The 57,671-nt window shown below is 39.1% G+C and carries 48 protein-coding genes (1 of these 48 running past the window's edge); 42 read left to right on the top strand and 6 right to left on the bottom strand.

The genetic code is table 11. From position 1 onward, the window contains the following. Nucleotides 1–114 precede the first annotated feature (114 nt). From IEX65_RS18435 to IEX65_RS18470, 8 genes are all read left to right on the top strand, one after another. Complete coding sequence (locus IEX65_RS18435) at nt 115–3,891, top strand: ThuA domain-containing protein (RefSeq protein WP_188768068.1); 3,777 nt, start codon at nt 115–117, stop codon at nt 3,889–3,891. A gap of 28 nt (nt 3,892–3,919) precedes the next feature. Continuing rightward, nucleotides 3,920–4,288, top strand: coding sequence for a hypothetical protein (locus tag IEX65_RS18440; protein WP_188768070.1), 369 nt, complete (start codon nt 3,920–3,922; stop codon nt 4,286–4,288). A gap of 156 nt (nt 4,289–4,444) precedes the next feature. Beyond that, the gene (locus IEX65_RS18445) at nt 4,445–5,437 is read left to right on the top strand and encodes an LLM class flavin-dependent oxidoreductase (protein WP_188768072.1); all 993 of its coding nucleotides are present in this window, start codon (nt 4,445–4,447) and stop codon (nt 5,435–5,437) included. A gap of 346 nt (nt 5,438–5,783) precedes the next feature. Then, the gene (locus IEX65_RS18450) at nt 5,784–6,551 is read left to right on the top strand and encodes a hypothetical protein (RefSeq protein ID WP_188768074.1); all 768 of its coding nucleotides are present in this window, start codon (nt 5,784–5,786) and stop codon (nt 6,549–6,551) included. Between the two features lie 4 nt (nt 6,552–6,555). Next, the gene (locus IEX65_RS18455; protein WP_188768076.1) at nt 6,556–7,449 is read left to right on the top strand and encodes a helix-turn-helix domain-containing protein; all 894 of its coding nucleotides are present in this window, start codon (nt 6,556–6,558) and stop codon (nt 7,447–7,449) included. A gap of 24 nt (nt 7,450–7,473) precedes the next feature. Further along, the gene (locus tag IEX65_RS18460) at nt 7,474–7,938 is read left to right on the top strand and encodes a nuclear transport factor 2 family protein (protein ID WP_229250771.1); all 465 of its coding nucleotides are present in this window, start codon (nt 7,474–7,476) and stop codon (nt 7,936–7,938) included. A gap of 22 nt (nt 7,939–7,960) precedes the next feature. After that, a complete protein-coding gene (locus IEX65_RS18465; RefSeq protein WP_188768077.1) occupies nt 7,961–8,944 on the top strand; it encodes an aldo/keto reductase in 984 nt (327 codons plus the stop codon). Between the two features lie 77 nt (nt 8,945–9,021). Further along, a complete protein-coding gene (locus tag IEX65_RS18470; protein WP_188768078.1) occupies nt 9,022–10,227 on the top strand; it encodes a multidrug effflux MFS transporter in 1,206 nt (401 codons plus the stop codon). Between the two features lie 48 nt (nt 10,228–10,275). Here IEX65_RS18470 and IEX65_RS18475 read toward each other — a convergent pair whose 3' ends face one another. Beyond that, entirely contained in the window at nt 10,276–10,689 is a 414-nt protein-coding gene (locus tag IEX65_RS18475) for a Dabb family protein (protein ID WP_188768079.1), read from the bottom strand. A gap of 225 nt (nt 10,690–10,914) precedes the next feature. On the opposite strand from IEX65_RS18475, the gene IEX65_RS18480 reads away from it, so the two are divergent. The 4 genes from IEX65_RS18480 (at nt 10,915) to IEX65_RS18495 (ending at nt 15,763) form a co-directional block, all read left to right on the top strand. Continuing rightward, nucleotides 10,915–11,748, top strand: coding sequence for an AraC family transcriptional regulator (locus IEX65_RS18480; RefSeq protein WP_188768080.1), 834 nt, complete (start codon nt 10,915–10,917; stop codon nt 11,746–11,748). A gap of 216 nt (nt 11,749–11,964) precedes the next feature. Next, the gene (locus IEX65_RS18485; protein WP_188768081.1) at nt 11,965–13,176 is read left to right on the top strand and encodes an FAD-dependent monooxygenase; all 1,212 of its coding nucleotides are present in this window, start codon (nt 11,965–11,967) and stop codon (nt 13,174–13,176) included. A 212-nt stretch (nt 13,177–13,388) separates the two neighbouring features. Continuing rightward, nucleotides 13,389–13,928 (top strand): gluconate 2-dehydrogenase subunit 3 family protein, encoded by a 540-nt coding sequence (locus IEX65_RS18490; RefSeq protein WP_188768082.1) that lies wholly within the window; start codon nt 13,389–13,391, stop codon nt 13,926–13,928. Between the two features lie 119 nt (nt 13,929–14,047). Then, complete coding sequence (locus tag IEX65_RS18495) at nt 14,048–15,763, top strand: GMC oxidoreductase (protein ID WP_188768084.1); 1,716 nt, start codon at nt 14,048–14,050, stop codon at nt 15,761–15,763. Nucleotides 15,764–15,837: 74 nt separating this feature from the next. Here IEX65_RS18495 and IEX65_RS18500 read toward each other — a convergent pair whose 3' ends face one another. Then, on the bottom strand, nt 15,838–16,575 hold the full coding sequence (locus IEX65_RS18500) for a phytanoyl-CoA dioxygenase family protein (RefSeq protein ID WP_188768086.1): 738 nt from the start codon (nt 16,573–16,575) through the stop codon (nt 15,838–15,840). Between the two features lie 120 nt (nt 16,576–16,695). On the opposite strand from IEX65_RS18500, the gene IEX65_RS18505 reads away from it, so the two are divergent. Then, on the top strand, nt 16,696–17,892 hold the full coding sequence (locus tag IEX65_RS18505) for an esterase (RefSeq protein ID WP_188768088.1): 1,197 nt from the start codon (nt 16,696–16,698) through the stop codon (nt 17,890–17,892). A gap of 156 nt (nt 17,893–18,048) precedes the next feature. After that, complete coding sequence (locus IEX65_RS18510; RefSeq protein WP_188768089.1) at nt 18,049–18,474, top strand: DUF1761 domain-containing protein; 426 nt, start codon at nt 18,049–18,051, stop codon at nt 18,472–18,474. Between the two features lie 35 nt (nt 18,475–18,509). Here the strand turns inward: IEX65_RS18510 and IEX65_RS18515 are convergent, their stop codons facing one another. Further along, nucleotides 18,510–19,397 (bottom strand): helix-turn-helix domain-containing protein, encoded by an 888-nt coding sequence (locus tag IEX65_RS18515; RefSeq protein ID WP_188768098.1) that lies wholly within the window; start codon nt 19,395–19,397, stop codon nt 18,510–18,512. Between the two features lie 151 nt (nt 19,398–19,548). On the opposite strand from IEX65_RS18515, the gene IEX65_RS18520 reads away from it, so the two are divergent. Continuing rightward, a complete protein-coding gene (locus IEX65_RS18520) occupies nt 19,549–20,310 on the top strand; it encodes a hypothetical protein (protein ID WP_188768100.1) in 762 nt (253 codons plus the stop codon). 12 nt (nt 20,311–20,322) lie between these two features. After that, nucleotides 20,323–20,790: a cyclophilin-like fold protein gene (locus tag IEX65_RS18525; RefSeq protein WP_188768102.1), complete on the top strand. Its 468-nt coding sequence runs from the start codon at nt 20,323–20,325 to the stop codon at nt 20,788–20,790. A 116-nt stretch (nt 20,791–20,906) separates the two neighbouring features. Here IEX65_RS18525 and IEX65_RS18530 read toward each other — a convergent pair whose 3' ends face one another. After that, nucleotides 20,907–21,767 (bottom strand): sugar phosphate isomerase/epimerase family protein, encoded by an 861-nt coding sequence (locus IEX65_RS18530; RefSeq protein WP_188768104.1) that lies wholly within the window; start codon nt 21,765–21,767, stop codon nt 20,907–20,909. A gap of 315 nt (nt 21,768–22,082) precedes the next feature. Here IEX65_RS18530 and IEX65_RS18535 point away from each other — a divergent pair, with 315 nt between their 5' ends. Both IEX65_RS18535 and IEX65_RS18540 read left to right on the top strand, forming a co-directional pair. Next, on the top strand, nt 22,083–22,538 hold the full coding sequence (locus IEX65_RS18535; RefSeq protein WP_188768106.1) for a (2Fe-2S)-binding protein: 456 nt from the start codon (nt 22,083–22,085) through the stop codon (nt 22,536–22,538). A 19-nt stretch (nt 22,539–22,557) separates the two neighbouring features. Further along, entirely contained in the window at nt 22,558–24,804 is a 2,247-nt protein-coding gene (locus IEX65_RS18540; RefSeq protein WP_188768108.1) for a xanthine dehydrogenase family protein molybdopterin-binding subunit, read from the top strand. A 55-nt stretch (nt 24,805–24,859) separates the two neighbouring features. Here the strand turns inward: IEX65_RS18540 and IEX65_RS18545 are convergent, their stop codons facing one another. Continuing rightward, nucleotides 24,860–25,252 (bottom strand): DoxX family protein, encoded by a 393-nt coding sequence (locus tag IEX65_RS18545; RefSeq protein ID WP_188768110.1) that lies wholly within the window; start codon nt 25,250–25,252, stop codon nt 24,860–24,862. 253 nt (nt 25,253–25,505) lie between these two features. On the opposite strand from IEX65_RS18545, the gene IEX65_RS18550 reads away from it, so the two are divergent. From IEX65_RS18550 to IEX65_RS18570, 5 genes are all read left to right on the top strand, one after another. After that, nucleotides 25,506–26,951: a GntP family permease gene (locus tag IEX65_RS18550; protein WP_188768112.1), complete on the top strand. Its 1,446-nt coding sequence runs from the start codon at nt 25,506–25,508 to the stop codon at nt 26,949–26,951. A gap of 125 nt (nt 26,952–27,076) precedes the next feature. Next, the gene (gene garD / locus IEX65_RS18555; protein ID WP_188768115.1) at nt 27,077–28,636 is read left to right on the top strand and encodes a galactarate dehydratase; all 1,560 of its coding nucleotides are present in this window, start codon (nt 27,077–27,079) and stop codon (nt 28,634–28,636) included. Between the two features lie 56 nt (nt 28,637–28,692). Further along, complete coding sequence (locus IEX65_RS18560) at nt 28,693–29,988, top strand: glucarate dehydratase family protein (RefSeq protein WP_188768116.1); 1,296 nt, start codon at nt 28,693–28,695, stop codon at nt 29,986–29,988. A 78-nt stretch (nt 29,989–30,066) separates the two neighbouring features. Continuing rightward, nucleotides 30,067–30,972 carry a 5-dehydro-4-deoxyglucarate dehydratase gene (gene kdgD / locus IEX65_RS18565; protein WP_188768117.1) on the top strand — a complete coding sequence of 302 codons (906 nt, stop codon included), beginning with the start codon at nt 30,067–30,069 and terminating at the stop codon, nt 30,970–30,972. A gap of 220 nt (nt 30,973–31,192) precedes the next feature. Then, nucleotides 31,193–34,993: an RICIN domain-containing protein gene (locus tag IEX65_RS18570; RefSeq protein ID WP_188768118.1), complete on the top strand. Its 3,801-nt coding sequence runs from the start codon at nt 31,193–31,195 to the stop codon at nt 34,991–34,993. A gap of 61 nt (nt 34,994–35,054) precedes the next feature. Here the strand turns inward: IEX65_RS18570 and IEX65_RS18575 are convergent, their stop codons facing one another. Further along, nucleotides 35,055–35,723: a hypothetical protein gene (locus IEX65_RS18575; RefSeq protein ID WP_188768119.1), complete on the bottom strand. Its 669-nt coding sequence runs from the start codon at nt 35,721–35,723 to the stop codon at nt 35,055–35,057. Nucleotides 35,724–35,882: 159 nt separating this feature from the next. On the opposite strand from IEX65_RS18575, the gene IEX65_RS18580 reads away from it, so the two are divergent. The 19 genes from IEX65_RS18580 to IEX65_RS18670 form a co-directional block, all read left to right on the top strand. After that, a complete protein-coding gene (locus tag IEX65_RS18580) occupies nt 35,883–36,296 on the top strand; it encodes a nuclear transport factor 2-like protein (protein WP_188768120.1) in 414 nt (137 codons plus the stop codon). Nucleotides 36,297–36,303: 7 nt separating this feature from the next. Then, a complete protein-coding gene (locus IEX65_RS18585; protein ID WP_188768121.1) occupies nt 36,304–36,792 on the top strand; it encodes a cupin domain-containing protein in 489 nt (162 codons plus the stop codon). A gap of 109 nt (nt 36,793–36,901) precedes the next feature. Beyond that, nucleotides 36,902–37,672 (top strand): SDR family NAD(P)-dependent oxidoreductase, encoded by a 771-nt coding sequence (locus IEX65_RS18590; protein WP_188768123.1) that lies wholly within the window; start codon nt 36,902–36,904, stop codon nt 37,670–37,672. An 84-nt stretch (nt 37,673–37,756) separates the two neighbouring features. Next, the gene (locus IEX65_RS18595) at nt 37,757–38,515 is read left to right on the top strand and encodes an SDR family NAD(P)-dependent oxidoreductase (RefSeq protein ID WP_188768124.1); all 759 of its coding nucleotides are present in this window, start codon (nt 37,757–37,759) and stop codon (nt 38,513–38,515) included. Nucleotides 38,516–38,539: 24 nt separating this feature from the next. After that, nucleotides 38,540–38,917: a Dabb family protein gene (locus IEX65_RS18600; protein ID WP_188768126.1), complete on the top strand. Its 378-nt coding sequence runs from the start codon at nt 38,540–38,542 to the stop codon at nt 38,915–38,917. A gap of 183 nt (nt 38,918–39,100) precedes the next feature. Continuing rightward, a complete protein-coding gene (locus tag IEX65_RS18605; RefSeq protein WP_188768128.1) occupies nt 39,101–42,685 on the top strand; it encodes a family 78 glycoside hydrolase catalytic domain in 3,585 nt (1,194 codons plus the stop codon). 272 nt (nt 42,686–42,957) lie between these two features. Further along, nucleotides 42,958–45,639, top strand: coding sequence for a sialate O-acetylesterase (locus IEX65_RS18610; RefSeq protein ID WP_188768139.1), 2,682 nt, complete (start codon nt 42,958–42,960; stop codon nt 45,637–45,639). A 3-nt stretch (nt 45,640–45,642) separates the two neighbouring features. Then, nucleotides 45,643–47,013: a glucuronyl esterase domain-containing protein gene (locus tag IEX65_RS18615; protein WP_188768141.1), complete on the top strand. Its 1,371-nt coding sequence runs from the start codon at nt 45,643–45,645 to the stop codon at nt 47,011–47,013. 185 nt (nt 47,014–47,198) lie between these two features. Next, nucleotides 47,199–48,653 (top strand): Gfo/Idh/MocA family protein, encoded by a 1,455-nt coding sequence (locus IEX65_RS18620; protein WP_188768143.1) that lies wholly within the window; start codon nt 47,199–47,201, stop codon nt 48,651–48,653. A 417-nt stretch (nt 48,654–49,070) separates the two neighbouring features. Then, nucleotides 49,071–50,063 carry a VOC family protein gene (locus IEX65_RS18625; protein ID WP_188768145.1) on the top strand — a complete coding sequence of 331 codons (993 nt, stop codon included), beginning with the start codon at nt 49,071–49,073 and terminating at the stop codon, nt 50,061–50,063. A gap of 84 nt (nt 50,064–50,147) precedes the next feature. Beyond that, nucleotides 50,148–50,510 (top strand): four helix bundle protein, encoded by a 363-nt coding sequence (locus IEX65_RS18630; RefSeq protein WP_188768147.1) that lies wholly within the window; start codon nt 50,148–50,150, stop codon nt 50,508–50,510. A 52-nt stretch (nt 50,511–50,562) separates the two neighbouring features. Next, nucleotides 50,563–51,675, top strand: a complete 1,113-nt coding sequence (locus IEX65_RS18635; RefSeq protein ID WP_188768149.1) for an alpha/beta hydrolase family protein — start codon at nt 50,563–50,565, stop codon at nt 51,673–51,675. Nucleotides 51,676–51,769: 94 nt separating this feature from the next. Beyond that, a complete protein-coding gene (gene hisD / locus IEX65_RS18640) occupies nt 51,770–53,047 on the top strand; it encodes a histidinol dehydrogenase (protein WP_188768150.1) in 1,278 nt (425 codons plus the stop codon). 88 nt (nt 53,048–53,135) lie between these two features. Then, nucleotides 53,136–53,906, top strand: coding sequence for an SDR family NAD(P)-dependent oxidoreductase (locus IEX65_RS18645; protein WP_188768151.1), 771 nt, complete (start codon nt 53,136–53,138; stop codon nt 53,904–53,906). Nucleotides 53,907–53,982: 76 nt separating this feature from the next. After that, nucleotides 53,983–55,782, top strand: a complete 1,800-nt coding sequence (locus IEX65_RS18650) for a glycoside hydrolase family 2 protein (protein ID WP_188768152.1) — start codon at nt 53,983–53,985, stop codon at nt 55,780–55,782. 6 nt (nt 55,783–55,788) lie between these two features. Beyond that, a complete protein-coding gene (locus IEX65_RS18655; RefSeq protein ID WP_188768153.1) occupies nt 55,789–56,547 on the top strand; it encodes a cyclase family protein in 759 nt (252 codons plus the stop codon). A gap of 72 nt (nt 56,548–56,619) precedes the next feature. Further along, entirely contained in the window at nt 56,620–57,003 is a 384-nt protein-coding gene (locus IEX65_RS18660) for a four helix bundle protein (protein WP_188768154.1), read from the top strand. A 23-nt stretch (nt 57,004–57,026) separates the two neighbouring features. Then, nucleotides 57,027–57,308 (top strand): antibiotic biosynthesis monooxygenase family protein, encoded by a 282-nt coding sequence (locus IEX65_RS18665; protein WP_188768156.1) that lies wholly within the window; start codon nt 57,027–57,029, stop codon nt 57,306–57,308. Nucleotides 57,309–57,397: 89 nt separating this feature from the next. Beyond that, on the top strand, nt 57,398–57,671 hold the start of the coding sequence (locus IEX65_RS18670) for an FAD-dependent monooxygenase (RefSeq protein WP_188768158.1). It continues 884 nt past the right edge of the window; 274 of the gene's 1,158 nt are visible here — the first part of the coding sequence; it begins with the start codon at nt 57,398–57,400; its stop codon lies beyond the right edge, outside the window.

The raw sequence follows: 57,671 nt of genomic DNA on the forward strand, positions 1-57,671 counted from the left end.
GGACAACTCCATTTCGCCTTAATAGGGTTCAACCCTACTTCGCTCGGCACATGCAACGTCTCTACAATTGCGAAACAAATCAAAAAAATAATCAAACAAATCAATTTCAATTACATGAAAAAACAGCGTACAACAATCATAAAAGGGCTTTTGAAGTCAGTTTTTATGTTGTTTTTGGTCAATTCACTGTTTGCACAAACCAAAATCAATGTGTTGGTTTTTAGCAAAACGGCGGCGTTCAGGCATCAGTCTATCGAGGCAGGTAAAAAAGCCTTAGACAAAATGGCTAAAGAAAAAGGCTTTGGCGTGAGTTTTACAGAAGATGCAAGCCTGTTTACGGAAGCAAATTTGAAGAAATTCAATGCCGTTATTTTCTTAAACACAACGGGCGATATTTTGAATAACGAACAACAAAATTCGTTTGAACGATACATTCAAGCAGGCGGAGGCTATGTGGGTATTCACGCCGCCACTGATACCGAGTATGATTGGCCTTGGTACAATAAATTGGCAGGTGCATGGTTTCTCGACCACCCAATGCCCAATAATGTGCAAAAAGGTAAGTTTTATGTAACCAAAAAGAACGAACTAACCGCAGGAATGCCCGACGAGTTTGAGCGTTCGGATGAGTTTTATAGCTTCAAAGATATTTCGCCAAAAATCAATGTGGTTGTAAAAATTGATGAAAAATCTTATCAAGGAGGCAAAAACGGTGCTGACCACCCAATTAGTTGGTTTCAAGAATTCGAGGGCGGACGCTCATTTTATACTGCCATGGGGCATACTGACGAAACTTTCTCAGAGCCACTTTTCTTGAATCATCTTTGGGCGGGTATCAAATACGCTGCGGGTGGCGAAGCACCAAAACCATTAGATTTCTCGAAGGCTCGTCCAGAAGAAAATCGTTTTACAAAAGTTGTTTTAGAAGAAAAACTTGATGAGCCAGTCGAGCTAACTTTACTTGATAACGACCGAGTACTTTTCATCCAACGTAAAGGAGAAGTAAGACTTTATAACACTAAGACCAAAACCCTTAAAACGATTGCCAAACTTCCTGTGAGCCTAAAATATGTAAATAGAGAAGGAAAAGAATCGGTGGCTGAAGATGGACTTTTAGGCTTGAATAAAGACCCTAATTTCGCTCAAAATCACTGGATTTACATGTATTATTCTTCTTTAAAAGGTTCATACAACGTACTTTCAAGATTTACTATGAAAGGCGACGAGATTGATTTGAGTTCTGAAAAAGAAATGCTCAAAGTAGAAACCCAACGTGAAGAATGTTGCCACACGGGTGGCTCGATTGATTGGGATAAATCGGGAAATTTGTTTCTTTCTACGGGAGATAATACCAATCCTCACGCTTCGAATGGTTATAGCCCAAGCGATGAACGTCCGGGTAGAAGCCCGTGGGATGCTCAAAAATCTTCGGCCAATACCAACGATTTACGTGGTAAAATTCTTAGAATTAAACCGCAGCCAGATGGCACTTATACCATTCCAGAAGGAAATCTTTTCCCGAAAGGCATGGAAAAAACTCGACCAGAAATTTACACCATGGGACACCGCAACCCTTACAGAATTGCGGTTGATAAAAGAACTGGAAAATTGTATTGGGGCGATGTAGGGCCAGATGCTTCTAAACCAGACCCGAATCGTGGTGCAGCAGGAACTTGTGAGTTTGGACAAGCCTCAGCGGCTGGAAATTATGGTTGGCCGCATTTTGTGGGCGATAACAAAGCCTATAATAAATTTGATTTTGCGACTAATACTTCTGGTGCTAAGTGGGATTATCTGAAACCGATGAATACTTCGCCAAACAACACTGGTTTGATTCAATTACCCGAAGCAAAAGGGGCGATGATTTGGTATTCGTACGCCAACAGTCAAGAATTTCCGTTACTGGGTGCGGGCGGTTGTAATCCAATGTCAGGTCCAGTTTATTATAAAGACGACTTTGCGACAGCGAATAGAGCATTCCCGAAATATTATGATGGTAAACACTTTATCTACGAGTGGATGCGTGGTTGGATTATGGCTGTAAGTTTTGATAAAGACGGAAATTATGCTTCGATGGAGCGTTTTATGCCAAGCTATAAATTTAGCAATCCGATGGATATGGAGTTTGCCGATAATGGTGATTTATACATGCTCGAATACGGAAGTGGCTGGTTTACGGCCAATGATGATGCCCGCTTAATTCGCATCGAATACAATGGCGGAAATCGTAAGCCACAAATTCAGGTGGCAGCCAACCAAATGGGCGGAGCTATTCCTTTCAACCTAAAATTAAGTGCAAAAGGCACAACTGATGCCGATGGCGATGCCTTGAAATATACTTGGAAGCTTACTTCAAAAAATGGTTTCGTGAAAGTGATTCCTACGCAAGATGCTAATCTAACACTCACAAAGGCTGGTGTTTATAAAGCTACGCTTACAGTTGATGATGGAAAAGGCGGTCTAAATAGCCAATCAATGGAGATTACGGCAGGAAACGAACCACCGGTATTGAGTCTTGATATGCCGAAAGCCAATAAGAGTTTTTACATTGCCAATAAATCATTCGACTACGAAATCAAGGTCAAAGATAAAGAAGATGGTGAGTTGGATAATGGTATTTCGCCTGAAAACGTAGCCGTAAATATTGATTATTTGGCCGAAGGTTTCGATAAAAATATGATTGCTATGGGGCACCGCTCGGCGGATGCAAGTGCAGCCTACGCCACTGGTAAGAAATTGATTGAAGGCAGTGACTGTATGGCTTGCCACAAAAAAGATTCAAAATCTATCGGACCAGCTTACCAAGAAGTGGCCTTGAAATACAAAGGCGATAACAAAGCTCTTGAAACACTTACAAAGAAAATCATTTCGGGTGGAAGTGGCGTTTGGGGTGAAACTGCCATGGCGGCACACCCGCAAATTTCTACGGCTGATGCCTCTGAAATGGTAAAATATATCTTGAATATCGCCAACGAAAAACCAAAATCTTCATTGCCAGTAAAAGGTTCATTCACAACTAAAGCCCCTGCATCTGATAAAAACAAGGGTGTATATATTGTGCGTGCTGCCTACGAAGACCAAGGTGCAAATGGTTTACCAGCCTTGAAATCGGAGCAAAGTTTTGTGTTGAGAAATTCGAAAATCGACCCGCACGGATTCGATGAATATGTGGATATTAACAAAATGGCTTTTGGTGGAAATAACTTGGCAATTCCTTCAAAATCAGGAGCTTACATGATTATGAAGCAAGTTGATTTGACAGGTGTTTCAGAAATCCAAGTAGGAGCAACCGCACCGAAACCTCAACTCGGGGCCGTGGGAGGTACGATTGAAGCACGTTTAGGTAGCCCGACTGGTCCATTGCTTGGGCGTTCGGCTTTCTTGGAGCCTTCCGAAAAAATGGATTTCACACCAAAAACAGTTTCAGTTCCTATCCAATTGCCAAATAATTTGGATGGTAAACTGCAAGATGTTTATATGCTTTTTACAAATACAAAAGCAGAATCAGGTTCGCTCATGGTTGTGATGGGTCTTGAATTTAAAATGGCTTATGAAAGCTCATTGAAAGAACCTGTGAAAGTAGAAACATCGGCCGCGAATGATTATTTTGTAGGAAAATGGGCAACCAAAATGATTGGTACACCCGCTGGAGATGTTTCGATTGATATTGTATTTGAAAGAAACAATGGTGTGCTTTCGGGCAAAATGATTTCACAGCAAATGGGAAGTCAAGCCTTCGAAAAAGTTGAAGAAGTTGATGCCGAAAAAGTCAAAGTATTTTTCTCAGCCAATGGTATGAGCCTCAACATGGAACTCAACAAAGAAGATGCCGATAACCTAAAAGGCAAACTCATGGGTATGATTGAGGTAAAAGGAAGTAGAATAAAATAAGTATAAACCTATAAATTAACTAAGTGAAATGAAAAAACTAAGTGTTCTTGTCGTGCTTTTTGTATTGGGTTTGTCGTTCAATACTTTTGCTCAGACCAATTTTTTTGAAGCAAAATGGGAAATTACGGTCGCAGGTACACCAAATGGTGATGCCAAGTTTGTAACAAAACTCGAAAGAAAAGATGGAAAGTTAGGCGGAGAATTGTCGTTGCCAGCCGATGCCTCTGCTCCAAAAATTCCGATTACAAATATTGAAGAATCAGCCGATAAAATTATCATTTTCTTTTCGGCTCAAGGCTACGATGTAAATGTTGAACTTACAAAAGTGGATGACAATAATTTGAAAGGCACATTGATGAATATGTTCGAGGCAAAAGCCATAAGGGTGAAAGAGTAATAAAGCCCACAGTCAATAGTAAATGTTGACTGCCTGTCAGATTATAAACAAAAAGAACGGTCATTCGGTCGTTCTTTTTGTTTATAACTAATTTCAAAAGGATAATAGAAACTTTCTAAATAAGCTTGGGGTTCTTATGGAAAGAGATTACACTGAATGACAAAAATACCATTATCAGTTTTAGAATTGGCTACAGTAGTAGAAGGTGGCACTCACCAAACTGCCATAGCAAACACCGTAGAAATTGCTAAAAACGCCGAAAATTTAGGCTATAAACGTATTTGGATGGCCGAACACCACAATATGGAATATATTGCGAGTTCGGCAACATCGGTTTTGATTGGTCATGTAGCAGGAAAAACCAATACGATTCGAGTAGGTTCGGGCGGAATCATGCTACCCAATCATAGCCCATTAGTGATTGCCGAACAATTTGGTACTTTGGAGACAATTTATCCTAATCGCATAGATTTGGGTCTGGGCAGAGCACCAGGTTCTGACCAACTCACAGCAATGGCATTGCGTAGAAATCAAGAAACTGCCCATAATTTCCCCGAAGACGTAAGGCAGTTACAAACTTATTTTAGTGACGATAATTGCGACGCCCGAGTCAGAGCATTCCCAGGCGAAGGATTGAATATTCCGCTTTGGATATTGGGGTCAAGTACCGATAGTGCATATTTAGCTGCCGAAATGGGGCTTCCTTATGCTTTTGCTTCTCATTTTGCACCAGCACAATTTCGGACGGCTATCAAAATCTATCGCAACAATTTCAAGCCTTCAGAGGTTTTGCACAAACCTTACGTAATGGCGTGTGTAAATGTGCTTGCCGCCAACACTGATGAAGAAGCCAATGAATTATTGGCCAGTTTAATCAATTTATTTGTTGGAATCATTACCAATAAACGCAAACCACTCAAACCTGCAGGAAAATTGCCCGAAGTTTATCAAATTCCAGAAGTCAGACAAGCCGTAAATAACATGCTTGCCTGTACATTTTACGGAAGCAAAGAAACCCTCAACAAAAATCTTTCAGCTTTTATCGAAGAAACAGAAGTTGATGAGCTAATGGTGGCGTCGCATATTTTTGATTTAGACGCCAAGCTAAAATCATTTTCTATTTTGCGTGATGCTTTGAGCGATAATTGATTATAAGTATTAAGAACTATTTAATTGATAGTATTTTACCACAGAGGTACACGAAGTACAACACGGAGTTACACAAAGAAAAAATAGAAAAACTCTGTGAAACTCTGTAATTTTTAAACTTTAGGCAACTCCGTGGCGACCGACGCTCGGTAAAAAAATATTATCAATTTAATTTTTACCATCACTTAGAATAAATAATTACAATCAAAGAGCTGGGTAGTCGTAACTCAGCTCTTTTGTTTTAGACCTCTGTTTGATTTTTGTAAGTTTTGATTTGAATTTTGTTTAATATACTCATGCCAAAGCAGTAATTTTGTAATAGAAAACAGACCTATTTTTTATTAGAATGAACTACCTAAACAAAACTCCTCTTTGCCTAAAAACAGCCCTATTACTTCTTTTTTGTAATACTGCAATTTTTGCTCAAAAAGCAGATTCACTCAAAAAAACTGAACCGTTGCATGCTTCCGCTAATATTCAAATTACGAATAATGGCGTATCGCTTTTCCCTAATTTAATGCTCGGTAAACCTGCCACGATTATCAATTTGACAGTTGGGAAAAAGCATATTTTCTTTGAACCTGAGCTTCGTTGGAGACTCAACGGAGAGCCGTGGTCATACATTTTTTGGCTGAGATACCGCTCGAAACGTACTGAACATTTTAGCTGGCACGTAGGAGCTCATCCTTCGTATGTTATTCGCCCAAGCCAAGTGACAATCAACGGAAACTTAGAAAATAGATGGGTGGCAAATAGGTTTTTGGCGGCCGAATTTGTGCCTGTTTGGCATCATTCCGCCAAGTTTTCGTTGGGTTTACATATATTAGGCTCAAAAGGCTTAGATAAAAATTATGGAGTTCAGAAAAGTACTTATGTTTCGCTCCAACCACGCTTTCCAAATATCGGAATCTCAAAAAACTATTATTTAGGCTTTTTTCCACAAGTGTTTCATCTGACTTTAGATGATAAAAAAGGCTATTATTACAGCCACATGATAATTATCAACAAGAAAAAAATGCCCGTTTATCTCTCATCAATATTTACCTATAAATTGAATTCTACGATTGCGGGTGATAATGTTGTTTGGAATGTTGCACTGAATGTAAAACTGTAAAATTATGAATAGTGGTTTCGAGTCCTTAGAAGATTTTTATAAACGCAAATTCGATTGGATTCCCGAAAATCTGAGTAAAGACATCGGGCATGTGAATGTGTTTCGTTTGCCACATCCTGCCAACAAGCCCGTACCGTATCGCCGCCGTGATTTTTTCAAAGTTACACTGTGCCGAGGCAACAGCCGTATTCATTATGCCGATAAAGTTTTTTCGTTTGAGAAACAAGCCCTTGTTTTCTCTAATCCTTTCATCCCATATAAGTGGGAGCATATCGAAACAGAGGTTTCTGGTTTTTATGTAATTTTCAATGCCAATTTTTTTAATCAATTCGGCAATCTGATACAGTATGAAGTTTTTCAACCTGCGGGTACGCATGTCTTTGAATTAGACGATGCCCAGTTTGACTATTTGTGTGGAATCTTTGGGAAAATAGAAACCGAATTGAGTTCGGAGTATATTCATAAGTACGATGCTATCAGAAATCAGATTTATGAACTGATACATTTTGCCATGAAAACCCGCCCTTCAACACTCATTGAGCAGTTACCAATCAATGCTTCACAACGAATCTATTGGTTGTTTTTGGAATTACTCGAACGCCAGTTTCCGATTGACGAAAACCATACTGAAATTAAACTAAGAACCGCCTCCGATTTTGCCGACCAGCTCAATGTTCATGTCAACCATCTCAATCGGGCAGTAAAAGAAACAAGTGGCAAGACTACTTCAAATCTAATCGGTGAACGGCTTTTGCAAGAAGCCAAAATCATGCTCAAACAAAGTAAATGGAATGTTTCGGAGATAGCTTATTCGCTTGGTTTTCAGGAAGTTACACATTTTAATAATTTCTTTAAAAAACATACAGAAATGAGTCCAGTGAAGTTTAGGAAAAGTTAAAAAATCCGATGGATGCACGCAAAAATGAAACGATTCATAACACTATTGCTTCCGATAATCATTTTTAATACAAGCATCCCTTATTCACAAACAAGCTTAAAAGTAAAAGGTTTAATGGAAATAGAAATTAATAAATCAGAAATTCTTGATGTAACTCGGCAACTAAAACAGTTGATGATTGATAAGAATTTAGTTGAGTTGAACAAAATTTTAGATTCACATTTTACGCTTACGCACATCACAGGATATGTGCAGTCAAAAGAAGAATGGTTCTCGGAGATTGAAAGTGAAAGAATGAAATATTATTCGTACAAAGAAGTAAAAAATACGATAAAAATTGAGGATGATAAAGCCACGTTTGTTAGTCAAAATCTGTTTGATGCTCGAATTTGGGGTTCACGAAATACTTGGCGTTTGCAGCAAATAATGCAGCTTGAAAAACGTAAAGACAAGTGGATTATCTTGAAATCGGTAGCCACTACATTTTAAAAATGATTAAAAAAATAAAAACATGAAAAAGAGAATACTCGGAAAAGATTTAGAAGTTTCGGCCATCGGGTTAGGCTGTATGGGAATGAGTTTTGGTTATGGTCCAGCGGGCGAAAAATCAGAAATGATAAAAGTGATTCGTGCGGCCGTTGAGCAAGGTATTACATTTTTTGATACTGCTGAGGTGTACGGCCCTTATACCAACGAAGAGTTAGTAGGAGAGGCTTTAGCTCCATTTAAGAATGATGTAGTAATTGCCACAAAATTTGGTTTCAATATCGTTGATGGAAGAATGTCAGGCGTAAACTCTCGCCCAGAAAACATCAGAAAAGTAGCCGAAGAATCATTGAAAAGACTCAATATAGAAGTAATTGATTTGTTTTATCAGCACCGAGTTGACCCAAATATCCCAATAGAAGAGGTTGCAGGAACGGTCAAAGATTTGATTAAAGAAGGTAAAGTAAAACACTTTGGACTTTCGGAAGCGGGTGCAAGTACCATCCGTAAGGCACATGCCGAGCAGGCAGTAACGGCTTTGCAGTCTGAATATTCACTCTGGACACGCCAGCACGAAGCTGAAATTATTCCAACCATCGAAGAACTGGGTATTGGCTTTGTGCCGTTTAGTCCACTCGGAAAAGGCTTTTTAGCAGGTAAAATAGACGAAACAACAAAATTTGCCGAAGGTGATATCCGTAATGTTTTGCCAAGATACACCGAAGAAGCACGAGTAGCCAATAAAGCTTTGCTGTCAGTTATCGAACGTTTTGCTCAAGAAAAAGAAGCCACCAATGCCCAAATTGCAATCGCGTGGATATTGGCTCAAAAACCGTGGATAGTACCGATTCCGGGAACGACAAAACTGCATCGTTTGACCGAAAATAACGGAGCAATTAATATTACTTTTACTGGTTCAGAGTTAGCCGAACTAACCGCCGCTTCAGAAGAAGTAAAAGTAATGGGAACAAGATATACCGAAGCCATGGAGAAATCAACAGGGCTTTGATTATTTTGTGCTTACCTTTGCTTGTTCGATAGACTTTGGGCTGTCGAACAAGCCTTTTTACTTATACTTTCTACCGAATGAATAATAATCGTTTTTTATTAATTCTTATACTTGGTTTACTTTCTGCCATCGGGCCATTTTCGATTGATACCTATTTGTCGGGTTTTCCGAGTATCGCTGCTGATTTGAAAGTTACCGTAGATGATGTATCTTACTCTTTATCAAGTTTTTTTATTGGTATTTCAGTAGGTCAACTAATTTATGGCCCTTTACTCGACCGTTTTGGGCGTAAGATACCTTTAATCGTTGGCTTGGTTATATACTTTGTAGCATCTGTAGGTTGTGCATTGGCCACTTCGATAGAAATGCTAATCGCTCTACGTTTCTTGCAAGCTTTAGGTGGTTGTGTGGGTATGGTCGCTCCACGAGCCATCGTAAGAGATAGTTTTCCTGTGCAGGAAAGTGCCAAAATCTTTTCTACACTTATTCTAATCTTAGGCGTTTCGCCTATTATTGCTCCTACGGTTGGTAGCTATATGATTACGGCTATGGGGTGGCATTCGGTATTTTGGTTGCAAGGTGGCATGGGTTTGTTATTATTTTTGGCAGTAGTTTTTTTCTTGGCCGAAAGCAAAAATCCAGATGAAAGTATTTCACTAAAGCCCCAACATATTATACCGAGTTTCTTTAATATTTTCCGAAATCCGCAGTTTTTTACTTATGCCTTTGCGGGTTCGATGGTTTCGGGTGGGGTTTATGCTTATTTATCAGGCTCACCGTTTGTGTTCATGAAAATGTATCACGTTACGGAGCAACAATATGGTTGGATATTTGGCTTCTTGGCGGGTGGACTGATTTTGAGCAGTCAGCTCAACAACTTTGCTCTTAAAACATTTCGCTCCGAACAAATTGTTAGGGTTGTATTAACTACACAAACCATTATTGGCTGCGTATTGTGTATAGGAAGTGCGTTTGATTGGTTAAATCTTTACAGCATGATTATGCTGATATTCTTATTTTTATGTTGTCAAGGGTTTAGTTTTCCAAATGCCTCGGCACTCTCATTAGTACCTTTCTCGAAGGAAGCAGGAAGGGCATCTGCACTTTTAGGGGCAATTCAGATGGGAATAGGCTCATTATCTGCGGCTTTAGTTGGAGCATTGAGTGACGGAACAAGTTTGCCAATGACCGCCGTGATGGCAGCTTGTGCAGTGCTTGGATTAACTATTTTTAGAGTTGGAAGAATGATTTTGGAGAAAAATGATAAAGTTGCTTTGGGGTAGAAATATAGCCGAGCGACGAAACCAATGCTCAGCTATCATTAATTCAAATCAGCCTTTTCTCTTTGTTCCAACCGAATCATAAACAATTACTTTTTCCCACAGATGCGAGTAATCGGCCACAAATTTTAGATGAATCGGGTGTTTTTGATAAATTTCTTCTTCTTCGAGATTCTCAAAAAACAATAACCACGAAACTGCGTATCCTTTTTCGATAACACTTCTATTCGTACTGGCAGGAGTGCCAATATGAGCCATTTTGATTTCCGAAACCTTCGATAATGCTTCCAATCCCTCAATCAATTTAGCTTTATCGGCTTCAGAATTTGGATTTTTTAGCCAAAAATATACATGATGTACGAATAGTTCGCTTTTAATTACTTTCTCCGAAGCAAAAGCGGTCGTAAATGCCAACGGGGCAATGGCGTTAGTTTTTAAGAATTTTCTTCTTGTTGATTTGTTCATTTTTTGTATTTTTAATGCTTTGTACTTGTATATTTCCATTATTTATTTTCTGAGATTCAAATTATTCTCTGACTAAAATCTTGCTGATTTTTGCTAAAAAGTTCTTCAGATTTAAATAAAATAGATAAAAATGATTATTTGAGTGCAAAATTAGCTGAAAGTAGATACTTGTTTATTGTAAAAATCCAACATATATTGGTGCTTTTGCGGCTATCATCTATTATTATGCAACGATACCTTCTACATACACCTTTTAGTATTTATCATTTCGAGGCAAAGACATGGAATCATCCCGTACATAAACATTCGTATTTCGAGATTATTTTTATTCTGAAAGGAAGTGGCATTCATAACATCAACGGCAATACATTTGCTTATACCGAAGGCGATATATTTCTGTTAGGACCAGAGGATTTTCATAATTTTGAAATTGATACTCTAACCGAGTTTTGTTTTGTACGCTTCAATGATTCGATTCAGAAACAAATAGAAGAAAGAGACAGTCTTTGGCAGCAAGTTGTAAGTACGTTGTTATATACTTCTTCGCAGAGTCGTGGCTCGATTGTACATGACAAACAAGATAAAAAGAAATTGTTTGGATTGTTGGCAGTATTGGAAGAAGAGTATGAGAATCAACATTCTAAATATTTTGAAAGTATTCGGACGAGTCTCATGCAGAGCATTATGATAATTCTTGCCAGAAATTTGTTTGGGCAAGCCGCTGCCAGCCCAATTTTGAAAGATTCGGTAGAAGCAATTTTGGTCTATATCAAGCAGCATATTTATCAGCCATCCAAACTCACGATTGAGCATTTGGCCGATGTCTTTAATTATTCGCCCGATTATATCAGTATCTTTTTTAAGAAACATACGGGCGAATCGCTAAAACAATACATCACTAAATATAAAATGAAACTCATCGAAATTCGCCTATTATACAGTCAGCTAACGATAGGAGAGATTGCCGATGAGTTTGGGTATATAGATGAAAGCCATTTTTGTAAGCAATTCAAGAAATTTACAGGCAGTACACCAACCAACTTTAGGAAAGTACTTTAGCGTTAGGAAGTACATATTTTTTGATTAATCTTCCAAATAAATATCAAGTTTATCTACAAGCGATATTGATTTTTGGCCGAAATGTATTCATCAGATTGGGTTTAGAATGAAAAATCAGATGAGGTATTGAAATGATTCCTGTAAAATATCTCTCAATTTTAAACCTTATGTCTTTCAAAAGGTTATGAAAGATACTTATCTACTCTAACAAACTCAATGAATCAAAAGAAAATCCTTATTTCGGGGGCAAGTATTGCAGGGCCGACGCTCGCTTTTTGGCTAAATCGCTTTGGTTTTGCCGCCACAATCGTTGAACGTGCTGACTCACTCCGACTTGGCGGACAGAACATTGACATTAAAGGGGCAGCTCAAAAAATAGCCCAACTTATGGGCATCGAAGATGAAATTCGTGCAGCAGATACTGGTGAACTGGGTGTACGTTTTGTAGATGAGTATGATAATACAAAAGCCGAGCTGCCTAAAGGAGAATCAAACATTGGTACGAGCGAATTGGAGATTCTTAGAGGAGACCTTGCTCAGATATTGTATAATCATACAAAAGAGGATGTTGAGTATATATTTGGTAATCAGATAGTTAGCTTGAATGAGTTTGAGGCAGGAGTTAGAGTGCAATTTCAGAAAGGGGAGGAGCGAGTCTTTGATTTGGTGATTTGTGCTGATGGTATTCGTTCTCGTACACGTTCTTTGATTTTTGGCGATGAACCAGTTATTCGTTTCTTAAACTTGTATGTTTCTTATTTCACAATTCCAAAAACACCTTCCGATAGCCGCTGGGCAAGATGGTATAATGCTCCCAATTCAAGAGTAGTTTTTATACGTCCTGATAATGTAGGCACTACCAGAGCATCATTTTCTTTTCTTTCAGAACCCAAAGGTTACGAAAAACTAAGTGTAGCCGAACAAAAGGCAATTTTAAAAGAAAAATTTGCTGATGCAGGCTGGGAAGCAAGCAGAATTTTGGCTGAGTTAGATAATAATACCGATATATATTTTGATGGTATTAGTCAAGTAATTGCTCCAAGTTGGTCGAAAGGCCGTTGTGCCATGACGGGCGATGCTGCTTTTTGCCCTTCGCCTTTGAGCGGAATGGGAGCGAGTCTTTCGATGGTGGGAGCGTATATCCTTGCAGGTGAACTTTCAAGACATTCAGACCATAAAGAAGCCTTTGCTGCTTATGAAAAACTCCTTCGACCTTATGTAAATGAGATACAAAAACTTCCTCCGGGTGTACCCCATTTAGCTCATCCGAAATCTAAGTTTGGTATCAAAATATTTAATACCGCAATCAATATTATTTCGAGCAATTTGGTTAGAGGCATTGGCAAATTATTTAGTAATAAAAACAAATTACCAACTGATGATACCATAGTTCTACCTGAATACTGGAAAGCAGCTCTGGAGGTTTAGTAGGCTCTTTGTAGCAGAGAAGCTAAGTTAATAGTTGCTAATTCAATCCCCGATTTTCTTCGGGTAACACACACATTTTTTACTACCATTAAATAAAATACGCACAACTACTTTTTAAGTGTAATTCTTACACGAATAAATTATGACTACATGACGGAATTATAAAATTGAATAAATATATTTGTTTTCTATAATATTCAACCCTATTAATAATGAACAGAAGAGAGGTCATAAAAAATGTAGCCTTGATGTTGGGAGGGGCATTTTCTGCACCAACATTGATGGCGATGGATAATTGGGAAAGTTCTACAAAATCCATCAGCGGTGCAGCTTTTAGCTTAACCGAAACTCAACAAAAAATCGTTGCTGCAATTACCGAATTGATTATTCCTAAAACAGACACCGTCGGAGCAAAAGATGTTGGTGTGCCTGCATTTATTGAAATGATGTTGAAAGATTGCTATAAAGCACCTGAGCATCAGAGTTTTATGGAAGGTTTGGCTTCTATGGAGAAAGTAAAATTTCTGGACTTAAATACTGATGAAAGAAGAGGTGTACTAAAATTGCTCGAACAAGAAACTAAGAAAATTACCAGCAAAACTCCTCCATTCTGGCGATTGATAAAAGAGCTTACGCTACTGGGCTACTTCACTTCGGAAGCGGGTTTAAAGGCTTCGTTTGAATATGTACAAATTCCAGGAAAACTCGAACTCATCAAGCTAAAACCTAACCAAAAAGCGTACGCTTACTAATTTACGATTTATGATTTTGGATTTACGATTTTAAAGATTAATTGTTTTTAAAAGAACTCGTAAATCGTCAACCGAATCAATCGTAAATTTATTCAACCTAAATAATTTAAAAATCAATCATGAATCTGAATATAAAAGCAAATAAAAATAATACATTCGATGCCATTGTTGTTGGTTCGGGTATGTCGGGTGGATTTGCGGCGAAAGAACTAACCGAAAGAGGTCTGAAAGTTTTGATGATAGAGCGTGGCCATGAAATTAAGCATATCGAAGGCTACGATACCGCCATGAAACAACCTTGGGAAATCGAGCATCGGGGACGAACTTCCAACATTTCGGCCGAAGAACGTTGGGCAAATAGCCGTTTTTGGGGGCTTGGAAGTGAAGAAGTAGTGAATCACCTGACAAATGATAAAGAAAATCCATACATCGAAAAACGTGCTTTCGACTGGATTCGTGCTTATCATACTGGCGGAAAATCCATGCACTGGGGGCGTCAGTCGTATCGATGGGCAAAGCATGATTTCGAAGCCAATGCCAAAGAAGGTATCGGCATTGATTGGCCGATTCGCTATGAAGATTTGGAGCCGTGGTACACACACGTTGAGAAATTTGTGGGGGTATCTGGGCAAAAAGAAGGTTTAGAAATATTACCCGATGGACATTTCTTGCCAGCAATGCCTCTATTTGCCCCCGAAGCTCATTTTAAAAATAAAATGCTCGAAAGATTCAACCGTCCCGTAACGGTTGGGCGTGTGGCAAATCTTACTCAGCCACAGGATATTCATACTTCTTTGGGGCGGGCATCGTGTCAATATCGAAACAAATGCCAAAGAGGTTGCCCGTATGGTGGTTATTATAGTTCATTGTCGGGTTCAATTCCTGCCGCTATGCGAACCAATCGTTTGAGTATTTTGCATGATTCGATAGTGGCCGAAATCATCTACGATGAGCAGAAAAAACGAGCGGCTGGTGTGAAAATCATTAATCAAAACACCATGCAGACCGAAGAGTTTTTTGCTAAAATTATCTTCTTGAATGCAGGTTCTATCAATACGGCTGCTTTGATGCTCAACTCCAAATCGAATCGTTTTCAGAATGGATTCGGTAACGACAGCGACCAAGTAGGTAGAAACTTAATGGACCATCAATTAGGTTCGGGGGCTCAGGCAAGTGTTGAAGGTTTTGAAGACGATTATGTATATGGTCAACGACCGAATGCGATGTATATTCCACGATTTAGAAACTGGGGGAACGATAAGCAAACAGCGTATCTCAGAGGTTTCGGGTATCAAGGTGGTGCAAGCCGTGAAGGTTGGGAAAGTGGAGTTACAAACGATGGTTTTGGGGCAGATTTCAAGCAAAGCCTAACCAAACCAGGCCCGTGGTCGATTCGTATTGGTGGATTTGGCGAGATTTTACCAAATCCAAACAACAGAATTTATCTCGACCCTGAGAAAAAAGATAAATGGGGAATTCCGATGATTGTGACCGATGCCGCATTTGTTGAAAACGATTGGGCGATGCGTAAAGATATTATTGCCTCGGCCGTGGAAATGCTCGAAACGGCAGGCTTCAAAAATGTAACGCCTTACGACCGCCCAACGCACATGGGCTTGGGCATACATGATATGGGAACTGCTCGCATGGGTCGTGACCCTAAAACTTCGGTGTTGAATGCCTTTAATCAAGTACATGATTGCAAAAATGTGTTCGTAACCGACGGAGCAGCAATGACTTCGGCTTCATGTGTGAACCCATCAATTACTTATATGGCACTTACGGCTCGTGCAGCCGATTATGCGGTGAAGGCTTTGAAGAAAAGAGAACTGTAAAGCGATAGTATAGCGATAATTAGATTGTAGAGACAAGGCATATCCAAAATGTGCTTTGTCTCTATTTTTTTCATTTAGACATCTAAGACTTGTCTTCCTTTTTCGCCAATACGGTTGAGAGTTTCTTGTGTGATGTATCTCTTTTGGTCTATCTGTTGAGGTTGGTCTTTGGTGCAGAAATAACTATGAATGCTGCGGCGGTCGTTTTCTGTAAAGTTGGTCGTTCCTCCATGCCAAACGTGCGAATTGAATATAAAAACCGAACCCGCTGGAGCAATAATCCGAATTTCGTCAGGGTGTTTTTCGTTGGTATCTGCCATGGCTTCATCGGGTAAAATGCTCAATTTATGCGTTTTAGGCACGATTCGAGTTGAGCCATTCAATTCGGTAAAATCATCTAAAAGCCATATACTATTGCAAACTTTATATTGACCATTGGCTACTGCATTTTTATAATCTACGTGCAGTTTTTGGTGTCCTTTCCCTGGTTTTGCTGCTCGATAATTAAGCGATGATAATTTATATCCTTTTCCTAAAACGGCTTCAATTCCAGCCAAAACCCGTGGATGAGTATAGAAAATATCAAAAACTTCCCCTTTATTAACCAAATCAGCTAAGCGGTCGGCACCTTCTTCTTTAGGGTGGCGAATATACTTCGATTCTGCCAGTTCTGCTCCTGCATTTTCGCCTTCATCTTCTTTAATTTGATAGAGTCGTTCGTTGATTTTTTTTACTTGTTCAGTCGAAAGCAACTGGCCTAAATTCAGATACCCATTAGTATCTAAAAACTCAATTTCTTCTTTTGTAAGCATAGTAATTAGAGTTGAATTGATACTACAAATATAAAAATATTTCACAGAGAGTTTTTTACTTTTGAATCTTTCGGGTTAAATACTAATTTAGATGCCCAATCATTCAAACCTTAGCTATAAATGAAAAAACAACTCACTTTCCTATTATTTATTACAGTTTTTGCTCTAAAAAGTGCCTTTGCACAAGAAATTCCGAAGGAACTTGAAAATATTATTTCTCCCGAAATTAATAAAGATGGTACGGTAACTTTCAGATTTTTAGCTCCAAAAGCAGATTCTGTTCAACTGACATCCGATTTCTTACCTCCTGTTAAAGTAAAAACTCGTTTTGGCTTACAAGATGGCCCCGGAACTATCAATCTTACCAAAGATAAAAATGGACTTTGGACTTACACCTCAAAACCACTCGAATCAGAGCTTTATAGCTATGCTTTTATGGTAGATGGCGTACGCACCAATGACCCCAACAGCCCTTATGCTCTCAGAAATTCGGCCGCATTAACCAATGTTTTTATTGTAGGAAATGGCCGTGCCGATTTATATAAAACGAATGATACTCCGCATGGCACGGTTACACATTGTTGGTATCCATCTGCGGGATTGAAGATGAATCGAAGACTAACTATCTATACACCAGCAGGTTATGAGCAATCAACTGATAAATATCCTGTGCTATATTTATTACACGGTGCTGGGGGCGATGAAGATTCGTGGTCGGCACATGGGCGTGCCATTCAGATTATGGATAATTTGATTGCCCAAGGAAAAGCAAAACCAATGATTGTGGTGATGCCCAACGGCAATGTGGTGCAAGATGGCGGCTACGGACAAGGAAAAGATGGTTTTTATAAACCTGAGTTTTTGTTGCCACGCTCAATGAATGGCGAATACGAAGCTAATTTTATGGATATTGTAAACTACGTTGAGAAAATCTTTCGTGTAAAAGCAGATAAGCAAAATCGTGCCATTGCGGGACTTTCGATGGGTGGTTTCCACACAATGCACGTGAGTAGATATTTTCCTAATACGTTTGATTATGTCGGACTTTTCTCGGCAGCTTTAATGCCTCGTGAAGATGCTACGGGCAAAGTGTATAGCAACATAGATGCTACGCTAAAAACACAGAAGGATAATGGCCTAAAGTTGTATTACATAACCATTGGGAAAGACGATTTTCTATATCAGAATAATGTAGATTTTAGAAAAAAACTCGATGAATTGGGCATGAAATACGAATACTTAGAAACGGGTGAAGGACATATTTGGAAGCTATGGCGAATTTATTTAGCCGATTTTGCTCCTAAATTGTTTAAATAAAATGGAGTTTAAATAGCTTATTATCAAATGTTTAAATCTATAAAAATTTGCCTTTAGATTTATTTAAAAGTATATATTTGTAAATGGAGCAGAAACCACTAAAAACGGGAGTAATCGAAAATCCAAAAGAGTAGAAACCCTAAACACTATAAATAAATGGAAATTCAAATTAACTATTTGGCAATTTTAATTGCTGTAATTGCTCACTTTTTTCTTGGATTTTTGTGGTATACACCTCTTTTTGGAGATGCTTGGGCCAAAGAAATGAAGATGGACAGAAACCAAAAGCCCGACCCAAAAGTAATGATGAAAGGTATGGCTTTTATGCTGATCGGGAATTTCTTTACTGCCTATACGCTTGCTCATAATATTCAAGCGTGGAATCATGTGGCTGGAGTTGCCGAAATGAGTGCATTTGCTCGAATTCTAAACTCAGGAATTTTTACATGGCTTGGTTTTTATGTACCGTATCATTTAGGGGCAATAGTTTGGGAAAATCGTTCATGGAAACTGTTCTTCATTAATGTAGGCTATGCCCTTGTTTCATTATTATTAGTTTCTGCCATTTTGATTTATATGTGATAAAAAAGCCACGAATACACTGATTCGTGGCAAAATCAATTCAATCCACGATATTCGTTAGGCGAGATTCCCACTTTTTGCTTGAATAACCTCGTAAAATGCTGTGGATATTTAAAGCCCAAATCGAAAGCTACTTCGCTGATTGATTTGGTGGTATCTAATATCTTTTCTTTGGCAACTTCTAACAGCCTGAGATGAATAAAATCGAGTGCCGATTTGCCCGTTTCTTTCTTGATTAAATCTCCAAAATAATTGGCCGAAAGGTGCAATTCATCAGCAAAATATGCCACCGAAGGCAGCCCTTCTGTTTTTAGTTTTTCGCTAAATATATATTCATTGAGCAATGTTTCAAATCTCTCAATGATGCCTTGATTGACATTTTCACGGGTAATAAACTGGCGGTCGTAGAAGCGATTGCAGTATTTTAATAATAATTCGAGGTTGGCAATAATCAATTTTTTACTGTGTCGGTCAATGTTTTGGCTAATTTCGGTTGAGATGTTTTCGAAGCATTGATTCACTACACTTCTTTCTTTTTCTGAAAGGTGCAAAGCCTCGTTGGACTGGTAACCAAAGAAAGTATATTCATGGATTTGCTTGCCCAAACTCGTTCCTGCAATAAAGTCAGGATGAAACACAAGAGCAATGCCAAAAGGCTGATGCAATTCGCCTAAGGGTTCGCTCGTAATTATCTGATTTGGACTAAAAAAAACCAGCGTGCCTTCGTCGTAGTCATAATACTGATTGCCGTATCGTAAATCTCCGCATTTGGAGTCCTTGATTATGATAGCGTAAAAATTGATAGTAAATTTTGGTCGAGGCAATGGCTCCGACTTGTTCAAATCGACAATATTGATGAGCGGATGCAGTGTTTTATTACTGAACATCTCGCTGTATTTTTTGATGGAATCGAAAACTATCATTGCTTTTTTCTTCAAAACTAAAAATAAAAATTAGTATCTAATCTGCTATCTGTAAAATTGGTAAGTAAAACCGTAAAATGTATAAAATTAATGGCATTAGTGAAAGCTACCTTTGTGGTATATTATTTTACAATCACTTAACTTCCTTTAAATGAAGCTTTTATACGTTGTTTTCTTTTCCTTAGTTTTTTCGGTTGCACTTGCACAATCGGCCGATAGCACCAAAAATATTTCTTCTTTTTCGGGGTCGGTGGGGTTTACCAATAATGGTTTTTCTATTATTCCAACGTTCTCGCTGAATCATGCGGCTTTTGTGACTAATCTATCATTCAGAAAAAAGAGATTTAGTTTCGACCCAGATATTAGATTAGTACCAGATGCCCAAAAAGGCGGTTTGATTTGGTGGTTGCGTTACCGATTAGTTGACAACAAAAAGTTTGGTTTAAGGGTTGGTACTCACCCTGCTTTCACGCTCATCCGCCGAGATGATACCGAAAACGGAACTACCAAAGAAATCACCGAAATGCTACGCTTTTTGGCTTTTGAAGTGGTGCCAAGTTATCAGTTCAATAATAAATTTGGCGTGAGTGCCATGTATCTACAAGGGAATGGCCTACAAAAACACGGGCCTCAGCTTACTCGTGTTTTGTTTCTGAATACAAGCATTACTAATGTTGGTTTGGGCAAAAACCTTAGTTTCAATTTATTTCCATCCGTTTATTTTTTATACACCGATGGTTATCGAGGTGATTATCTGACGGTCACGGGAGCATTGTTCCATAAAAAACTTCCATTTAGCTTACAGTCAACCATCAATCAAACATTTACTTCTAATGTGCCTGGCAATAAGGATTTTATGTGGAATATAACACTGAATTACAACTTTAAGAAGATTTATAAGAAAATTAACTAACTATTCAGTCAAATGAAAAGAATAATCTTACTCTCATTTATTCAATTATTTGCAGGTTTAAGTATCTCATGTAAAGCTGAAAATGATGTTATTCAGCAGCCCAATAACGAAAATAATCAAGCTATGAAAAGTAATAAAATAAACATCAAAGTAGGCAGTAAAACATTTACTGCCACACTTTTGGACAATGCTACTTCTAAAGCTTTTGTCGCTCAATTACCACTGACTATCAATATGATAGAGCTGAATAATAACGAAAAATACGCCCAATTGCCCAAAAGCGTACCCACCAATGCCTCAGTGCCAACTCGAATTGAAGCGGGCGATTTGATGATGTATGGGTCAAGTACATTGGTGTTGTTTTACAAAGGTTTTAGTACTTCATACAGCTATACCAAAATCGGCAAAATTGATGATATTTCGGGGCTAACTACTGCATTAGGTGAGGGCGATGTGAAGGTGAGTTTTGAAGTAGATTGAACTTGAAACACTCAACTCTTTAACTTTATTATCTAATTGAAGCGACTAAGTTTTAAAGCAAAAAAGCTCGACAGAGCATAACCTTTGTCGAGCTTTTTTTTGTATATTTTTTAGTTTTAGTTAAAGCCAATTTTCTTTAAGCCTTCTTTGCTTGTTTTGATGGCTTCAAGTGGCGTCATTCCGTCAAAAACTTGGTCTTGTTCTACAATGTAGTATTTCATGCCAGAAAGTTTTGCATTTTTAAGAATTCGGCCAAAATCAATTTTTCCATTGCCAACAGGTGCAAAACGTCCTTGGTCGTCCATATCTTTTACGTGCCAAATCTTGAAACGACCTGGGTATTTTTGGAAATATGCCACAGGGTCGGCACCAGCTTTTGTTACCCAATATAAATCCATTTGAAAATTAACATATTTTGGGTCTAAATGTTCCAATAGATACTCTATCGGTACGATACCATCACTATTTTTTTGAAATTCAAAATCGTGGTTGTGGTACAAAAATTCTAATCCTGCTGCTTGTGCTTTCTTTGAAATGACATCAAGAATATTAGTTAATTTTTCCATAGAGCCTTGCATGCCTAATTTTCTGGTTTTTGGGTCAAATTTGAACATACCCATCGGTGGCACAGGAGCTATAAAATATTTGAAACCAGCCGCTTTTACATCTGCTATTAATGTATCAGCATTGTCGAGATTCATAGACCCCATGTGAACCGAAATAGGTGTAAGCCCTAAACTTTTCGTATATGCTTTAAATTCATCGGGAGTCATTCCATAAAATTTACCTTTATTGTAATCAACTGCCTCAATGTATTTATAACCTAAATCAGCAACAGACTTGAGCGTAGCTTTTGGGTCTTTGCCCATTTCATTTCTGACGGTGTAAAGGGTCATACCACCCCATTTCTTTTGGGCTGCAACAGTTAAACTAAAGGAAATTGAAATAAGGATGAATAAGAGGGTTTTGTTTTTCATTGTATTTTATTAATTTTTGATTTTCCTCTCAAAATTACACTTTTTCATTACTTAAATGACAATTAATATTCAAATGATAATATTTTTAATTTCAGATAAATCAAATATCCAATTTTCGTGAGGCCAGCCATTTGATAATCTCAGGGTTTCGGTGGTCGAAGAAAAGGCTGGCTTTGGTATCAAGGGTTTTAATGATTTCATTTTCTCTAATTGTAAATTATTTGAAATTCGTAAGTTTCTATTTGAAAAACATTACTTTTTACTTACATATTCATATATTTTTGTTAAATTTTTAATTGAAGTAAATACAACATTATGGCAAAATATTCTCTAAAAATCAACGGAAAAACGCAACAAGTAGATGTTGACCCCTCAACTCCGATTCTTTGGGTCTTGCGTGACCACCTAAATATGCCCGGAACCAAATTTGGTTGCGGAATGGCTATGTGCGGTGCTTGCACTGTTCACCTCGACGGCAACGCCGTTCGTTCTTGTAGTTTACCTGTTTCGGCGGTTGGAAAATCAGCTATTACAACCATCGAAGGTTTATCAGCAAATGGCACGCATCCTGTTCAAAAAGCGTGGCTCGAACACGATGTAGCTCAATGTGGTTATTGTCAATCTGGACAAATTATGTCGGCTTCAGCTTTATTAAAAAGCAATCCAAATCCTACTGATGAAGAAATTGATGCGTACATGAGTGGTAATATTTGCCGTTGTGGAACTTATCTCAGAATCAAAGAAGCAATCAAAGCCGCTGCAAAAAAGTAAACCCTAAAAAACTTGAAAGATGAAAATTCAGAAAAATATAGATAGACGCTCATTCCTCAAATCTTCTGCATTGGCAGGGGGCGGAATGATGCTTAGTTTCAGTTGGTTTTCGGAAGCAAAAGCTGCTGAAAAAGTAGAAGCATTAAACCTTGCCGACCAATGGTCTGAATTGGCGGCCTACATCAAAATCACGCCTGATAATGTGGTGAAAATTTTAGTGCCAAATCCCGAATTTGGTCAAAACGTAATGACCTCATTGCCGATGATGGTGGCTGAAGAATTGGATGTAGATTGGAAAGATGTGGTAGTAGAAATGGGTACGCACGATAATGTGAAGTATGGCCCACAATTTACGGGTGGAAGTAATTCGGTGCGAATGTACTGGAAGCCACTCCGCAATGCAGGAGCAGCCGCTCGCCAAATGCTTATCGAAGCGGCCGCTCAAACATGGGGTGTTTCGGCAACAGAAATTACAACAAAAGCAGGTGTTTTGTCTCATTCGAGCGGGAAAACTGCAAAATATGGCGAAATGGCCGCCAAGGCAGCTACATTGACTGTTCCGAAAGAGGTGAGGCTGAAAGCCCCCAAAGATTTTTCGATTGTTAGAAATTCAAAGAAAAATACCGAAGGCTTGAAAGTAGTTACGGGCAAACCTCTCTTCGGAATGGATTATCGAGTAGATGGAATGTTGATAGCCATGATTCAGCATCCACCTGCGTTCGGTATGAAACTAAAGTCTTTTGATGCAACTGCTGCCAAAAAAATGCCGGGTATCAAAGATGTGTTTAGCTTCAAACTCTATGATGATGGTTTTGAACAAGCTGGTTTCGATACCCGTACTTTCAATGAAATGATTGCTATTGTGGGCAATTCTACTTGGGAAGTAATGAATGCTCGCAAGAAAATCAATGCTCAATGGGAAGCCGCTGGAGACTTAAAAGAAACAATGATGGGCAGAGGTGGAAAAACTGAGAAAATAGTACCTGGCAGATTAGAAACAACAAGCCTTCAGTTTGAGCTGATGGCTGAATATGCTAAAAAGCCAGCTCAACAATTAAGAAAAGATGGAGACCCCGAAGCTGCTTTCAAAAATGCTGCTCAGATAATTGAGCGTACTTACAATGCTCCGTTTTTGGCACATAATACCATGGAACCGATGAACTTCTTCGCTCATGTAGAAGCAGATAAGGCATTGGTTGCGGGGCCAATACAAGCACCGGGTTGGATGGAACCAACACTCATCAAACTACTTAATTTACCTGCCGATAAAATCGAAATCCAAATGACCCGCATGGGTGGAGGTTTTGGTCGTAGAGCCTATGCCCAATATGCCTACGAAGCTGCCAGAATCTCGCAGAAGATGAAAGCTCCCATTCATTTGATTTATACTCGTGAAGATGATATGACTTACGGAATCTATCGACCAATGTACACGGCAACTTATCGTGCGGCACTCGATGTCAACAAGAATCTGATAGGTTTTCATGTTATTGGTGGTGGAATTCCCGAAAACCCAGTTCATGCCAATCGTTTTCCAGCAGGTGCGGTAGATAATTATTTGGCCGAAGGCTGGGAGATTCCGTCAAACATCACCATTGGTGCATTTAGAGCTCCACGTTCTAATTTCAATGCCGCAGCCGAGCAGTCATTCTTGGATGAAGTTGCCGAAGCAATGGGAAAAGACCCAATCCAAATGCGTTTAGATTTATTGAAACGTGCCAAAGAGAATCCGGTTGGTAAGAATAACGATTATGATGCCAGCAGATATATTGGAGTTTTAGAGTTACTAAAAGAAAAATCAGGTTGGGGAAAACCCGAAAATGCTGGCAAAAAACGTGGAGTCGCCGCTTATTTCTGCCATGCCTCTTACGCAGGCCATGTTGTAGATATGGTTATGCGAGATGGACAACCGTACGTAGAATCAGTGACTTCTGCCGTTGATTGTGGAGTAGTAGTAAACCCAGATGCCGCCCGAAACATGGTACAAGGTGCAGTGGTTGACGGAATCGGACAGTCATTTTATGGAGCATTAACCCATAAAGATGGTGTTCCTGAGCAGAACAATTTCCATAATTATCGCATGATTCGCCATAATGAAGCACCTAAAAAGATAGATGTTCATTTTGTAGAAAATGACATTGACCCAACTGGTCTTGGCGAACCGCCATTCCCACCCGTTTTTGGGGCAGTGGCTAACGCTTTGTTTAAAACAACGGGTAAACGCTATTATAATCAACCGTTTATGTCGGAACAATCTAAATCATAAGTACAAAAAAAATCGAGAGTCAATTTTGGCTCTCGATTTTTTTAATATAAAATTTTTAATTCTTCAGCGGAAATAATCCTTGTAATTGACCGTCTCTTAGCCAAATACTTACCCAAACTAAAACACCAAAAAAGACCGCTGGCAGGCTCATACTCACAGCGTCTTTGTGAATGATGTGGGTAGCTACTGCTCCACCAAGCCAAGCGGTTAAAAGTATTGCTCCTAAAATAGTCGTTTTAGGATACGCATACAAAATGGTTGAAATAAGCAGAATAATTCCAAGAAACAAAACAGATTCAGCAGGATAACCGAAGTCAGTTGCTCCTTTTACTGCCGTTTCAGTTTGTAAAAGATTATTGGCTGCTCCCATAAGGAACATTACAGTTAAGAGTCCTTGCAGGCCATACGAAGTGTACAAGCGACCTTTTGCAATAGGTTGATTTTCCATTAGAGATTAGGTTTAGAGTTTATTTAAGAAATTTCACTATTATAAGTGAAAAATACAATGTTTTAGCTGATTATTTTAAAAGATTTTCTAAACAATCAGCTAAAACATTCAGAATAGAATTAAAATCTTTTTACAGATTCTACTTGTCCAAAAAGTATCATATTTTGGCATTATATCAATAGAAAATAGGATTTAGATTATATACTTTTGCTTAATCTTTAAGCCCTATTTCTAAAACTGTATAATCTTACACATGTCAGACCCTATTTTTATTCTACTTGTTGGCGTTGTTATCGTTGTTGGCGGTATCATTGGCTTCAAACTTCATCCTTTTTTGGCTTTATTGTTGGCGGCTTTGGCTGTGGCATTGCTTACCCCTGTTGAATTAGTTGAGCAATATTATCTATCAAAAGGAGTAACAGCCATTGATGCTTTTAAGCAAGCTCATAAGAGTATAGGCGAGCGAATCGGAATCGAATTTGGGAATACATGTGCCAAAATAGGTATTTTGATAGCAATGGCAGCCATCATAGGTAAAGCAATGCTCGATAGCGGTGCCGCCGAAAAAATCATTAGAGCCATGCTCAAGGTTACGGGCGAAAAAAATGCTCCCATTGGTTTTATTTTGAGTAGTTTTTTCTTGACGATTCCTGTTTTTGTGGATACCGTTATTTTCTTGATGATGCCACTGGCCAAAGCAATGGGTATGCGATTGAAGAAAAATTATCTACTTCTGGCTCTTTCGGTAATTGCTGGTGCCGTAATGGCCAATTCTTACGTGCCGCCTTCACCTGGCCCTCTGTACTTAGTAAGTGCCATGAACGTACCGATTGGTTTAATGATGGTTTGTGGTTCGATTCTTGGTCTTTGTACCATTACTATCGGCTATTTGATAGCAGTTTTCTTAAATAAAAAATTTGATATACCATTGCGAGACTCACCTGATGCTCGTTTGGAAGACATCAAAGCCATTGCCGAAAAAGATGATAAGGATTTACCTTCATTGGGGTGGTCATTGCTTCCTGCGGTTTTTCCGTTGGTTACTATTTGTATTCGTTCCGCTTTTGAAGCTTTCGTAAAAACCAAAGAGCCAATGACCGATTCTGCTCTAATCAATCAATTGATTGACATAGTTTTATTTTTTGGTGATAAAAGTATTGCCTTGTTGATGGGTGCTATTTTTGCACTTTGGGTTTTGTCAAATCAAAAGAAAACAACTAAAGACAAACTGACCGCTTTTGTGCAAACCGCTCTGATGAGTGGTGGCGGAATCATTCTAATCACAGCGGCAGGTGGTGCGTTTGGTGGAATGTTGCAGCAGACGGGCATCAGTAGTCGAATCGCCGACCTAACAAAAGACTACCAAATGGCTCTGATTCCCTTGGCGTTTTTTATCACGATGGTTGTTCGCACGGCACAAGGTTCTGCAACAGTGGCATTGATAACCGCCTCTGGAATTTTGGCAGGAATGGCACAGAATGCCAATCTTGGGTTTCATCCAGTGTATTTGTGTTTGGCCATCGGAAGTGGGGCAAAACTTATTCCGTGGATGAATGATGCAGGTTTTTGGATTATGTGCAAAACCTCAAATCTTACCGAACAAGAAGCCCTCAAAACGATTGCTCCCATGCAAAGTTTGATGGGTTTAGCGGGTGTGATTCTGACAATGATTGCCGCTTGGATTTTTCCTATGGTATAGTTTGGGATACTGGTTATTGGTAAATTGGGGAACTGGTTATTGGTTTTATGATACTTATGAATCACACTCCTAATAACTAATTTACCAGTAAACCGGTCACCATTTAACCAGTAATAGACAATAAAATGCAAAACATAGTAATAAAAACTAACCCCATTGACAATGTAGCTATCGTTGCAAATCCAACAGGTTTGAAGCGTGGTGCAATTGTGTTGGATGGAGTGGTTTTCGAAGAAGATATTCCGATGGGGCATAAAGTAGCCTTGAAATCCCTTAATGAAGGAGATGAGGTTATTCGTTACGGTCAAATCATCGGTTACGCTAATAGATTGATTGAAAAAGGAAGCTGGGTAAACGAAAGCAATATCAGTATGCCACAACCTCCAAACTTAGAGAATATTTCTTATGTTCAACCGACTGTTCCACAAGTTGAACCCTTGAAAAATTTTACTTTTCAGGGATTTAAAAATGCAGATGGAAGCGTAGGTACTAAAAACGTTTTAGGTATCACCACAAGTGTACAATGTGTTGCAGGAATTACGAACTTCATCGAAAATAAAATCAGAAAGGAGTTATTGCCACTTTATCCAAACGTCGATGACGTGGTAGCTTTTAACCATAGTTATGGTTGTGGAATTGCGATTGATGCTCCAGCAGCAATTATTCCGATTCGTACTATCAAACACATCGCCAAAAATCCAAATTTCGGTGGTGAAATCATGATTATTGGCTTGGGTTGTGAAAAGCTTAGACCTGAAAGGCTTTTACCAGATGATGATGGGCTTCGACTACGCTCGGCCTCAGACACGGCTACTGAGCGGAGTCGAAGTATCCTTTATTTACAAGATGAACAATTTGAGGGTTTTTATGAAATGGTGGATGGTATTATGGAAATGGCTGAAAAACATCTACAAAAACTCAATCAACGTAAACGAGAAACTTGTTCGGTAGTTGATTTGGTGGTAGGAATGCAATGCGGAGGAAGCGATGCTTTTTCGGGGCTGACGGGGAATCCTGTTGCTGGATTTGCAGCAGATTTAATTGTAAAAGGTGGAGGAACGGTGTTTTTCTCAGAAGTTACTGAAGTACGTGATGCCATACATTTGCTTGTACCTCGTTGCGAAAGTGCCGAAGTTGCTCAAAAACTTAAAGACGAAATGGCTTGGTATGATAATTATCTGAATCAAGGGCAAGCCGACCGCAGTGCCAATACAACCCCCGGTAATAAAGGAGGGGGATTGAGTAATATTGTAGAAAAAGCACTTGGTTCGGTTGTAAAATCTGGAACGAGTCCGATTGTAGATGTGGTGTCACCGGGTGAGAAAGTACGTAAGAAAGGCTTGAATTTTGTAGCAACGCCAGCCAGTGATTTTGCTTGTGGAACGCTCCAATTGGCCGCAGGCATGAATATGCACGTATTCATCACTGGCCGAGGTACACCTTATGGCTTAAATATGGTTCCAGTCATCAAAGTAAGTTCAAATTCAAAATTGGCCAATCGCTGGCACGATTTAATAGATTTTGATGCTGGTCCAGTAGCTTTCGGCCAAAAAACTATTGAAGAAATGGGCTGGGAATTATTCCGCCTAATTCTCGAAATAGCCAGTGGAAACAAAAAAGTAGCAACTGATAAACTCGGGCTTTATAATGATTTGGTTTTGTTTAATCCTGGGCCTTTGACGTAATTATTCAAGCGACGGCATCGCTCTGAGCGATGCCGTCGCTAAAACTTTTAAAACACATGAAATTTCCAAAAATCAAAGAATTCCACATTACACCCATTGCGGTAGTTGACCCTCCGTTGCTAAATGCCGCTGGGCTTCATGCACCTTATGCCTTGCGTACGGTTGTTGAATTGGTAACAGAAGATAACATCAGCGGAGTCAGCGAGATTCCGGGAAATATAGATATTGATAAAGCTCTTGAAAGAAGCCGTCCGCTCATCATTGGACAAGACCCATTTCAAATCAATAAAATAAGAGATATTCTTTTGGCCGAATTTGGCACCGAAAAACCTGCCGATAGAGGTTTTACTCCGTGGGACCAGCGTACGGTTGTGCATGTTTTTAGTTCGATTGAAGTAGCTTGTTTAGATATTATCGGTAAAATCGTCAATCGACCAGTGGTAGATTTATTGGGCGGTAAACGCCGTGATGCAGTGCCTTTTTCGGCTTATCTTTTTTATAAATACGAAGGTGCTGGCGGTGAATTGGAGTTTAGAACAGACCCAAATGCCACAGGTTGGGCGGCAGCTCGACAAGCAAGTGCTTTGAATCCCGCTGAAATTGTTGCTCAAGCCAAAGCCATGTGCAAAGAGTTTGGTTTTCAGTCGATTAAGCTCAAAGGGGGCGTGTTTGAGCCACGCCAAGAAGTAGATGCAATCTTGGCTTTACATGAAGCCTTTGGCCCCAGTGTGCCACTTCGTATCGACCCCAATGCTCTTTGGACGGTAGAAACTTCTATCAAATATGGCAAAGAGATGGAAGGCATTATTGAGTATTTAGAAGACCCTTGCCGTGGACAAGAAAACATGGCTGCCGTTCGGAAAGCCCTAAAAACACCTTTGGCAACCAATATGTGTACGACTTCATTTGGGGATATTCCGAGAAGTGTTCAGTTGGGTTCGGAAGATATTATTTTGTCTGACCACCATTTTTGGGGTGGATTGCAGGAATCAATGAAGCTAACGAGCATCTGTGAGACTTTCGGGCGTGATTTATCCATGCACTCCAATTCTCATTTGGGTATTTCGTTGGCGGCTATGGTGCATCTGGGAGCAGCCATTCCTAATTTCAAATATGCCCTCGATACACATTATCCGTGGCAATCTGACGAAATCATTCTTGGCGGTAGAATGAAATTTGAAGATGGGGCAGTACCAGTACCGAGCGGGCCTGGTTTAGGGGTTGAATTAGATAGAGCCGCCTTGGCAAAATTGCACGAAAACTACAAAAAATGCGGCCTAACCAAACGTAACGACGAAATAGAAATGCAAAAAGTACAACCAGATTGGAAATTTATAGCAACGAGATGGTAAGCTGAATGACGATTTAACGAATGACGATGTACGAAAATTTATTTTCTTAATTAAAACACCCCTTTAGGGGTTGGGGGTATGGAACTATCAAAAATAAAATCATCGCTCGAAGACGGGCTTCTTTCTTTTCCAATCACCGATTTTGATGAAAAAGGTGAATTCAATGCCAAAACCTTTGCCGAACGTGTAGAATGGTTCGTGAGCCATGATGTTTCATCGGTTTTTGTGGCTGGCGGAACAGGCGAGTTTTTTTCACTGACCGTTGATGAATACGAGCAAATAGTTAATATTTCGGTCAAAGTTGTGGCTGAACGTGTCCCAGTAATTGCCAGTGCAGGAAGAAGCATCGCCGAAGCTAAAACTTTCACAAAAATTGCCGAAAAAGCCGGTATCCATGCCATTTTGCTTTTTCCGCCATATCTTACCGAATGCCCGCAAGATGGCGTATATGAATATGCCAAAGCCATCATGCAAAATACCTCACTACCAGTTATTTACTATAATCGTGGCAATGGTGTTTTATCGGCAGAATATATCAAAAAATTGGCCGATGCTTGTCCAAATTTCATTGGATTGAAAGATGGCACAGGCAATATGCAAGATTTGAACGATACCATCAAAACAGTTGGTAAACGCCTTTCATACATCGGTGGAGTTCCAACTGCCGAGATTATTGCCGAGGCATATTTATCAATTGGAGTGAATACCTACTCATCGGCCGCATTCAATTTCGTGCCAGAGTTAGCCAATAAATTCTACAAAGCCCTACGTGCAGGCGATAAAGCCACTGTTGAAGAAATCACGCAGAAATTTTATATTCCTTTGGTAAGATTACGCAGCAAAAAGAATGGTTATGCCGTAAGTTTGATTAAAACAGGGGCAAAGTTAATTGGTAAAAGTGCAGGTGATGTCCGCCCTCCACTCACCATGCCAACCGAGGCTGAAGTTGAGCAACTTCGCCAAATTATTGAACAGAGTAAATAATACCGATACAGCCTTTTATGGCAAAGAAAAGTTTATAATCGTATTTCGGAAGCATTGAATAAAACTTCCGTTCTACGATTGTTTTTTTTGTTACCTATTAATAAGTTCTTGTTTAATTTTAGGGTTAGGCGTAAAAATACAATATTCCAAAAGCTGACAATTCTCATAAATGGATATAAATTTACTGCTTTATTTTGCCAAATACCTATTATAAATATCAATGCAAGTTCACCAAACCGTACTTACCCATTACCGTTTCTTTATTACTACTTTCTTATCCGTAATAATTTCGTTTCTAACTTTTGCTCAAAACGAAACGCCTGATTTATTTATCCCTCCGACTCATGCTCGAACCTCAGCAATAAAAGCCGAAAGAGGCGAGAAAAGAGCAGCTATGATGCAGCTCAATATAAATTTAAAGACAGGAGAAAAATTACGTTTACCCTCAGAAATCAATCTGAATCTTTTTGATAATCTAAAGATTCCTGTGAAACTCGACCCAGCGAGAAAAACAACTTACAAGAATCTGGAAGTTTACCGAGGACGAAGCAACGATACAAAGTTTTCGCATCTGGCTCATTATCGAGATGTTGTCATTATTTATAATCCTGCCAGTAACAAGATTGTTATTCAATTGAATACTTCAAAAGGGGCGTTTGAAATAAAACCACTCACTAATACTGATGACTATCGAATAACAGAATGGGCTCAGAATAATGATTTTTGCGAGAAAACTGCCTTTGAATCCAAAGATAATTTGATAGCGGCAGCTTCGGGTTGTGAAGAAAAAGATGCCTCGGGTAAGTATGTAGCCGACCTTTTTGTCGGATATAGTTATGCCGCAGCTGCCATCGCTGGTGATATTGATGCCCACGCTCTTTCATTGGTCGAGATGGTCAATAATGGTTTATCTAATTCATTAGTAACTAATATTTATGTACGTTTGGTCGGTACTGGTATTGATTCGCATAACCCTGGTATCGTAACGAGCGTACTTTCTGATGTTTACACATGGTTTGCCGATGAAATTGCCCTTACCGCTCCCGACTTTGTAGCGTCAATTCAAGTGCCAACAGGTGCAGTCAACGAAGCAGGTGGCTGGGCTGGTGTTGGTGGTTATTCATCAGTCAATAGTATTGATGGAGCTGCCGCAGTTTTTCGTCATGAAATTGGCCATAATATCGGAAGTAGCCACTGTACTCCCGGGATTTTGCCTTATGCCGCTGGCTATGATAATGGTAATTCGAGAACCCACATGTGCGGAAATAGCGTAAATTTTTATTCTACACCATTAGTAGTTGATAACCTCAATTTGCCACTTGGCAATGCCTCAACCGCTGACAATGCCCGTGTATGGCGAGAAAGAGCCGCTACGGTTTCATCAAAGAGAAAACATACGATTCGATACGATGCCAACGACCAAGGATGTGTAACTAATTTTGTTAATGGTACTTATCATATTCAGAATGTAAACAGCGGTAAATATATAGGTACGTCAGGGGCTTCTACTGCCAGTGGCACAAACTTAGTGTTGGCCGATAGTAGTGCAAATACCCGTTGGAATCTTTATCATTTAGGCGATAATGTTTTCAAAATCGTAATGAACCAAAATGCGTCAAGAAGCATTGATGTGCCAGGTGGCTCTACTTCGGCAGGTACTGCACTGATTATTTGGTCGGCGGCAAATAGTTCTAATCAGCAGTTTATTTTAGAATCTTTGGGTAGTAATAATTATAAAATAAAACCTCTGAATGGACTGTGCTTTCAAGTAGCCAATGATGGCACAACCAATGGAAACAATGTAGTACAGAATAACTGTACAACTGGAAATTCGGGTGTTTGGAAGCTAATTCCAGTAGCCAGCAATAAACTGAATGTTACGGTCAATACAACCGAAGTTGCTTGTTTTGGTACAAATACTGGTTCGGCAACTGTTTTGGCTACTGGCGGAACAGGAAATTATACTTTTTCTTGGAGTAACGGAACAACAGAGAGTACGGCAAATAACTTGTCAGCAGGTAATTACACCGTAACCGTAAGTGATGGTGTAACTTCTATTCCGTACGCTTTTGCCGTTAAGCAGAAAGATAAATTCAGCATAAATGTCACTACTCAAATGACCACTCTTTCGCCAACGGGTAGTGCTTCGGCGACGGTTTCGGGTGGAACAGCACCTTATACATTTCAGTGGAGTGGCGGAACAGCCGTTGGGCAATCGACATCCCAGCTTTTGGCGGGAGTTTATACGCTCACAGTAACTGACCAAACGAACTGCTCGTTTCAAAAAGAATTTTATATAGCTTGCTCCGATTACAAAAAATCTTGTAATGATGGAAATCCAAATACCATCGGAGATTATATTAACGAAAGTTGTAACTGTGTGGGTACGACAGTGGTTTGCTCGCCTACAAGAGAGAATGTGACCCTAAATAAACCCGCTACTCAGGTGAGCACCTACGGAAGTGCCGATGCCAGCCGTGCGGTCGATGGCAATAAAGATGGGAATTATGATAATGGTTCGGTGGCTCATACCGATGCTTTGGCTGCAAATGATTGGTGGCAGGTTGATTTAGGTCAGGTCGTAAAAATATCTGATGCTGTTATTTGGAATCGCACGGATTGCTGCGAAAGCCGAATGGACAGTATTTATGTTTTTATTTCATCAAGTCCATTTTCTTCTACTAACTTGGCTACGACTTTGGCTGACCCAAACATTTGGAGAGTAAAACTTGATGGTAGAAAAGCCCCGAATGTAGTTTTTTCGCCGAATACTGATGGTAGATATCTGCGAATTCAAAATAGTAAAGTTGGAGCTACATCGCTCAATATTGCGGAGGTTGAGGTTTTCTCTTGCGGAGCTCCACTGACCACCGCCTTAACTGCTAATCCATTGACAGGAACTACATGGGAAGTAAAAGGTAAAATAAAAAGAATAGGCAGCACGATTTCGGAGGTTTATATAGAACACGGCAACGGTAATTTCAATAATACCGATTTAGTGACGATTTCGAATATCAATCAAAAAGATTCAGTTCTTGTCTTTAAAAATTTTGATATTGCCGCTAATACAAATTATCAGTTTAGACTAAAAACCGTAACTCCTCAAGGTACTTATTATAGTAATTCGTACAATTTTTCGGTGAATCAAAACTATTGTACGCCAACTATATCGGGAGGCTTTACTTGGTATAAAAGAGCAAGTAAAATCAAATATAAAAGCACCGAATACAGTATCGGGAGTGTGGAATATACCGATAAATATAACACACTTTTAGACTCGCTTCAGATGAATACCACATATAGTATTGATTGTAGTACTCCCGATGCTGGTTGGACGAATCTATCTTATAATATTTACATCGACCTCAATAATGACAAACGATTTGATGGATATAATGAATTGGTTGGTAAAGCCTCGCCAGCAGGACAAATGACAACTGTAAGTTTCAAAATTCCTGATGCCGATATTAAGGTTGGTGAGCCACTCAGAATGCGGATTCAAGGTTATGAATCTTCGGGGGCAACAAGCTGTACGGCACAGAAAGGCAATTTTATCGACTTTAAAGTAGTGATTAAAGATGCTGCTTGTAGTTTGGGTGGGCAAATTTCAACCTTATACCGTGACCAAGACGGCGACGGTTTTGGCGATGCTACCCAGAGTATTTACGGAAACTGTGCCAACAGCACAGGGTATGTAAAAAACAAAACTGACTTTAATGATACCGATGCCACTATTTACCCAAACGCTCCCGAATTATGCGATGGCAAAGACAATAACGGTAACGGACAAATTGATGAAAATGGCGTACCTGCTCTACAAAATATCTTGTTTAGTAATCAGGTATTGAGTTCGGGTACAAATCGTGCTGCCGTGAATATTCAAACCGAACAAGGCGTAAGCATTCCAACAGGAGCAAACGTCAACTTTTTCTCAGTAAAGACAATTAATTTACTGCCTGGAACAACAATTTCTTCGGGAGCAGTCTTTAGAGCCGAGATAAAGGTTGGTTGTGGGAATTAAATAATGAATTAGTTATACGAAAAATGTCGAAGATTGCTATTTCAGTCTTCGACATTTTTTGTTATTTCTTTATTACCTTCAAATCCTTAAAATAACCTTCCGTCCAGTTGCCTATCCAAAGCCCAATGTTGCCAGCCTTATCTGCTCCAAGTTTTAGGTCATTTACAATCAAAGATGGTTGTTTTGCATTGTTTACAAATAACTTAGCTTTTTGTCCTGCTACTTCTATTCGCAGCGTTATCCATTCATTTAAGCCCATATCTGCGTAAGATTCGTATTTTTCGGGGTCGGTCTTGCGTAATTTATCAAAACGGAAATCGGGGAAAGCAAAGTACTGAATACTATGGTTTCTGCGAATTTGGTCGTCGGCACGGCCATTAGTCGGGCGAATGTAAATACTCTCAAATGTTGAGTTTTTATCACCAATTCTAAAAGCAAGGCCAATAAAACCACGGGCAAAGGCTGGAGCATTTTTCATCAATCTGCTCAAAACCTTTACTTCGATTACTCCATTCTTAAAGTCAAGGTCTTTTATTTTCACAAACGTAGCTTCATCTGTGCCTTTTATGGTCGTATCGGCTTCTATTTTTACAACCTCTTTTCCTTCCATCTTTATAAAAGACAGATACACTTGATTGGCTTCGAGACTTTCTTTACTCATTTTAATATTCTGAGCCGATAGTCCAGAAGAAAGCAGGATGGTTACTAATAAAAGACACAGTTTTTTCATAATATTTGATTTATAATAGACAAAAGTAATAAATAATCGGATAGTGCATATTTGTAGTCGGTTTTTGAATAGTAATAAACATAGATTGAGTTATACTTTTGCAAGAAATAAAACAGTAGTGAATAGTTAAAAGAAGTTTGGATTTAATAATCTAAAATTATGAAAGAGATATTTGATGCTTACGTAAAAGCGATGAACGATGGAAATATCGACGAGGTAATGACTCTGATGGCAGAAAATGTGAGCTTGATAAATTTTCGTTATCGTCCAGTTTCACCTATTTCAAATAGTCGAGATTTATTACGAGCATATATTACTGAATCGATTATCGAACAGAATGGCCAAATATTTCCAATAGATTTCAGCGAAACAGACAACCGAATTGAAGGAAAAGTAGAAGTTAGAAGTGATAGAATAACAAAAGCTGGTTTTGAGCGAATTATAGGATTTGAAAAGTTTACTATCGAAAATGCAAAAATTACACAATTTGAATTTCAAATGGATTTAAGCGATGAAACCACCTGTGGTTTTTTAGAATTTGTTAAAAATCTTGAAGCTAATAGACCAAAATAATTGGAAAATGATGAACGAAATTAGAAGAGTCGTAACTGGTCACACCACCGATGGGATGGCCATTTTTACTGCTGATGACTCATTTGAAACCGTTGTGATTCCAACGGGTGATGCAGCTATGGCAACCATCTGGACAACCGCCACCGTACCTGCCGATTGTAATGACGAAACTGATGGCCGACTTCGAGACGCAGGCACAACGCTTAAAGGTGGTTCGGTCATTCGGGTGGTAGATATGCTGCCCAATGCTTCATCGCCACTGCATCGCACCAATAGTATTGATTATGGCATTGTAATTTCAGGAAAAATTGAGCTGGAGCTTGATAATCAAGTATTTAAAACAATTGAGGCAGGTGGAATAATCGTTCAAAGAGGTACAATTCATAAATGGAGAAACCCAAGTGCCGATGAAATTTGTAGGATAGTTTTCATTCTGACCGAGGCAAAACCTTACGAAGTAAATGGCGTTGCTCTGGAGGAATGTATGATACACTAAGACGATTTTGGATTTACGATTTTGGATTTACGATTTTGGATTACGGATTTAGCAGCCCAAAATCTTACTGTAAAAACTTAAATCCCAAATCCCCAATCTGAAATCCCAAATGAATAATTTATTTGATTTATCTGGAAAAACCGCTCTTATCACAGGCTCAACATCGGGTATGGGTAAGGCAATTGCTTATGCGATGGGGCTACATGGTGCAAAAATTGTAGTTTCGAGCAATGATATGGCTGGAGTAATCGAAACTGTCGAGGAATTTCGTGCTGAAAAAATCGAAGCCATTGGGGTTGAGTGTGATATGAATAGTAAAGCAGATATTGATACCCTTTACCAGCAAGCTATCGGTACTTTTGGCAAGATTGATATTTTAGTAAACTGCGTAGGAGTAGCTCCAACGGGTAGTTTTTTCGATATTAATCAAGAAAATTTTGAGAAAACTATGGGTTTGAATCTTCAAGCAGCCATTTACTTAACAAAATTGGTCATTTCGACCATGCAGGAGCAAAATGATGGGTCTATCATTTACTTGGCAAGTATTGCGGGTGTACGAGGTAATAAATATCTGGGACTTTATGGCGTTTCGAAAGCTGGTTTGATTGAATTAGCCCGAAATCTTGCGGTAGAATTTGGCCCCGATAATATCAGAGTAAATACGATTTCACCCGGTATGATAAACACACCTTTTTCGGAATCTTTAATGAAAAACGAAGAATTCATGAAAAAACGTTTATCTCAAACTCCACTTAGAAGAGTAGGCGAAGTAGAAGAAATTGCTGGTGTAGCAGTAATGCTCGCCTCGAAAGCAGGAGGATTCATTACTGGCCAAAATATAATTGTTGATGGTGGCACTACGATTAGCGATGGGAATTAGGAACTGTAGATTAGTTACTGATTGATTTTTAATTCCAGTAACAAGTTTTCCAGTAACCAGTTCACAAATAACAAATAATCAAACATGAAAAGATTCCAAAATAAAGTAGCTATTGTAACGGGTGCAGCATCGGGAATTGGGCGTGCAACGGCCATCAAATTTGCCGAAGAAGGAGCTAATGTTGTATTGGCAGATTTGGCTGAATTTGAGTCAGTGAAATCCGAAATCACAAATCCGCAATCCCATATTTATTTAAAATGCAATATCGGTGAACGAGCAGACGTAGTAAATCTAATAGAAACCACCGTAAAAACCTTTGGCAGAATAGATTATGCCGTAAATTGTGCGGGTATTGCAGGAAAAGTCTCCAAACCTGTGCATGAATACCCAGAAGAAGATTGGTTGAATCAAATTCAGATTAATCTTGTGGGCACTTGGTATTGCGTGAAATTTCAGTTGGAACAAATGATGAAACAAGGCGGTGGAAATATCGTTTGTGTTTCGTCGGCGGCAGGTTTAGTGGGGCAACCCGAAAACTCGCCTTATGCGGCATCGAAACATGGCGTAAATGGCTTAGTGAAATCGGCAGCTATAGAATATGCCACTAAAAATATCAGAATAAACGCCATTTGTCCAACCGCCATAGAGACGCCCATGATTATGCACGGTAGAAGAAAATTAGCCGAAAATCCCGAAGCACTACAACAAGCCATTAATTTCCAACGCATGAAACGCATGGGGAAACCAGAAGAAGTAGCCGATGTGGCTCTTTGGCTTTGTTCCGACCAGTCGAGCTTCATCACTGGGCATTGCATGGCGGTTGATGGTGGGGCATTTGCTTAATAATATCAAACCAAAATTTAAACAATGAAAAACCTCTTTTTTACAATCGTTATCTTGTTCATAGCCAATAGTTTCAATGCTAAGGCTCAAACAAAACCAACGAAGCTTTTCAAGCATATCGTTACGGTAACTTTCACCGAAAATGCTCCTCAAAACGAAATCGACGAAGTTGATAAATCATTTAAAGGTTTGGCAAAACTCAAAGTAGTGAAAGCCTACGAATGGGGAGTTGCACCCATTACCGACCGCAACAAAGAAAACAAACATACCTATGCTTTTACCTTTGCTTCACTGGATGATTTAGCAAAATATGCAGAGTCGCCCGAGCACCAAAAACACATCAAAGTAGGTGTTGCGATAACTAAAAAGGTTGAAGCTGTGCAGTATTTTGTTGAGAAGTAATATACATGTGATAGCATTTTGTCACAAAACCACGATTTATATCTTTTTATTCGTGGTTTTGTGGCACTTTTGTGTATAAACAAAATTCTGATTTGAAATTACTTTTAAACAAGACAGTGCAGGAGTCTTTTTATAAATGTTAGTTATATTTTTGAAATTAAAACGAAACATTCAACCTTAACGATGAGAAAATACCTTTTACTAACCTCCCTTTTTATGCTGGTTTTGGGGCAATCTTTTGCCCAATTCAAACTACAAAAGCTCCAAGTCAATTATCAAACCACTCCTTTGGGAACCGATTTGGTCAAACCTCAGTTTTCGTGGCAAATGGCTAACGCTGCTAATAGACGTGGTCAAGCTCAAGTTGCTTATCAGATAGAAGTGACCGATGAGCAAAATCGAGTAGTTTGGAACACCAAAAGAGTTGAATCTGACCTTTCTCATGCCATTCAGTATGCAGGAGAGGCTCTCAAACCAACTACTCGCTACCGCTGGAAACTAACAGTTTGGGATAATTTTAAGGCTTTTTCGGTCAATAATTCTTGGTTCGAGACGGGTTTCTTGAACACCAAAATTGATGCGTGGTCAGGTGCCAGTTGGATAGGTGGTAGCGGCGAAGATATTCCATTTTACTCGCATTATTTGTCGGTTTTCAAACTCCAATTTGATATTCAACTCGATAAAACCAGTAGTTCTACTAAAGCTTCGTTTGTATTGGGGGCAAACGATAGCCGTTTGATGAACAAAAACCTCAATTACATGGGGGTTGAGCGTAAGAAAAATGAGAGTTATGTTGCACTCGAATTAGATATCTCTTCGCTTAATGCCGACACTTCCAGCCGTGCTAAATTAAGCATCTATCGAGTTGGCTATACTGCCGATGATAAAGCAACTATTCCTTTCAAAACGCTATCTATTCCTCAAAATATCATTAATAACTCCAATAAATTTGATAAACATAGCATTTACACCGAATGTAATTTCGATTTATTTGAGTTTTTTGTTGATGGCTCCGATGATGCCCATAAATTAAAAGACCCCACAGCTCCTCCCGCAGGTCGTTTTGGCCCAAGAGGCGTTAATCTAAACCCAGTAGGGAGCGGAAATAACTACATTAGTTTTCCGATGTTGGCCGATATTGGTTTCAAAACCGAAGCCAATCAAAGTGCTTATTTTTCAAATATTCAAGTAAAAAACCTTCGTTATCCGAGTAATACTATTTTCTCCGAAAATCTATCGGCTGGGAAAAGTATTTTTAGCAATATCGGTATTGAAAATGGGGCATACCGTGTTTCTGGTAATACGTTCATCACTACAAACCCAAGTCGAAATGCCACGCCAATGCTCCGAAATGTATTTAAAACCGAAGCAAAAGCCATCAAAAAAGCACGTTTGTATGTAACGGTAAGAGGTATTTATGAAATGTATCTGAATGGACAACGCATCAGCAACGAATATTTCAATCCTGGGCTTACGCAATACAACAAAAACCACATGTATCAGACCTACGATATTACTTCTTCACTCAAAAACGGTCAATCCAATGCCATTGGAGCTTGGTTGAGTGAAGGTTGGTGGAGCGGAAATATTACATATAGCGGTGAAAGTTGGAATTGGTTCGGCGACCGCCAATCGCTTCTGGCAAAAATGGTGATTACTTATGCCGATGGCTCGGAACAAATCGTTACGTCGAATGATAAAGACTGGAAAATTTATACCGATGGACCAATCAGGATTGGGTCGTTTTTTCAGGGAGAAGTTTATGATGCCACCAAAGAAGATGTCATCAAAGGCTGGACAACTGCTACTTATGATGATAAATTGTGGAAAAAAGCCGTAGAAGTTCCACTCGAAGGTACAGCTGTAGTAGGCGATGTTAGATATTCGGGAAGATATTCTGCGTCATTACCCTACAATGATTTCAAACTTGTTGGTCAAATGGGCGATAATGCCAGTATCGTGAAAACACTCAATGCCCTTAATGTAGAGGAAGTTCGTCCGAAAGTTTTTGTTTATGATATGGGGCAAAATATGGTTGGATTTCCTCAAATCAAGATTAAAAATGGTAAAAAAGGGCAAGTTGTCAATATCCGTTATGCCGAAATTAAATACCCGAATCTGCCTGATTATAAAGGAAATGAAGGAATGGTCATGATGGAAAATATCCGAGCTGCCCTCACGCAAGACCAGTACATTTTAAAAGGTGGCGATGAAGTAATTCAGCCACGATTTACGTTTCACGGTTATCGTTATTTAGAAATTAAGGGCGTCGAGCAAGTTATTCCAGCGGCTGATGTTAAAGGCTTAGTAATCAGTTCGATAAGTGAATTGGCATCTTTCTACGAAACCAATAATGCACTCGTAAACAAACTTTGGCAAAATATTACTTGGTCGCTTCGCAGTAATTTCCTTTCGATTCCGACCGATACGCCCGCCCGTAATGAGCGTATGGGTTGGAGTGGCGATATTTCGGTTTTTTCAAAAAGTGCCACTTACCTGACCGATGCCAATTTATTTTTGAGAAGACATCTTTTGGCCATGCGAGACATTCAACCAGAAAGTGGTCGTTTTACTGATGTTGCTCCAGTTGGTGGTGGCTTCGGTGGCACACTTTGGGGAAGTGCAGGAATTGTGGTTGCGTGGGAAACGTATCGCCAATACGGTGATATTCAGTTATTGGCCGAGCATTTCGATGCCATGAAAAAATACATCAATTACTTGGAAACCAAAGTTGACAAATCAAACGGAATTTTAAACGAAGGCCCGTTGGGAGATTGGTTGAGTCCAGAAGGGAATAAAAATGATAATACTGAGTTTTGGATGGCATATTTTGCTTACGATTTAGACATTATGAGCCAAATGGCAACAGCTTTGGGCAAAACCGAAGAGGCTAAGAGTTTGAAAAACAGAAGCGAGGAAATAAAGAAAACCTTCAACGAAATTTATGTTGATAAAGCCACTCATCGAACTATTAAATCGGGAGTAAAAACTGGATTTATGGGGCCACCAAATGCCCAAGAAGCAGCGTCAAAATCTGATAAAGGGCAATTAGTTGATACTCAAGCATCGTATGCTATTCCATTGGCTTTGGGTACTTTCAATACTGAAAACAAGGCTTTTGCTATTAAGTTTTTAAACGAAGCCATTGCTCGTAAAAATAAAGATGATGGCGGTATCGAACGCCCCGAAAATTCATTGATGACTGGTTTTATCGGAACAGCTTCAATTTCAGAAGCACTTTCTGAAAACGGTAGCAACTATTTAGCCTATAAACTATTGGTCAATAAGCAATATCCATCGTGGTTATATTCGGTCGTAAATGGAGCAACTTCTATTTGGGAAAGGCTCAATTCTTACACCGTAGAAAATGGTTTTGGTGGAAATAACTCAATGAATTCATTTAATCACTATTCGTTTGGAGCGGTGGCTTCGTGGATGTATAATTATTCGTTGGGTATTCAACGCCATCCGCAAAAGACTGGTTTCAAGGAATTTATTCTAAAACCAACCCCAGACCCAAGCGGACAAATCACATTTGCCAAAGGGTATTATGATTCGATGTATGGCAGAATCAGCAGCGAGTGGAAAAATGAAGGAGGAAAAATAACTTATAAGTTTACTGTGCCTGCCAATACATCGGCTACCTTGTATTTGCCTGCTAACAAGCAAATTACAGAATCGGGCAAAACTGTAAAAACTGATAAAACTGAAGGAGATAAAGTATTAATTACTTTAACTTCGGGAAGTTATGTTTTTGAGGTGAAGTAAGAAGTAAATAATCTTAATTATCAATTAAAGGCCATCTATCAAGGTGGCCTTTGTTGTTTGGTAGAATAAATGTTTTATTTAGTCGATAGATATTAGTGAATAGTGAGAAGTACACCAAAAATTAATAAAAAAAGTGACTTTATTTATATAAATTTGGAATCTTGAATGTAAGATTTACTGATGTGAAATTTCGTAAGATAATCTCACTAACGCTTTTGAAACTTTGCGTTTAAAGTAGCATACTAAATAACCCCATTTTGACTCAACCTTTTATGAAAATTATTAAAGTATTTCTGTTACTTTTCTTTTTCGGTATCATTCAGCTTAAAGCCCAAATTCGATTACCAAAACTCATTTCTGATAATATTGTTTTGCAGCGAGACCAACCCATAAAGGTTTGGGGTTGGGCTTCTCCAAAAGAGAAAATATCGCTCACTTTCAATAAAAAAGATTACAAAACTACTACCAATGATGATGGTAAATGGGAAATTCAGCTTCCTGCACAACTCGCAGGAAGTGGTTTTGATATGCTACTGAAAGGTAAAAACGAAATCACTATTAAAAACATAGCTTTTGGCGATGTATGGCTTTGTAGTGGACAGAGCAATATGGTAATTCCGATGGAACGAGTGAAAGAAAAATACCCCGATGATATTGCCTCGGCTAATTATCCTGATATTCGTAATTTCTTCGTGCAGACACTCACCGATTTGAATGCTCCCAAAGATGATTTACCGCAAGGGGAGTGGAAAACGGCAAATCCGAAGGATATTCTTACGTTCGGAGCGGTTTCTTACTTTTTTGCCCGTGAAATTTATGAAAAATACAAAGTGCCAATTGGCATCATCAATAGCTCGGTTGGAGGTACTCCAATCGAAGCTTGGATAAGTGAAGGCGGCTATAAAAACTTTGCCGATATTCAGAAAACCATTGCCAAAAATAAAGACACAGCATATATAAACTCGCTTAATCGCCGTCCTGCTGTTTCGTCAAACAAGCCAATTCTCCGAGATTTAGGAATGATTGAACACTGGGAAAGTGCTGATTATCAGCCAAAAGGTTGGCGAAATATAAATATCCCAGGTTTTTGGGAAGACCAAGGATTGAAAGATTTGAACGGCGTAGTTTGGTTTAGACGAGAGTTTGAAGTTCCGCAAAGTTGGCTTGGTAAAGCTATCAAGCTTTATATGGGACGAATTGTTGATGCCGATGAAATGTATGTAAATGGGAAAAAAATCGGAAATATCACCTATCAATATCCTCCACGACGATACGAAATTCCTGCCGATTTATTGAAAGCAGGAAAAAATACCTTTGTTATCAGAGTAACCAATACTGCTGGCAAGGGCGGATTCGTACCCGATAAGCCTTACTTCATGACAAGCAATGGTGAGCAAATAGACCTAAAAGGCACATGGCAATATAAAGTAGGAGAGGTGTATCAACCAACAAATGCAGGTGCTTCGGGTAATGGCGGAATTGTATTTCAAAATCAGCCAACAGCTTTATTCAATGCCATGATTGCTCCAGTTTTGCCAATGAAAATCAAAGGTTTTGTATGGTATCAAGGCGAAAGCAATGTTGGTAGTCCAGAAGCTTATGATACTTTTATGCCCGCTTTGATTAACGACTGGCGAAGCCTCTGGCATGATGCAAATTTGCCATTTTTTGTGGTACAGTTGGCGAATTTTCAAGAGGTAAACTATACACCTACCGAAAGCAATATTGCCCGACTTCGAGAAGGACAAAATCAAGCACTAAAATTGCCCAATACTGCCGTAACAGTTACGATAGATTTGGGCGAGTGGAATGATATTCATCCACTTAACAAAAAAGATATTGGTAAACGTTTGGCTCTTTCGGCCAGAAATTTGGCTTACAACGAAAAATCAGTCGTTTTTTCGGGGCCAACACTCAAATCTCAAAGTATCGAAAACGATAAGATAATACTGAGCTTTGATAATGTAGCTGAGGGAATCACATCAAAAGACGGTGAAGATTTACGTTGGTTTGCGATTGCTGATTACGATAAAAAATTCGTTTGGGCTAAGACTCGTATCGTTGGAAAAGACAAAATCGAATTATGGAATGAAAGCGTCAAAACACCAAAATATGTGCGATATGCGTGGCAAGATAATCCCGAAGATGTAAACTTCTATAATTCGACCAATCTTCCTGCGTCGCCATTCAGAACCGACGCCGAAAACCTTGATGAAACCAAAGCATGGAAAGGGAAAAAATGTGCCGTTGTACTGACTTACGATGATGCCCTTAATGTGCATCTGGATAATGTCATTCCTGCTTTAGATTCTTTGAGTTTGAAAGGAACTTTCTATCTGACGGCCTCATCAGATGCAGGTTCAAAACGTATCAATCATTGGCGAAAAGCCGCTTTGAATGGTCACGAACTGGGAAATCATACACTCTATCATCCATGCGATGCGACATTACCAGGTATGAGTTGGGTAAAACCCGAATACGATTTAAGTAAATATAGTTTGAAACGAATGCAAGATGAGGTTAGAATGTGTAATGCTTACCTAAAATCAATTGATGGCAAAGACAAACGCACTTTTGCTTTTACCTGCGGACACAAAAAGGTGATTGAAGGTGAATTTATGCAAAGTCTTGCCAATGATTTTGTAGCAGCAAGGGCTGTTAGGTCAGAAATGCACAATTTAGAAGAGCAGAACTTATTAGATGTTGATTGTTATAGCATGGAGGGAACTACTGCTGAGCAGATGATAGCATTGGTGAAACAAGCTCAAGTTTCAGGTAAATTACTCGTTTTTTTGTTTCATGGTGTAGGAGGGGAGCATGGCCTAAATGTAGCAAAAGAAGAACACAGCAAATTGTTACATTATCTGAAAGAAAACGAAAAAGAAATTTATATAGATACTATGCTGAATGTGGCCGAGCATATCAAAGCCATCAAGACTAAAACTCAACCTTAAACCATGAAAGCAATCAAACGTATAATTTTATTGAGTAGTATTAGCCTTTCGAGTTTTGCACAATTTGGTCTTACTCCTGCTCAACGAGATAGCATAAATAAACTAACCAGCGAAGACTATAATAATATGGTCGAGCAGCTGGGTATTGACCGTTCACTCATTCGTAGAGGCCCTTCGGGCAATCCAAACGATGCCAATGCCGCCAATAGTTCGGAAGAAAAAGTAAATAAATACACTTTACCAGACCCATTAATGCTAAAAAATGGTCAAAAAGTAAAGAATGTAAAAGACTGGACAGAAAAACGCCGCCCCGAGTTAGTGACAGATTTTGAAAACGAAATCTATGGCCGATTGCCACAAAATCTACCAGCCGTAAATTGGCAAGTAATTTCTGTAAAAGATACTTTAGTGGGTAATCAAGCCATTACACAAAAAATATTAAAAGGAATTGTCGATAACTCATCTTATCCAGCCATAAAAGTTGAAATAAATTTATTACTGGCAACTCCTGCCAAAGCTCCCAAGCCTGTACCAGTAGTAATGGAATTTGGTTTTATACGTTCGCCATTTAATGCTGGCTCAATTAAACCAATTGGTTTAGGTTCGTCGGGTGAGCCTACTTGGCAAGAGCAACTTATTTCACGGGGTTGGGGATATGCCATTATTGAGCCAAGTAGTATTCAGGCTGATAATGGAGCTGGTCTTACGAAGGGAATCATCGGTTTGGTAAACAAAGGTGGGCGTCGAAAACCCGACGATTGGGGAGCATTACGTGCTTGGGCTTGGGGGGCAAGTCGTGCCATTGATTATTTTGAATCAGACAAAGATGTTGACGCCAAACGTTTGGCAATCGAAGGGCTTTCACGCTACGGAAAAGCTGCCCTTGTATCCATGGCATTTGAGCCTCGTTTTTCATTAGGTTTTATAGGTTCATCGGGTGCAGGTGGAGCAAAAATCCTTCGCAGAGTTTTTGGCGAACAAGTCGAAAACTTAGCATCTTCTGGCGAATATCATTGGTTTGCAGGCAATTTTATTAAATATACCAGTAAACTAACACCCAACGACCTTCCAGTTGATGCCCACGAATTAGTGGCTTTATGTGCTCCACGACCAGTTTTTATAAGCTCAGGTTCACCCCAAGTAGAAGGCCAATGGGTAGATGCAAAAGGAATGTTTTTGGGGGCAGCTCATGCAAGTTCTGTGTATATTTTACATGGGAAAAAAGGTTTAGGAACTATGGAGTTTCCTAAACTGGGAATGGCCTTAACCGATGGAGAAATTGCATTCCGCCAACACGCAGGTGGACATAGTACAGGCCCAAACTGGAGTACTTGGATTGGATGGGCGTGTAAATATTGGAGCGATTGTAAGTGAGTTTTTTATTTTTTAAAATATTACTATTCGTCAACACTGATATTAAATTTATTTCATAATTACAGATATTAGACCATAACTTTTTAGTAGTTTAGCGAAGTAAAAAGAGCTAAGAAAATAATGAGGTTTAATCTCAGCAATACCATCAATTAAGCTCAAATATTCAATCCTATAAAATTTAAACAATGAAGAAAAAAATGAATGAATCTCGGAGAGATTTTATAAAGAAAGGAGCGATGGCGTCTTCTTTTTTTATTGTCCCGAGAAATGTACTTGGTGGAGTAGGTTTTACCTCTCCAAGTGACCAACTTAACATTGCCGCCATTGGTGCAGGAGGAAAAGGCCGAAGTGATATTAAAAATGCCTCAGTTAATGGTCGAGAACGAATCGTGGCTCTTTGTGATGTTGACTTTTCGGGTTCTGCCAAAGAAACAGTTGCGTTATTTCCTAATGCAAAACGTTATGCCGATTACCGTGAAATGTTGGATAAAGAAAAAGACATTGACGCCGTAACGATTTCTACCCCTGACCACGTACACGGCCCTGCGGCAGCTTTTGCAATGGAGAGAGGCAAACACGTATATGTGCAGAAACCAATGACGCATAATATTCGTGAAGCGAGATTACTCACCGAAATGGCCAGAAAATATAAAATCGTGAGCCAGATGGGTAATCAAGGGGCATCGAATCCTTTACTGAATACCGTGAAAGGTTGGATTGATTCTGATAAACTCGGTAAAATTTCAAAAGTGCAGATATGGACAAACCGCCCAGTTTGGCCACAAGGAAATCCGATGCCAAAACCAGATGAAAGCTTAAAACCAAAGGATTTAGACTGGAATTTATGGTTGGGGCCAAGCGAATATAAGCCTTACATTCCGAACATGCACCCATTTAACTGGCGAGGTTGGTGGGATTACGGTACGGGAGCTTTAGGTGATGTGGGTTGTCACTTGATAGATATTCCATTCCGTACTTTGGGTTTAAAATACCCAACCGATGCTGAATGTAGCGTAGCTTCAGTATATTCAAAAATGTGGTCGCCTGATTACAACCCTGAGGGTTGCCCAGCATCTTCATTCATTACGCTTCATTTTGATGCAACTGCTAAGAGCAAATCACGCATTGAAATGACATGGAGCGATGGAGGTATCCGTCCATCACACCCTGATATTATCCCTGCCAATGAAGATATTGGCGGAACAAACAGTAGCAATGGTGTGCTTATTATCGGCGAAAAAGGTATCATTTCGACCAATATTAATGACAGTTCACCAATGATGCCAAAATTATATCTAAATGATGGTACGAAAGAATTAGGCCCAGATTTACCTAAAGATATTGAACCCGAATACGGTCACCAACGCAGATGGGTTGATGCCTGTAAGGCAGGATTTAAAAGCAAAGAGCATTTAGGTTTAACATCATCTTTTGATTATGCCGGCCCAATGACCGAAACGGTTTTAATGGGTAATTTGGCTATTAGAAGCTATATGCTGCGTAAAGAAAATAGTAAAGGACAAATGGAGTTTTTCGCTCGTAAAAAACTTCTTTGGGATGGTGAAAATATGAGAATCACTAACTTAGAAGAAGCCAACCAATTTGTTGGTAGAACCTATCGTGAAGGTTGGAAAGTATAGAAGCAATCCTTTAAAGTTTAATATTTAGTCTTAAAAAATATATTTAGGGCAATTAAATTTATGACCTCAAAAAGGTGGAACATCACAATGATTGTTCGACCTTTTTGAGGTTTTTTTATGAACGCTTTTACGAAAAAAACGGCTTCTCCATTACAAATTACTTAGTCTCCCTTTCAAATAAATAATATTAACCAGCGATAATAATTTATCAAGGTGTATAGATATACTACAAAAAATAGTTGATATAATTCAATACCAGTCGTTTATGGTATTTTTCATTGTATAAAATTTGATAATGAAATAATCAGCCAAAGAAATCTCTGATTCTGCATAGTATTCGCCGTAAAATGCTAAATAATATCCTATTTATTAAATTAATTTTGTAACATTAAATCTTAGATAATAACAATTTTAAATATGGCAAAGAATCCTCATTTTCTTTCTCAAATGGCTCACGTAGAGGTATTGACTACTGACCTTAACAAATCGGTTGAATTTTTCAGAGATGTAGTTGGCATGGACGAAACTGGTCGTGAAGAATCGTCAGTTTACCTCCGAGCTTGGGGAGATTATTTTCATCATACATTAAAGCTCACACAAAGCGAAAAATCTGGACTTGGACACATCGGCTGGCGTGCGGATAGTGCCGAAGCACTTGAAGAATGTGTGGCTCATCTTGAAAACTTAGGTGCTGGTTTAGGCTGGGTAGAAGGTGATTTAGGACATGGAAAAGCTTACCGTTTTAAATCTCCAGACGGACACACCCATGAAGTATTTTGGGATGTAGTTTGGTTGCGTGAAACTGGCGAAAGAGGTAGTATTTATGCCGACCGCTATGCAAGTAACCGTAAATTGGGTGCAAATCCACGCCGTTTCGACCACGTAACCTACATGGTTGCCAAAGGGAAATATGCCGCTGAAAAGGCATTTTGGCAAACCTTTGGTCTGAAAAACCCTGATGAGATTCGTATTAGTGATGAGATTCCACCAATTGGAGGCTTATGGACAATCGGTAACTTATCACACGATATTGCAGTATTTACCGACCCAAATATTGACGAAAACGAAGGTGTTCTAAACCATATTTGCTGGAATGTAGATAGCCGAGAGGAGGTTTTGATAGCTCTTGATTATTTCATTGAAAAAGGTTATAAAAGTGTAATGGGTGCTCCGACTCGCCACAAAGCCGATGAAGGTTTCTTCATTTACATTACCGACCCAGGTAGTGGAGTTTTGTTTGAGTACTATGCTTGTGCCAGATTGGTATTTGCACCAGACCACCTCGATGTTCATTACCTAAAAGATAATCCGAATGATGCGTGGGGAAGTGCCAATCCATTTGCCGAAATGGGTAAAGGCAAAAAACTCGGCCTTTCAGAAGACGGAACAGTAAAACCAGCAGACGTTTAATGATTTGGGATTTTTGATTTGGGATTTCGGATTTATTGATAGAAACTGTTATGTTCAAATCATTAAACAAAAAACTAAATCAAAATGACACAAAAAGAACTACAAGATAGATTAAAAACCTATGCAATTGAGATTGTAAAGTTTGCTGAAAAATTACCCGATTCGCTTGGTTTTCGAACAGTACGAAATCAAATTGTTAGATGTGCTCCTTCTGCAGCTGCAAATTACAGGGCGGCTTGTAGAGGTAAATCAACTAACGATTTTAAATATAAACTGGAAATCGTTGAGGAAGAATTAGACGAAACTATGTTTTGGTTAGAATTCACAGTTGGCCTTGATGATTCAAAAAGAGATTTAGTTTCTCCGCTTTGGAAAGAAGGCAATGAATTATTATCAATCATAGTTTCAAGTATTAACTCAGTCAAAAAGAAATTAAAAAATAATTGATTAGGATGAAGGGTATAAATCCCCAATCCAAAATCCCCAATCCAAAATCAGTATGTGGCATTATTTTCCTGGGCAGTATATGCCCTCATATCAAGTAAATAGAGCATTGACCCAAGCCCATTATGGTGGCGGTGAATTTGCCGAAATTTTAGAGGTTGCAGGCGAAATCGACCCATCTGACCGTGAGAGTTTTAACCGTGCGTGGGTAAAAATGGGTGATAAAGTTTATGACAAAGCCGAGGCTTATGCCGCCGCAGGTCAGCGAGTATCTGCCCGTAGAACTTACCTCAGAGCGTTCAATTATCTTCGTACAAGCGAGTTTTTTATGACTTTGCATGATGAACGTAAGATTCCATATTACCTCAAATGCCGTGATGCTTTCATCAAAGCCATTGATTTGTTCGATGAGCGTCCAGTAACGGTTGATATTCCGTTTGAAGGCTCATTCCTTCCAGCCTATCTTTTCAAACCATCGGGTGTAAAAAATCCACCAGTAGTAGTCATGTTTGGTGGCTTAGATAGTTTGGCCGAAGAACTTTATTTCGGTATTGCCCAACACCTCAACGAACGTGGCATTGCCATGATGGCCGTTGATGGCCCAGGGCAAGGAGCAGCATTAAGATTAAACCATATTCATACTCGCTACGATTATAATGTAGCTGGTTCAGCAGTTTTAGATTACATCATCGAAAATTTGGGCGAGCATGTTGATACTTCGAGAGTAGGAATCGGAGCCGTTTCTATGGGTGGGTATATGGCCGCTCGTTGTGCAGCTTTTGAGCCTCGCTTCAAAGTTTGTATGATTTTCGGAGCGGTTTGGTCTTATTATGATATTTGGAAAAACCGTCCAGATAATCACCCTTTAGCTGAAATCGTGCAGCACATCGTAGGGGCTGACAACATGACCGAGGCACGTGAACGCTTGAAAAACTTTACGTTGGAAGGCGTGGCTGAGAAAATCCAATGCCCAACCTATATTCTTCACGGGGAAGATGACCGCCAGAATTTTGTAGAAAATGCTTACAAAGTAAATGAGGCTCTCACTTGCGAACACGTGATGGAAATTGTGCCTAAAGAAGAAAGTGGTTCGGCTCACTGCTCAGTGGATGACTTCACGAAGTCATTCAATATGTACGATTGGATTGAGAAGAAGATAAAAGAATAGCCCCCAACCCCTAAAGGGGAGTAAGGAAATTCTGATTATAGTCAAACCAAAAGAATTAATTAAGATATAAAATTCCCCTTTAGGGGTTAGGGGTATGATACAACAAATAAAAAAAGGAATCACATACGCCGAGAGCAAAGAGGCGGATTTGAAAGTAAGGGCATTAGTAGAAAACATGCTCGAAAAAGTTACGCAAGAAGGCGATGCCGCTGTGCGTGAGTTTTCAGCAAATCTTGATAAATGGTCACCTGCCAGTTTCCGACTATCTGAGTCAGAAATCAAAGAAATCATTGCGGGCTTACCGCAACAAGTAATTGATGATATTAATTTCGCACAAACCCAAATCAGAAATTTTGCTCAAATTCAACGTGAATCTATTAAGGATGTTGAGGTTGAAACCCTACCAGGCGTTTTCTTGGGACATAAAAATATTCCAGTAAACTCGGTGGGCTGCTATGTTCCAGGTGGACGCTATCCAATGGTTGCATCGGCTCACATGAGCGTACTCACGGCAAAAGTAGCAGGTGTAAAGCGTGTAATTGCTTGTACACCACCCATTAATGGACAAATTCCATCCGCTACGGTAGCGGCAATGTACATGGCAGGTGCTGACGAAATTTATCTTTTGGGCGGCGTTCAGGCAATCGCTATGATGGCTATTGGTACCGAAACAGTAAAACCAGTCGATATGCTCGTTGGGCCGGGAAACGCCTACGTAGCCGAAGCCAAGCGTCAGCTTTTTGGTAAAGTTGGAATTGACCTTTTTGCTGGCCCGACCGAAACTTTGGTGATTGCCGATGATACAACCGATGTAGAAACTTGTGCCACTGATTTGCTCGGTCAAGCCGAACACGGTCCAACTTCACCAGCAGTTTTACTGACTACCAGCAAAACCATTGCCGAAGGTATCGAAGCCGAAATTCAAAGACAACTAACTGTTTTACCAACGGCCGATGTTGCCGCTGTTGCTTGGAGAGATTACGGACAAGTAATATTATGTGATACCGTTGATGAATTAATTTCGGAAGCCGACCGCATCGCCAGCGAACACGTACAGGTAATGACCAAAAATCCACGTCTTTTCTTAGAAAAAATGACCAATTTCGGTGGATTATTCTTAGGTGATAAAACTAATGTGGCTTATGGCGATAAAGTCATAGGTACAAACCATACGCTTCCAACAAGAGAAGCAGCTCGCTACACCGGCGGACTTTGGGTAGGCAAATTCTTAAAAACTTGCACATACCAAGAAATCAAAACCGAAGAAGCAAGCAAGCTAATTGGTGAATATTGTTCTCGTCTATGCGAAATCGAAAACTTCGCAGGTCACAAAGAACAGGCAGATTTGAGAGTTAGAAAATATAGTAAATAGTTACTGGAGAATTAGTTACTGGTTATTTGTATTTTTCATTAATATAGTAATCAATAACCAGTTTTCTAATAACTAATCAACCAATAATATGAAAACAGTTCTCGTAACAGGCGGTGCAGGAGAAATCGGCTCTGCAATTTGTAAGCAATTTGCTGAAAATGGTTTTTCAGTCATTGCAACCTATAATAGCAATTCCACAAAAGCAGAGAAATTATTGGATGAACTGAGCCAATTACCAGTAACCAATAACCAATCTACTAATCACAGTATTTTCCACGCTCCAACTACCGATGCACAGAAAGTAAATGATTTAAAGGCATTTGTTACAGAAAAGTACGGAAAATTAGATGTATTGGTCAATAATGCAGGAATTACGACACCCGTTCCGCACGATGATTTAGATGGCTTGACAGACGAGTGGATTGATAAAATCATGCAAACCAATTTCAGAGGTTCGTTTGCGATGGTAAGGGCAATGAGAGACTTATTAGATAAAGCGTCTTATGAAAGTAAAGAGTCATCTTTGGTAGTCAATATTTCATCTATTGCAGGAATTTACGGCATCGGAAGTAATGTTGCGTACTGTGCTTCAAAATCTGCCATAGATTCTATGACACGCTCTTTAGCAAGGGCTTTAGCTCCAAAAATTAGGGTTGTATCTGTTTCACCAGGCTTTGTAGAAGGAGAATATACCAAAAATTTCGACCCAGCTTATTTGCAAAATCAAATGGATAATACACCATTAGGACGTTTTGCAAAAGGTATTGATGTGGCTAATGTGGTTTTTTCACTTGCCACTTCCATGACATTCTCAACTGGAAATATCATTACAGTTGATGGTGGTAGATTGTTAAAATAAACTGGTAGAGACGTTGCATGCAACGTCTAAGGCGAGCCCCATTTGTACAACGAATTTGATAAATTAAATATTACAGATGAAAAAAGCATTCTTATTTTTTATCGTATTGGTTCTTTTCACTGGCGAAGAACTACTTGGACAGGTAAACCTCATTCAAAATGTATCAGCTCGAAAAACCTTATCACTTGATGGTGTTTGGGATTCTCAGGTTGATATTGTTGGTGTTGGCTCTCTGGGTCGCTTTGGACTTGTTCAAGATAGAAAACCTACGAAATTTGTTTATAATGGCGACAATCCTCGAAACACTGAGTTGGTTGAGCAAGACATGGACGTGGCCGAAAAAATAAATGTTCCGGGAGATTGGAATACCCAAAAGGAGAAACTGTTTCTCTACGAAGGGAACTTATGGTATAGAAAAAAGTTTAGCATTGCCCCCCAACCCAACAAAAGGTACTTCATCTATTTTGGGGCGGTGAATTATGAAGCTACTGTTTATCTAAACGGCGTTAGAATAGGCCAGCATAAAGGAGGTTTTACGCCATTTCAGTTTGAAATTACGAAAGAATTAAAAAATGGAGAAAATAAACTTCTCGTAAATGCCAATAACACCCGAGGAGACGACAATATACCCACCAAAATTGCTGACTGGTGGAACTACGGAGGTATAACAAGGTCAGTTTCATTAGTAGAAGTATCTGAAACTTATATTTCTGATTATTTTATTCAATTAGATAAGGGAAAACTTTCTGAAATAAAGGGTTGGGTGAGAGTTTCAGGTTCACAAAAATCACAGGCTGTTAATGTCGAGATTCCAGAGTTAGGATTGAAACAAAGTGTTCAAACAGATACTTCTGGATACGCTGAACTCAATCTTTCGAGTAAGAAAATTCAGCATTGGTCACCCGAAAATCCAAAAATGTATGAGGTAATTTTATCTTCTGCCAATGACAATGTAAAAGATAAAATAGGCTTTCGTACCATCGAAACCCGTGGAACAGAAATTCTCCTAAATGGGAAACCGATTTTTTTAAAAGGTGCGGCCATCCATGAGGAGGCTCCATTCAGAACTGGTAGATGCTATTCAGAAGCCGATGCCCGTACTTTATTGACTTGGGCAAAAGAATTGGGCAGTAACTATGTTCGTTTGGCTCACTACCCACACAATGAAGCAATGACCCGTATGGCCGATGAAATGGGTCTTTTGGTGTGGTCGGAAGTGCCAATTTATTGGAATGTGAAATTTGAAAAGCCAGAAGTGTATGCCAGTGCCGAAAAACAATTATTGGAAAACATCAGCCGAGATAAAAATCGAGCATCTGTCATTCTTTGGTCAGTAGCTAACGAAACCAACGAATCTGAACCGAGATTAGCTTTTTTGAAAAAACTCCTCGAAAAAACAAAAGCTGTTGACCCCACTCGTCTTACCACGGCGGCCTTACTTGCCAAAGAAGGCAAAAGTGAATTTAGCTTAGAAGACCCACTGGGCGAATTTGTTGATGTAATGGGTTGTAACGAATACATAGGTTGGTACACTCTGCCAGCCGAACTTGCTCCAACCATTAAATGGACTTCAAAATATAATAAACCCTTGATAATGAGTGAATTTGGTGCTGAAGCCATTGCAGGTTTACACGGTAGTCCAGACGAAATTTGGACTGAAGAATATCAAAATAGAATATTCGAAAACCAAGTGAAAATGTTAAATAATATCCCTTTTTTGAGAGGAACTTCGGTTTGGGCTTTGATGGATTTTCGTTCACCATTAAGACTTTTACCAATCAAACAAGATTTCTTTAACAGAAAGGGCTTGGTTTCAGATGCGGGAATTAAGAAAATGGCCTTTTTCACCCTAAAAAATTGGTATCAAACTAAATAAGAAACAATGAAGATAATAGACCTTTCTGTAACTATTTCAGAAAAAATAAAAGAGCCAATGGCCACCAAAATCGACTACGAAGACCATAAAAATGGTGCAAAGAAGATTGGTGCAATGCTTTTTGGTGGAATGACCGATTGTTTTGTAAATGATAATGGTCCAGCAGGCGAAACGCTGACCGTAACAAGCCATTGTGGAACCCACGTAGATGCTCCATATCATTACTACCCAACTTGCGAAGGCAAACCTTCACGCACCATTGATGAAATGCCTTTGGAGTGGTTTTTTCAAGATGGCGTTGTGCTTGATTTTACCGATAAACCAGATGGCTATATGTTCGAGCCTGAAGATTTAATCGAAAAACTCGCCGCTATCAATTATACCCTAAAACCGATGGACATTGTTCTGATTCGTTGTGATGCCGATAAGCGTATTCATGATGATGATTTTGTAAAAATCCACGTTGGGGCATCAGCAAAAGCTACTCATTGGCTCATCGACCAAGGTATTAAAGTAATGGGAACCGATGGCTGGGGTTGGGATATTCCATTGCATATTCAAGCGGCTGATTATAAGGCAAATCCAAGACCGGGAGTCATTTGGCAAGCTCATTATGTAGGTATCGAAAAAGAATACTGTCAAATAGAAAAATTGGCAAATCTTGACCTATTACCACCTTTTGGCTTTAAAGTAGCTTGTTTTCCAGCAAAAATCGAAAAAGCAAGTGCTGGCTGGACAAGAGCAGTAGCTATTTTGGAGGATTAGTTATTGGTAACTGGTTATTGGTATTTTATTGGTAACATGGTAAATTGTATTCTTTTTCAATCTTAATATCGTATGAAATCATTCACTGAATTAGAGGTTTACAAGGTATGTAGAAATTTAAGAAAATTAATTTCTGATTTAGTGAAGAACAGGTTTCCCGATAATGAAAAATATAAACTCTCAGACCAAATCATAAGAAGTTCGAGAAGCATAACAGCGAATATCGCAGAAGGCTTTGGAAGATACTATTACAAAGAAAATATTCAGTTTTGTAGAATGGCGAGAGGTTCTTTAAATGAAACATTGGAGCATCTAATTGTAGCTTTTGACGAAAAATATATTGATGACCAAGAATTGTTGAAAATGAAAATCGAAATTGATTCATGTGGTAAATTACTGAATGGATATATAAATAGCCTTAAAAGTTTGCAAAAACCCAAAGAAGAAGACCAATAACAAGTAACCAATTACCAATAACTATGATTTTAGAACTTGCAAGAATAGACATTAAAGAAAGTACAAATGCCGAATTTGAGGCAGCTTTAGAAAAGGCAAAAGGCGTGATTTCACAGGCGAAAGGTTTTCAAAAAATAAGCGTGAAAAAATGTATCGAGCAAGCGAATCGCTACATTTTATTGATTGAGTGGGACACCCTCGAAGACCATACCATTGGTTTCCGAGAGTCCGAACTTTTTAAAGAGTGGCGAGCATTAATCGGCCCATTTTTCTTAGAACCACCATTGGTACAACATTATATTTGATTGTGGATTTGGGATTTACGATTTTGGATTTAAAATCTTGTATTTACCCAAATTTTAGATAAAATATTCAATCCTTAATTAAAGAACAAATGAATGAAAAATCCGAAATCCGAAATCATATTTCCAAAATCCTTGTAGTTGGAGCTGGTATTGGCGGCCAGTCGGTTGCGATTGGTCTGAAAAAAGCTGGTTTTGAGGTAGATATCGTAGAAATTCATAAAGAATTTAATGTTTATGGCGTAGGTATTATTCAGCAAGCCAATGCCCTCAGAGCCTTAGATGCCATCGATGTTGCCGATGAAGCCATGCGTCGAGGTTCGCCTTATGGTAAAGTTAAACTATGTCTGGCTCATGGTGTTCAAA

Source organism: Emticicia aquatilis (assembly GCF_014644295.1).
GTDB lineage: Bacteria > Bacteroidota > Bacteroidia > Cytophagales > Spirosomataceae > Emticicia > Emticicia aquatilis.

What these genes read in the sequence shown, in the direction of transcription:
- IEX65_RS18455 (WP_188768076.1), top strand. Translation starts at nt 6,556, where the DNA reads ATGAATAGTGGTTTCGAGTCCTTAGAAGATTTTTATAAACGCAAATTC.
- hisD (WP_188768150.1), top strand. Translation starts at nt 51,770, where the DNA reads ATGATACAACAAATAAAAAAAGGAATCACATACGCCGAGAGCAAAGAG.
- IEX65_RS18490 (WP_188768082.1), top strand. Translation starts at nt 13,389, where the DNA reads ATGAACAGAAGAGAGGTCATAAAAAATGTAGCCTTGATGTTGGGAGGG.
- IEX65_RS18480 (WP_188768080.1), top strand. Translation starts at nt 10,915, where the DNA reads ATGCAACGATACCTTCTACATACACCTTTTAGTATTTATCATTTCGAG.
- IEX65_RS18660 (WP_188768154.1), top strand. Translation starts at nt 56,620, where the DNA reads ATGAAATCATTCACTGAATTAGAGGTTTACAAGGTATGTAGAAATTTA.
- IEX65_RS18500 (WP_188768086.1), bottom strand. Translation starts at nt 16,575, where the DNA reads ATGCTTACAAAAGAAGAAATTGAGTTTTTAGATACTAATGGGTATCTG.
- IEX65_RS18545 (WP_188768110.1), bottom strand. Translation starts at nt 25,252, where the DNA reads ATGGAAAATCAACCTATTGCAAAAGGTCGCTTGTACACTTCGTATGGC.
- IEX65_RS18655 (WP_188768153.1), top strand. Translation starts at nt 55,789, where the DNA reads ATGAAGATAATAGACCTTTCTGTAACTATTTCAGAAAAAATAAAAGAG.
- IEX65_RS18635 (WP_188768149.1), top strand. Translation starts at nt 50,563, where the DNA reads ATGTGGCATTATTTTCCTGGGCAGTATATGCCCTCATATCAAGTAAAT.
- IEX65_RS18605 (WP_188768128.1), top strand. Translation starts at nt 39,101, where the DNA reads ATGAGAAAATACCTTTTACTAACCTCCCTTTTTATGCTGGTTTTGGGG.
- IEX65_RS18520 (WP_188768100.1), top strand. Translation starts at nt 19,549, where the DNA reads ATGAAGCTTTTATACGTTGTTTTCTTTTCCTTAGTTTTTTCGGTTGCA.
- IEX65_RS18460 (WP_229250771.1), top strand. Translation starts at nt 7,474, where the DNA reads ATGAAACGATTCATAACACTATTGCTTCCGATAATCATTTTTAATACA.
- IEX65_RS18530 (WP_188768104.1), bottom strand. Translation starts at nt 21,767, where the DNA reads ATGAAAAACAAAACCCTCTTATTCATCCTTATTTCAATTTCCTTTAGT.
- IEX65_RS18560 (WP_188768116.1), top strand. Translation starts at nt 28,693, where the DNA reads ATGAAATTTCCAAAAATCAAAGAATTCCACATTACACCCATTGCGGTA.
- IEX65_RS18645 (WP_188768151.1), top strand. Translation starts at nt 53,136, where the DNA reads ATGAAAACAGTTCTCGTAACAGGCGGTGCAGGAGAAATCGGCTCTGCA.
- IEX65_RS18485 (WP_188768081.1), top strand. Translation starts at nt 11,965, where the DNA reads ATGAATCAAAAGAAAATCCTTATTTCGGGGGCAAGTATTGCAGGGCCG.
- IEX65_RS18510 (WP_188768089.1), top strand. Translation starts at nt 18,049, where the DNA reads ATGGAAATTCAAATTAACTATTTGGCAATTTTAATTGCTGTAATTGCT.
- IEX65_RS18665 (WP_188768156.1), top strand. Translation starts at nt 57,027, where the DNA reads ATGATTTTAGAACTTGCAAGAATAGACATTAAAGAAAGTACAAATGCC.
- IEX65_RS18650 (WP_188768152.1), top strand. Translation starts at nt 53,983, where the DNA reads ATGAAAAAAGCATTCTTATTTTTTATCGTATTGGTTCTTTTCACTGGC.
- IEX65_RS18610 (WP_188768139.1), top strand. Translation starts at nt 42,958, where the DNA reads ATGAAAATTATTAAAGTATTTCTGTTACTTTTCTTTTTCGGTATCATT.
- IEX65_RS18575 (WP_188768119.1), bottom strand. Translation starts at nt 35,723, where the DNA reads ATGAAAAAACTGTGTCTTTTATTAGTAACCATCCTGCTTTCTTCTGGA.
- garD (WP_188768115.1), top strand. Translation starts at nt 27,077, where the DNA reads ATGCAAAACATAGTAATAAAAACTAACCCCATTGACAATGTAGCTATC.
- IEX65_RS18615 (WP_188768141.1), top strand. Translation starts at nt 45,643, where the DNA reads ATGAAAGCAATCAAACGTATAATTTTATTGAGTAGTATTAGCCTTTCG.
- IEX65_RS18570 (WP_188768118.1), top strand. Translation starts at nt 31,193, where the DNA reads ATGCAAGTTCACCAAACCGTACTTACCCATTACCGTTTCTTTATTACT.
- IEX65_RS18450 (WP_188768074.1), top strand. Translation starts at nt 5,784, where the DNA reads ATGAACTACCTAAACAAAACTCCTCTTTGCCTAAAAACAGCCCTATTA.
- IEX65_RS18470 (WP_188768078.1), top strand. Translation starts at nt 9,022, where the DNA reads ATGAATAATAATCGTTTTTTATTAATTCTTATACTTGGTTTACTTTCT.
- IEX65_RS18550 (WP_188768112.1), top strand. Translation starts at nt 25,506, where the DNA reads ATGTCAGACCCTATTTTTATTCTACTTGTTGGCGTTGTTATCGTTGTT.
- IEX65_RS18515 (WP_188768098.1), bottom strand. Translation starts at nt 19,397, where the DNA reads ATGATAGTTTTCGATTCCATCAAAAAATACAGCGAGATGTTCAGTAAT.
- IEX65_RS18625 (WP_188768145.1), top strand. Translation starts at nt 49,071, where the DNA reads ATGGCAAAGAATCCTCATTTTCTTTCTCAAATGGCTCACGTAGAGGTA.
- IEX65_RS18525 (WP_188768102.1), top strand. Translation starts at nt 20,323, where the DNA reads ATGAAAAGAATAATCTTACTCTCATTTATTCAATTATTTGCAGGTTTA.
- IEX65_RS18620 (WP_188768143.1), top strand. Translation starts at nt 47,199, where the DNA reads ATGAAGAAAAAAATGAATGAATCTCGGAGAGATTTTATAAAGAAAGGA.
- IEX65_RS18630 (WP_188768147.1), top strand. Translation starts at nt 50,148, where the DNA reads ATGACACAAAAAGAACTACAAGATAGATTAAAAACCTATGCAATTGAG.
- IEX65_RS18580 (WP_188768120.1), top strand. Translation starts at nt 35,883, where the DNA reads ATGAAAGAGATATTTGATGCTTACGTAAAAGCGATGAACGATGGAAAT.
- IEX65_RS18435 (WP_188768068.1), top strand. Translation starts at nt 115, where the DNA reads ATGAAAAAACAGCGTACAACAATCATAAAAGGGCTTTTGAAGTCAGTT.
- IEX65_RS18595 (WP_188768124.1), top strand. Translation starts at nt 37,757, where the DNA reads ATGAAAAGATTCCAAAATAAAGTAGCTATTGTAACGGGTGCAGCATCG.
- IEX65_RS18585 (WP_188768121.1), top strand. Translation starts at nt 36,304, where the DNA reads ATGATGAACGAAATTAGAAGAGTCGTAACTGGTCACACCACCGATGGG.
- IEX65_RS18590 (WP_188768123.1), top strand. Translation starts at nt 36,902, where the DNA reads ATGAATAATTTATTTGATTTATCTGGAAAAACCGCTCTTATCACAGGC.
- IEX65_RS18540 (WP_188768108.1), top strand. Translation starts at nt 22,558, where the DNA reads ATGAAAATTCAGAAAAATATAGATAGACGCTCATTCCTCAAATCTTCT.
- kdgD (WP_188768117.1), top strand. Translation starts at nt 30,067, where the DNA reads ATGGAACTATCAAAAATAAAATCATCGCTCGAAGACGGGCTTCTTTCT.
- IEX65_RS18505 (WP_188768088.1), top strand. Translation starts at nt 16,696, where the DNA reads ATGAAAAAACAACTCACTTTCCTATTATTTATTACAGTTTTTGCTCTA.
- IEX65_RS18535 (WP_188768106.1), top strand. Translation starts at nt 22,083, where the DNA reads ATGGCAAAATATTCTCTAAAAATCAACGGAAAAACGCAACAAGTAGAT.
- IEX65_RS18495 (WP_188768084.1), top strand. Translation starts at nt 14,048, where the DNA reads ATGAATCTGAATATAAAAGCAAATAAAAATAATACATTCGATGCCATT.
- IEX65_RS18440 (WP_188768070.1), top strand. Translation starts at nt 3,920, where the DNA reads ATGAAAAAACTAAGTGTTCTTGTCGTGCTTTTTGTATTGGGTTTGTCG.
- IEX65_RS18600 (WP_188768126.1), top strand. Translation starts at nt 38,540, where the DNA reads ATGAAAAACCTCTTTTTTACAATCGTTATCTTGTTCATAGCCAATAGT.
- IEX65_RS18445 (WP_188768072.1), top strand. Translation starts at nt 4,445, where the DNA reads ATGACAAAAATACCATTATCAGTTTTAGAATTGGCTACAGTAGTAGAA.
- IEX65_RS18475 (WP_188768079.1), bottom strand. Translation starts at nt 10,689, where the DNA reads ATGAACAAATCAACAAGAAGAAAATTCTTAAAAACTAACGCCATTGCC.
- IEX65_RS18465 (WP_188768077.1), top strand. Translation starts at nt 7,961, where the DNA reads ATGAAAAAGAGAATACTCGGAAAAGATTTAGAAGTTTCGGCCATCGGG.